The 54,638-nt window shown below is 60.9% G+C and carries 57 protein-coding genes and 1 pseudogene (1 of these 58 running past the window's edge); 31 read left to right on the top strand and 27 right to left on the bottom strand.

All coding sequences use genetic code 11. The features are described 5' to 3' along the window. On the bottom strand, positions 1 to 547 hold the 5' end (the start) of the coding sequence (locus MGEO_RS16005) for a polysaccharide biosynthesis/export family protein (RefSeq protein WP_085640105.1). 668 nt of this gene lie to the left of the window's left edge; the window shows 547 of its 1,215 coding nt (coding positions 1-547); it begins with the start codon at positions 545 to 547; its stop codon lies off the left edge, out of view. Positions 548 to 747: 200 nt separating this feature from the next. On the opposite strand from MGEO_RS16005, the gene MGEO_RS16000 reads away from it, so the two are divergent. Genes MGEO_RS16000 through MGEO_RS15985 form a run of 4 tightly spaced genes read left to right on the top strand, consistent with a single transcriptional unit; the run spans position 748 to position 4,946 of the window. Continuing rightward, positions 748 to 1,983: an oligosaccharide flippase family protein gene (locus tag MGEO_RS16000; RefSeq protein WP_085640101.1), complete on the top strand. Its 1,236-nt coding sequence runs from the start codon at positions 748 to 750 to the stop codon at positions 1,981 to 1,983. A 3-nt stretch (positions 1,984 to 1,986) separates the two neighbouring features. After that, entirely contained in the window at positions 1,987 to 2,904 is a 918-nt protein-coding gene (locus tag MGEO_RS15995; protein ID WP_085640098.1) for a glycosyltransferase family 2 protein, read from the top strand. 21 nt (positions 2,905 to 2,925) lie between these two features. After that, complete coding sequence (locus MGEO_RS15990) at positions 2,926 to 3,924, top strand: glycosyltransferase family 2 protein (protein WP_085640095.1); 999 nt, start codon at positions 2,926 to 2,928, stop codon at positions 3,922 to 3,924. Beyond that, positions 3,921 to 4,946 carry a glycosyltransferase gene (locus MGEO_RS15985; RefSeq protein WP_085640092.1) on the top strand — a complete coding sequence of 342 codons (1,026 nt, stop codon included), beginning with the start codon at positions 3,921 to 3,923 and terminating at the stop codon, positions 4,944 to 4,946. The genes MGEO_RS15990 and MGEO_RS15985 overlap by 4 nt, the downstream gene beginning before the upstream one ends. 7 nt (positions 4,947 to 4,953) lie before the next feature. Here the strand turns inward: MGEO_RS15985 and MGEO_RS15980 are convergent, their stop codons facing one another. Both MGEO_RS15980 and MGEO_RS15975 read right to left on the bottom strand, forming a co-directional pair. Continuing rightward, positions 4,954 to 5,418 carry a DUF3237 domain-containing protein gene (locus MGEO_RS15980; protein WP_085640089.1) on the bottom strand — a complete coding sequence of 155 codons (465 nt, stop codon included), beginning with the start codon at positions 5,416 to 5,418 and terminating at the stop codon, positions 4,954 to 4,956. Between the two features lie 74 nt (positions 5,419 to 5,492). Next, positions 5,493 to 6,344, bottom strand: coding sequence for a helix-turn-helix domain-containing protein (locus tag MGEO_RS15975; protein WP_158091031.1), 852 nt, complete (start codon positions 6,342 to 6,344; stop codon positions 5,493 to 5,495). A 95-nt stretch (positions 6,345 to 6,439) separates the two neighbouring features. Here MGEO_RS15975 and pobA point away from each other — a divergent pair, with 95 nt between their 5' ends. Next, positions 6,440 to 7,609, top strand: coding sequence for a 4-hydroxybenzoate 3-monooxygenase (pobA, locus tag MGEO_RS15970; RefSeq protein ID WP_085640084.1), 1,170 nt, complete (start codon positions 6,440 to 6,442; stop codon positions 7,607 to 7,609). Here pobA and pcaQ read toward each other — a convergent pair. Continuing rightward, on the bottom strand, positions 7,588 to 8,529 hold the full coding sequence (gene pcaQ, locus MGEO_RS15965) for a pca operon transcription factor PcaQ (protein ID WP_085640081.1): 942 nt from the start codon (positions 8,527 to 8,529) through the stop codon (positions 7,588 to 7,590). The two genes, pobA and pcaQ, sit on opposite strands and share 22 nt — an antisense overlap. A 90-nt stretch (positions 8,530 to 8,619) precedes the next feature. On the opposite strand from pcaQ, the gene pcaD reads away from it, so the two are divergent. Genes pcaD through MGEO_RS15935 form a run of 6 tightly spaced genes read left to right on the top strand, consistent with a single transcriptional unit; the run spans position 8,620 to position 13,492 of the window. Continuing rightward, on the top strand, positions 8,620 to 9,408 hold the full coding sequence (pcaD, locus tag MGEO_RS15960) for a 3-oxoadipate enol-lactonase (RefSeq protein ID WP_085640078.1): 789 nt from the start codon (positions 8,620 to 8,622) through the stop codon (positions 9,406 to 9,408). Further along, complete coding sequence (pcaC, locus tag MGEO_RS15955) at positions 9,401 to 9,784, top strand: 4-carboxymuconolactone decarboxylase (protein ID WP_085640075.1); 384 nt, start codon at positions 9,401 to 9,403, stop codon at positions 9,782 to 9,784. The genes pcaD and pcaC overlap by 8 nt, the downstream gene beginning before the upstream one ends. After that, a complete protein-coding gene (pcaH, locus tag MGEO_RS15950) occupies positions 9,777 to 10,505 on the top strand; it encodes a protocatechuate 3,4-dioxygenase subunit beta (RefSeq protein ID WP_085640072.1) in 729 nt (242 codons plus the stop codon). The genes pcaC and pcaH overlap by 8 nt, the downstream gene beginning before the upstream one ends. Positions 10,506 to 10,508: 3 nt before the next feature. Beyond that, complete coding sequence (gene pcaG / locus MGEO_RS15945) at positions 10,509 to 11,108, top strand: protocatechuate 3,4-dioxygenase subunit alpha (protein WP_085640069.1); 600 nt, start codon at positions 10,509 to 10,511, stop codon at positions 11,106 to 11,108. After that, positions 11,108 to 12,169, top strand: coding sequence for a 3-carboxy-cis,cis-muconate cycloisomerase (locus MGEO_RS15940; RefSeq protein WP_170102918.1), 1,062 nt, complete (start codon positions 11,108 to 11,110; stop codon positions 12,167 to 12,169). Before pcaG ends, MGEO_RS15940 begins: the two co-directional genes overlap by 1 nt. Before the next feature lie 42 nt (positions 12,170 to 12,211). Beyond that, positions 12,212 to 13,492, top strand: coding sequence for a flavin-dependent oxidoreductase (locus MGEO_RS15935; protein ID WP_085640063.1), 1,281 nt, complete (start codon positions 12,212 to 12,214; stop codon positions 13,490 to 13,492). Positions 13,493 to 13,513: 21 nt separating this feature from the next. Here the strand turns inward: MGEO_RS15935 and MGEO_RS15930 are convergent, their stop codons facing one another. Genes MGEO_RS15930 through MGEO_RS15920 form a run of 3 tightly spaced genes read right to left on the bottom strand, consistent with a single transcriptional unit; the run spans position 13,514 to position 15,593 of the window. Further along, positions 13,514 to 14,314 (bottom strand): metal ABC transporter permease, encoded by an 801-nt coding sequence (locus MGEO_RS15930; protein ID WP_085640060.1) that lies wholly within the window; start codon positions 14,312 to 14,314, stop codon positions 13,514 to 13,516. Continuing rightward, entirely contained in the window at positions 14,314 to 15,078 is a 765-nt protein-coding gene (locus MGEO_RS15925) for an ATP-binding cassette domain-containing protein (protein WP_085640057.1), read from the bottom strand. Before MGEO_RS15925 ends, MGEO_RS15930 begins: the two co-directional genes overlap by 1 nt. Next, entirely contained in the window at positions 15,075 to 15,593 is a 519-nt protein-coding gene (locus MGEO_RS15920) for a helix-turn-helix domain-containing protein (RefSeq protein WP_085640054.1), read from the bottom strand. The genes MGEO_RS15925 and MGEO_RS15920 overlap by 4 nt, the downstream gene beginning before the upstream one ends. A 56-nt stretch (positions 15,594 to 15,649) precedes the next feature. Here MGEO_RS15920 and MGEO_RS15915 point away from each other — a divergent pair, with 56 nt between their 5' ends. After that, the gene (locus MGEO_RS15915) at positions 15,650 to 16,645 is read left to right on the top strand and encodes a zinc ABC transporter substrate-binding protein (protein WP_085640051.1); all 996 of its coding nucleotides are present in this window, start codon (positions 15,650 to 15,652) and stop codon (positions 16,643 to 16,645) included. A gap of 27 nt (positions 16,646 to 16,672) precedes the next feature. On the opposite strand, the gene MGEO_RS15910 is transcribed toward MGEO_RS15915, so the two are convergent. The 3 genes from MGEO_RS15910 to MGEO_RS15900 are packed head-to-tail and all read right to left on the bottom strand — an operon-like array spanning position 16,673 to position 19,703. Then, on the bottom strand, positions 16,673 to 17,698 hold the full coding sequence (locus MGEO_RS15910; protein ID WP_085640048.1) for an extracellular solute-binding protein: 1,026 nt from the start codon (positions 17,696 to 17,698) through the stop codon (positions 16,673 to 16,675). Next, complete coding sequence (locus MGEO_RS15905) at positions 17,668 to 19,038, bottom strand: sensor histidine kinase (protein ID WP_085640045.1); 1,371 nt, start codon at positions 19,036 to 19,038, stop codon at positions 17,668 to 17,670. Before MGEO_RS15905 ends, MGEO_RS15910 begins: the two co-directional genes overlap by 31 nt. Then, a complete protein-coding gene (locus MGEO_RS15900; RefSeq protein ID WP_085640042.1) occupies positions 19,035 to 19,703 on the bottom strand; it encodes a response regulator transcription factor in 669 nt (222 codons plus the stop codon). Before MGEO_RS15900 ends, MGEO_RS15905 begins: the two co-directional genes overlap by 4 nt. A gap of 103 nt (positions 19,704 to 19,806) precedes the next feature. On the opposite strand from MGEO_RS15900, the gene MGEO_RS15895 reads away from it, so the two are divergent. From MGEO_RS15895 to MGEO_RS15870, 6 genes are all read left to right on the top strand, one after another. Continuing rightward, on the top strand, positions 19,807 to 20,790 hold the full coding sequence (locus tag MGEO_RS15895; protein WP_085640158.1) for a tripartite tricarboxylate transporter substrate binding protein: 984 nt from the start codon (positions 19,807 to 19,809) through the stop codon (positions 20,788 to 20,790). A 122-nt stretch (positions 20,791 to 20,912) separates the two neighbouring features. After that, positions 20,913 to 21,407 (top strand): tripartite tricarboxylate transporter TctB family protein, encoded by a 495-nt coding sequence (locus MGEO_RS15890; protein WP_085640039.1) that lies wholly within the window; start codon positions 20,913 to 20,915, stop codon positions 21,405 to 21,407. A 3-nt stretch (positions 21,408 to 21,410) separates the two neighbouring features. Beyond that, positions 21,411 to 22,934, top strand: a complete 1,524-nt coding sequence (locus tag MGEO_RS15885) for a tripartite tricarboxylate transporter permease (RefSeq protein ID WP_085640035.1) — start codon at positions 21,411 to 21,413, stop codon at positions 22,932 to 22,934. Further along, positions 22,924 to 24,132, top strand: coding sequence for a CaiB/BaiF CoA transferase family protein (locus tag MGEO_RS15880; protein WP_085640032.1), 1,209 nt, complete (start codon positions 22,924 to 22,926; stop codon positions 24,130 to 24,132). Before MGEO_RS15885 ends, MGEO_RS15880 begins: the two co-directional genes overlap by 11 nt. Then, on the top strand, positions 24,129 to 24,908 hold the full coding sequence (locus tag MGEO_RS15875) for a citryl-CoA lyase (protein WP_085640029.1): 780 nt from the start codon (positions 24,129 to 24,131) through the stop codon (positions 24,906 to 24,908). Before MGEO_RS15880 ends, MGEO_RS15875 begins: the two co-directional genes overlap by 4 nt. Then, complete coding sequence (locus MGEO_RS15870; RefSeq protein ID WP_158091030.1) at positions 24,895 to 25,950, top strand: AbrB family transcriptional regulator; 1,056 nt, start codon at positions 24,895 to 24,897, stop codon at positions 25,948 to 25,950. Before MGEO_RS15875 ends, MGEO_RS15870 begins: the two co-directional genes overlap by 14 nt. A gap of 10 nt (positions 25,951 to 25,960) precedes the next feature. On the opposite strand, the gene MGEO_RS15865 is transcribed toward MGEO_RS15870, so the two are convergent. From MGEO_RS15865 to MGEO_RS15845, 5 genes are read right to left on the bottom strand one after another with little or no spacing between them, the layout of a single operon-like run. Next, entirely contained in the window at positions 25,961 to 26,332 is a 372-nt protein-coding gene (locus tag MGEO_RS15865) for a nuclear transport factor 2 family protein (RefSeq protein WP_085640023.1), read from the bottom strand. Between the two features lie 10 nt (positions 26,333 to 26,342). After that, positions 26,343 to 27,227, bottom strand: coding sequence for an alpha/beta hydrolase (locus MGEO_RS15860; protein ID WP_085640020.1), 885 nt, complete (start codon positions 27,225 to 27,227; stop codon positions 26,343 to 26,345). Next, on the bottom strand, positions 27,224 to 27,706 hold the full coding sequence (locus MGEO_RS15855; protein WP_158091029.1) for a flavin reductase family protein: 483 nt from the start codon (positions 27,704 to 27,706) through the stop codon (positions 27,224 to 27,226). The genes MGEO_RS15860 and MGEO_RS15855 overlap by 4 nt, the downstream gene beginning before the upstream one ends. After that, positions 27,706 to 28,383 (bottom strand): glutathione S-transferase family protein, encoded by a 678-nt coding sequence (locus MGEO_RS15850; protein ID WP_085640013.1) that lies wholly within the window; start codon positions 28,381 to 28,383, stop codon positions 27,706 to 27,708. The genes MGEO_RS15855 and MGEO_RS15850 overlap by 1 nt, the downstream gene beginning before the upstream one ends. After that, positions 28,376 to 29,566 (bottom strand): LLM class flavin-dependent oxidoreductase, encoded by a 1,191-nt coding sequence (locus tag MGEO_RS15845; protein ID WP_085640010.1) that lies wholly within the window; start codon positions 29,564 to 29,566, stop codon positions 28,376 to 28,378. Before MGEO_RS15845 ends, MGEO_RS15850 begins: the two co-directional genes overlap by 8 nt. Positions 29,567 to 29,672: 106 nt before the next feature. On the opposite strand from MGEO_RS15845, the gene MGEO_RS15840 reads away from it, so the two are divergent. The 4 genes from MGEO_RS15840 to MGEO_RS15825 all read left to right on the top strand — a co-directional run bounded on the left by MGEO_RS15840 (position 29,673) and on the right by MGEO_RS15825 (position 34,484). Then, entirely contained in the window at positions 29,673 to 30,290 is a 618-nt protein-coding gene (locus tag MGEO_RS15840; protein ID WP_085640007.1) for a helix-turn-helix domain-containing protein, read from the top strand. Between the two features lie 86 nt (positions 30,291 to 30,376). Then, positions 30,377 to 32,464, top strand: coding sequence for an FAD-dependent oxidoreductase (locus MGEO_RS15835; RefSeq protein WP_085640004.1), 2,088 nt, complete (start codon positions 30,377 to 30,379; stop codon positions 32,462 to 32,464). Then, on the top strand, positions 32,461 to 33,633 hold the full coding sequence (locus MGEO_RS15830) for an acetyl-CoA C-acyltransferase (protein ID WP_085640001.1): 1,173 nt from the start codon (positions 32,461 to 32,463) through the stop codon (positions 33,631 to 33,633). Before MGEO_RS15835 ends, MGEO_RS15830 begins: the two co-directional genes overlap by 4 nt. A gap of 59 nt (positions 33,634 to 33,692) precedes the next feature. Further along, on the top strand, positions 33,693 to 34,484 hold the full coding sequence (locus MGEO_RS15825) for an inositol monophosphatase family protein (protein WP_085639998.1): 792 nt from the start codon (positions 33,693 to 33,695) through the stop codon (positions 34,482 to 34,484). Here MGEO_RS15825 and MGEO_RS15820 read toward each other — a convergent pair. The 5 genes from MGEO_RS15820 to MGEO_RS21430 all read right to left on the bottom strand — a co-directional run bounded on the left by MGEO_RS15820 (position 34,477) and on the right by MGEO_RS21430 (position 39,574). Continuing rightward, complete coding sequence (locus MGEO_RS15820) at positions 34,477 to 35,049, bottom strand: histidine phosphatase family protein (RefSeq protein ID WP_085639995.1); 573 nt, start codon at positions 35,047 to 35,049, stop codon at positions 34,477 to 34,479. The two genes, MGEO_RS15825 and MGEO_RS15820, sit on opposite strands and share 8 nt — an antisense overlap. Next, positions 35,046 to 36,119, bottom strand: coding sequence for an ABC transporter ATP-binding protein (locus tag MGEO_RS15815; RefSeq protein WP_085639992.1), 1,074 nt, complete (start codon positions 36,117 to 36,119; stop codon positions 35,046 to 35,048). Before MGEO_RS15815 ends, MGEO_RS15820 begins: the two co-directional genes overlap by 4 nt. Then, on the bottom strand, positions 36,116 to 38,335 hold the full coding sequence (locus MGEO_RS15810) for an ABC transporter permease (protein ID WP_085639989.1): 2,220 nt from the start codon (positions 38,333 to 38,335) through the stop codon (positions 36,116 to 36,118). The genes MGEO_RS15815 and MGEO_RS15810 overlap by 4 nt, the downstream gene beginning before the upstream one ends. Before the next feature lie 3 nt (positions 38,336 to 38,338). After that, positions 38,339 to 39,364 carry an ABC transporter substrate-binding protein gene (locus tag MGEO_RS15805; protein WP_085639985.1) on the bottom strand — a complete coding sequence of 342 codons (1,026 nt, stop codon included), beginning with the start codon at positions 39,362 to 39,364 and terminating at the stop codon, positions 38,339 to 38,341. Positions 39,365 to 39,433: 69 nt separating this feature from the next. Next, complete coding sequence (locus MGEO_RS21430; protein ID WP_158091028.1) at positions 39,434 to 39,574, bottom strand: hypothetical protein; 141 nt, start codon at positions 39,572 to 39,574, stop codon at positions 39,434 to 39,436. Positions 39,575 to 39,792: 218 nt separating this feature from the next. Between MGEO_RS21430 and MGEO_RS15800 the strand changes: the two genes are divergently transcribed. The 6 genes from MGEO_RS15800 to MGEO_RS15775 all read left to right on the top strand — a co-directional run bounded on the left by MGEO_RS15800 (position 39,793) and on the right by MGEO_RS15775 (position 45,056). Continuing rightward, positions 39,793 to 40,632: a DeoR/GlpR family DNA-binding transcription regulator gene (locus MGEO_RS15800; RefSeq protein ID WP_332908321.1), complete on the top strand. Its 840-nt coding sequence runs from the start codon at positions 39,793 to 39,795 to the stop codon at positions 40,630 to 40,632. A 54-nt stretch (positions 40,633 to 40,686) separates the two neighbouring features. Further along, on the top strand, positions 40,687 to 41,661 hold the full coding sequence (gene phnD / locus MGEO_RS15795; protein ID WP_085639982.1) for a phosphate/phosphite/phosphonate ABC transporter substrate-binding protein: 975 nt from the start codon (positions 40,687 to 40,689) through the stop codon (positions 41,659 to 41,661). Positions 41,662 to 41,726: 65 nt separating this feature from the next. Beyond that, positions 41,727 to 42,524: a phosphonate ABC transporter ATP-binding protein gene (gene phnC / locus MGEO_RS15790; RefSeq protein ID WP_085639979.1), complete on the top strand. Its 798-nt coding sequence runs from the start codon at positions 41,727 to 41,729 to the stop codon at positions 42,522 to 42,524. Further along, positions 42,521 to 43,339 carry a phosphonate ABC transporter, permease protein PhnE gene (gene phnE / locus MGEO_RS15785; protein ID WP_085639976.1) on the top strand — a complete coding sequence of 273 codons (819 nt, stop codon included), beginning with the start codon at positions 42,521 to 42,523 and terminating at the stop codon, positions 43,337 to 43,339. Before phnC ends, phnE (MGEO_RS15785) begins: the two co-directional genes overlap by 4 nt. Next, positions 43,339 to 44,154 carry a phosphonate ABC transporter, permease protein PhnE gene (phnE, locus tag MGEO_RS15780; protein ID WP_085639973.1) on the top strand — a complete coding sequence of 272 codons (816 nt, stop codon included), beginning with the start codon at positions 43,339 to 43,341 and terminating at the stop codon, positions 44,152 to 44,154. Before phnE (MGEO_RS15785) ends, phnE (MGEO_RS15780) begins: the two co-directional genes overlap by 1 nt. Then, a complete protein-coding gene (locus MGEO_RS15775) occupies positions 44,151 to 45,056 on the top strand; it encodes a TIGR01459 family HAD-type hydrolase (protein ID WP_085639970.1) in 906 nt (301 codons plus the stop codon). The genes phnE (MGEO_RS15780) and MGEO_RS15775 overlap by 4 nt, the downstream gene beginning before the upstream one ends. Before the next feature lie 18 nt (positions 45,057 to 45,074). Here MGEO_RS15775 and fahA read toward each other — a convergent pair whose 3' ends face one another. The 5 genes from fahA to MGEO_RS15750 are packed head-to-tail and all read right to left on the bottom strand — an operon-like array spanning position 45,075 to position 50,477. After that, positions 45,075 to 46,325: a fumarylacetoacetase gene (fahA, locus tag MGEO_RS15770; protein WP_085639968.1), complete on the bottom strand. Its 1,251-nt coding sequence runs from the start codon at positions 46,323 to 46,325 to the stop codon at positions 45,075 to 45,077. Between the two features lie 3 nt (positions 46,326 to 46,328). After that, positions 46,329 to 47,678, bottom strand: a complete 1,350-nt coding sequence (hmgA, locus tag MGEO_RS15765) for a homogentisate 1,2-dioxygenase (protein WP_085639965.1) — start codon at positions 47,676 to 47,678, stop codon at positions 46,329 to 46,331. Beyond that, positions 47,675 to 47,872, bottom strand: a complete 198-nt coding sequence (locus MGEO_RS15760) for a DUF2783 domain-containing protein (protein ID WP_085639962.1) — start codon at positions 47,870 to 47,872, stop codon at positions 47,675 to 47,677. Before MGEO_RS15760 ends, hmgA begins: the two co-directional genes overlap by 4 nt. Positions 47,873 to 47,876: 4 nt before the next feature. Further along, a complete protein-coding gene (locus MGEO_RS15755; protein WP_085639959.1) occupies positions 47,877 to 49,490 on the bottom strand; it encodes an FAD-dependent oxidoreductase in 1,614 nt (537 codons plus the stop codon). Between the two features lie 36 nt (positions 49,491 to 49,526). Next, positions 49,527 to 50,477 carry an MBL fold metallo-hydrolase gene (locus MGEO_RS15750; RefSeq protein WP_085639956.1) on the bottom strand — a complete coding sequence of 317 codons (951 nt, stop codon included), beginning with the start codon at positions 50,475 to 50,477 and terminating at the stop codon, positions 49,527 to 49,529. A 122-nt stretch (positions 50,478 to 50,599) separates the two neighbouring features. On the opposite strand from MGEO_RS15750, the gene MGEO_RS15745 reads away from it, so the two are divergent. After that, a complete protein-coding gene (locus tag MGEO_RS15745; protein WP_085639953.1) occupies positions 50,600 to 51,097 on the top strand; it encodes a MarR family winged helix-turn-helix transcriptional regulator in 498 nt (165 codons plus the stop codon). A 5-nt stretch (positions 51,098 to 51,102) separates the two neighbouring features. Here MGEO_RS15745 and MGEO_RS15740 read toward each other — a convergent pair. Then, positions 51,103 to 51,663: pseudogene (locus MGEO_RS15740) on the bottom strand (HypE family hydrogenase expression/formation protein); the annotation flags it as partial. A gap of 157 nt (positions 51,664 to 51,820) precedes the next feature. Here MGEO_RS15740 and MGEO_RS15735 point away from each other — a divergent pair. After that, on the top strand, positions 51,821 to 52,897 hold the full coding sequence (locus tag MGEO_RS15735) for a M24 family metallopeptidase (protein WP_085639950.1): 1,077 nt from the start codon (positions 51,821 to 51,823) through the stop codon (positions 52,895 to 52,897). Positions 52,898 to 52,905: 8 nt separating this feature from the next. Here MGEO_RS15735 and MGEO_RS15730 read toward each other — a convergent pair whose 3' ends face one another. Next, positions 52,906 to 53,661 (bottom strand): hydroxypyruvate isomerase family protein, encoded by a 756-nt coding sequence (locus MGEO_RS15730; RefSeq protein WP_085639947.1) that lies wholly within the window; start codon positions 53,659 to 53,661, stop codon positions 52,906 to 52,908. A 250-nt stretch (positions 53,662 to 53,911) separates the two neighbouring features. Between MGEO_RS15730 and MGEO_RS15725 the strand changes: the two genes are divergently transcribed. Further along, on the top strand, positions 53,912 to 54,556 hold the full coding sequence (locus MGEO_RS15725; protein WP_085639944.1) for a helix-turn-helix transcriptional regulator: 645 nt from the start codon (positions 53,912 to 53,914) through the stop codon (positions 54,554 to 54,556). The last annotated feature ends 82 nt before the right edge of the window (positions 54,557 to 54,638 follow it).

Below are 54,638 nucleotides of genomic sequence, written 5' to 3'. Positions count from 1 at the left end.
CGCCGATTTCGACTGCGCGGGGTTCGAATACCGCACCCGACACACCGACGGTGACCGAAGCAAAATCGGCGATCCGGACAGAGATCCGGGGCCGCTCGGAAAAGAAATCCTGTGCCAGCAACTGGTTCGCAATGTCGGTTTCGACATCTGCTGTGCTGCGTCCCTGTGCCCGGATGGGTGACAGGAAGGGAAGCTTCAAAGTGCCGTCACGGGAGACCACATAATCGCCGTTGAAGGTTTCGTCGTCGCCGACGCGGATGTTGACGAGATCGTTGCGGGACAGACGTTCTCCGCGAAGGGCGTGCGCCGCAATGGCACCGCCCTTGCCATCCGCACCGCCACGCGCAGGCAGGCACTTGCTGGCGTTGATCTGCTCGGATCGGAGGAATGACGCATCGGCGCGGCTCACATCCGGGGAGCGGTACTGCGCCTGATAGCCGTCGCCAGTGGCAATGGGCTCGAGGTTGTCCGGCGTGTCGAACCCGGCGCAGTTTCCAAGCGCCAGAACGGCGGCGCATGCCGTTCCGTATTTCAATGATTGCCACATTTGCCTGTCGGATCCCGAAACCACCGGTTTGTGCCTTGATAGGCAATCCCGCTTTTGTCTGTCGAGAGGATGTTGGCATGAACGCGCTATCCGTTCGGATATGATGCAGTTCCGTTGCGCCTTTGCCCTCTCCGGGGGCGTCCGGGACCGAGGCCGCTGCAACGGGTAAACCGGGTTCAGCAAAACTGATCGGACCCGAAATGACGGCCATACTGAAAACATCCCGCGTGGCGCAGAACCTGTTCGCCTATGGTGCGTCCGAGGTCGCGGCAAAGGCGTCGCGCCTGCTGGTCGTCATTGTTGTTGCGCGCTCGCTGGATCTGACGCAGATCGGTGTCGCCGCGGCGGCATTGGCCGCAGCGGACATCCTGAAGGCACTGACGGAAAATGGAGTCGGCCAAAAGATCATCGCGGCCCGCGACGAAGACCTGCCGCAGACCTGTGCTACTGCGCACCGTATCTTCTGGGCGTGGTGCGTCGGGCTGTTTCTCTTGCAGGCCGGGGTTGGAATTGGACTGTATCTGTACGGCGGCAGTCTTGAACTGCTGGCGCTGATCCTGCTTCTGGCCGGCGAGTATCTTTTCATGCCGGCAGGGCTGGTTCAGGCGGCCTTGGCGATGCGGGCGGGAAAGCTGCGCCAGACGGCGGCAATTGCCGGCGCGCAGAACGTCGGTGCCAATCTCTTGTCGGCGGTTTTGGCACTGGTCTGGCCGTCAGCGCTCGCGCTGATCCTGCCACGGCTGCTGACCGCGCCGTTCTGGCTGGTTGCGATGCGCAGGCTGCATCCCTGGCAGATCGATCTGAGCCAGGGTCGCGCGCCGCTGCGCCCGTTTGTCAGCTTCGGCTGGGCGGTTCTTGGGGTGGAGCTCATCAAGGCGATGCGCTTGCAGGCCGACAAGCTGATCGTCGGGACACTGATGGGGGCCGAGGCGCTGGGCCTTTACTTCATGGCCTTCAATGCCGGACTGAGCCTTGCCAACTCTTTCTCGGTGGCTTTCTCGACCGTCCTGTTCCCGCATCTCTGTGCCCATGACGACAAGGCTGTGGCGCTTCGGCAAAGCCTGATCCTTGCGATGTCATTGATCACCCCAGCGGTCGTTCTGCAGGCAATTCTTGCGCCCTACTACGTTCCGGTGCTGCTTGGCGATGGCTGGACCGGTCTGGACCAGATCGTATCGATCCTCTGCCTTGTCGCCATTCCGACAACACTCTGGTCCGCCACAGCGGGCTGGTTGAGGGCCACGGACCGCGCCTATCGCGAGTTCTGGGTGACGGCTGCCATGACCGCCGCGCTGATGGCAAACACCGTGCTGCTGAGCGGCCAGGGTCTGACCGCGATCGCCACCGGCTATGCGCTTGTCGCCACAGTGGTGATGGTCGGGGCGTCGCTGCCCGCACTTTCCTTCGCCTTTGGCCGCAACCTTGTGAGGGTTTGAGACATGCCCAGCTTTTCCATTGTCATTCCCTGTTTCAACGCAGAGTCGACCATTCTTCAGACCTTGGAGAGCCTTAAGGCGCAAAGTTTTTCGGATTGGGAGGCCATTTGTGTCGATGATGGATCGGGTGATGGTACCCGCGATCTGATCAGCGCGGCTGCTCTGGTTGATCCGCGCGTCCGGCTTGTTGGCAATCCGGGCAAAGGCCCGAGCCATGCCCGCAACTTCGGAGCGGCGCTGGCGGTAGGCGAGATGATCGCGTTCTGCGATGCAGATGACATCTGGATGCCGGGCAAGCTGGCGGAACTGGCCGCGATATTTGCGGACCGCAAAATCGATGGTGCCTATGGTCGGATTGGTTTTTTCAACCGCGACCCCCGTGATGCAACGGTGTTCTCGACCGTTCCTGAGGGCGTGCTGACAGTCGATCAGCTGCTGGGGGAAAACCCGGTCTGTACCATGTCGAACATCACCGTGCGACGGGATGTTTTCCGTCAGAGCCGTGGGTTCGACTTGACCATGGTACACAATGAAGATCTTGAATGGTTGATCCGGTTGGTGGGGATCGGTGCGCAGGTGGTTGGTGTTCCAACCCTGCACACGATGTACCGGACTTCGGTGGGGGGGCTGTCGACGGACCTCGAAGCGATGTTGGGGGGGCGGTCACGAGCGATCGAGACCGCTGCACGCTTCGGGGTCCGTCCCAGCGGACGCAGTCACGCCATTCATCATCGCTATCTGGCCCGACGGGCGTTGCGCCTTGGAGGCGCGCGCACACTGGCTCTCCGCCATGCCATTATTGGTCTCGCTCACAGCCCAGCCGGGTTCTTTTCACCGCTCCGGCGCGGGGCCCTTACGCTGATCGGTGCCTGCGCTTCTTTGGTGCTTCCGCAGAACACCAGCAGATCTCTGTTCTCCTGACCCTATCATTGGAATGATGCCATGACATTTGCTTCAATCGTCGTCCCTGCGTTCAATGTGCAGGAGACACTTGCCGAAACACTGCGGGCGCTTCTGGCGCAGACCTATCCGGATTTCGAGATCATCGTTGTCGATGACGGGTCAAGCGACGATACTCCGCAGATCGCAAGATCTTTTGAATCGGACCCGCGTCTGCGGGTCATCCGGCAGGCCAATCGGGGACTTGCAGGTGCGCGCAACACCGGCATTGCCGCAGCGCGCGGAGAGGTGATCGGTTTCTGCGATGCGGATGATCTGTGGGTTCCCGCGAAGCTGGCCACGCATATGGCGCATCTGAATGCACATCCCGAAGTCGGCATCAGCTATTCCGGCTCCGCGCTGATCGATGACAACGGAGAGCGCATGGGGCAGTCTCAGCGCCCGCGTCTTAAGGATGTCGACGCCGCCGTGATCTTCAAACGCAACCCCATCGGCAACGGGTCGGCTGTGGTTCTGCGGCGCGAGGTTTTCGAGTCTATCGCCTATCGCCCGCGCCACGAGACCGAACGCGATTGGTATTTCGACGAAACGTTCCGCCAATCCGAGGACATCGAGTGCTGGCTTCGGATTGCCCTGTCGACCGACTGGGTTTTCGAAGGTGTTCCGGGTCTGCTGACGCATTACCGGATCAATGCGGGTGGGCTGTCTGCGGCGACGGACCGGCAACTCGCCGCATGGGAGCGGATGGTGGTCAAGCTGACGCCGCTCAATCCTGCGTTTTTTTCGGTCAATACGCACGCTGCACGCGCCTATCAGCTGCGCTACCTGAGCCGTCGTGCGATCAGCGACCTCGATCCGAAACGTGCTGTTCTGCTGAGCCGCGCCTGGCTGCGGGAATCCCGTGCGCCCCTGATCGAAGAGCCGATCAAGTCCGGCGTGACCTTGGCAGCGACGATGGTACTTGTCGTCATGGGGGGCGCTGCCATCCGCCGGGCCATGGGCCTGATCGCGCGGCGTGCTTCCTCGGGTCAGGCTACATGACACGGCCGCGGATCGTCCATCTGGTCGATGACACCACAGCCGGTGGGGTCATGCGGGTCATCGACCATTTGATTTCATCTGACCTTCTCGCAGCGGCGGCAGAGCATGTCGTCCTGCCTGTGGACCGGGGTCGCGTGTCGTTCAAAGCCCATGCGGCGGATCTGCTGGTATCTCACCTTGCGATCAGTTGGCGCGCTCTGCCCATGCTGGTCGCTCTTCGGCTGAGGCATCCGAGCATTCCGGTGATTCATGTCGAACACAGCTACACCGAGGGGTTCGTAGCCGCGAACGTCACCCACAAAAGCCGTTTTGCAACCTTGCTTTGGGTGGCATACCGCATGTTCACGCGTGTCGTTGCCGTCAGCAGAGAACAGGGCCGATGGCTTCGGTCCAGTGGCGCGGTGCCTGCGAAGTCTTTGCGGGTCATTCGGTCCTGTGTGGATCTGTCGGCGTTTCGCAGCTTGGATCCGGTGCGTCGCCCGGTGCGCGTGATCGGTGCCATCGGGCGGCTGGATCGCCAGAAAGGCTTTGACACGTTGATCCGCGCATTTCGCGCTCTGCCTGACCCCGGTCTCGCTTTACATGTTTACGGAGAGGGTGCGGAAGAGGCTAGTCTTCGCCACATTGCCGGTGACGATTCCCGAATTCAGTTCAGGGGTTTCAGCGCCGATCCGGTGTCCGCGATGGCGGAGGTGGATGCGGTTGCGATGCCGTCCGTCTGGGAGGCGTATGGCCTGGTTGCCATCGAAGCCCTGGCAGCAGGGCGCCATCTGCTGGTGCAGGATATCGACGGTCTGAAAGATCATGTTCCATTCGGCGCGAGATCGGTTTGTGGCGATGCGGTCGAAGACTGGCGGAACGCGCTTCAATCGCTGATTGAAGAGTCCCAGGCCGGCGAACACGCGCCGGACAGGATCCAGTCCTGCGACTTCGAGGATGCGTTTTCCGCCCGATGGAGGCAGATCGTGAACGAGGTTCTGCCGGCCATGACCGCGGATCATCAGTTACCCGTCCGGGCGTAACCGCCGGTCAGGTGACCGCGTAAAGGTCAACCCGGACGCTGCTTTGCTGGCGTGCGCCGACGCCAATGAAAAGTGTTCGGTTTACCCAAGCATACCGGGCGTCTCCGGTCTCGAGCCGGGCCTGCGTCCGCATGTAGTAGCTGGACGGATCGACGTCTTCTCCTCGGGCTACCGCGTCAAGCACCTTAGGAGGGCCATGGCGGAAACCGTAATTCACGATTTCGATTGTGGCGCCGTCGTGAGTTTCCATCGCGTACCGCGTGTCCAGTTCGGCAAGCCCATCCGAAAACAGGGTCTGCCAGTCTGCGCCAAGGTTCAGGATCCGTCCGGACAGGCGTGGCCCGCTGACCGTGCCACCGATGATTGGAATGATCCGTCGTGTCCCGGCGCGCCCCGAACCCATTTCGCGGATTTGGTCGAGTTCGACGTCAAGGGTGCAGACCAGCTCAAGGTTCGGCGGCGGGAGAAGCATGGTGTGGCCTTCTGGTTTGGGCGCTGAGCAGGTTTCAGACTACAGGTCGATGGCAATCGGACAAGCAGACACCGCTAATTCGTGAACATTGCACGGTAATCCGAGGGTGTCTGACCCCGGGCGTTGCGGAAGCGTTTAGAGAAATAGGATGGGTCCAGAAACCCTAGCCGATAGCCGACTTCGGATATCGGCAGCTGTGTGAAAGCGAGCAGGCGGCAGGCCTCCTGCATCACTTTCTCTTCGATATACGCGGTTGCGCCAAGTCCGGTGGCATGTCGGCACAGGCGGCTCAGATGTCCGGTGCTGATCGAAAGCGCATCGGCATAGGCCGACGCCGTCCACCCGTCTGCAACATGCCGGGTGATCAGATCATCGAGTTCGAAGAGACGCGCGGATTTTCGACCGGAAGCGCCTTCTGGGAGCGGTTGACGGGTCTCTGCCAGTTTGGCAAGCACGGAATGTGCCAAACCGACAACCTGTTGGGCGCGGAAGGGCGTGGCATCAAGTGTCATGTCGCGCAGCAAATCAGTCATCTGCCTGAGGCGGGGGCAAAGTGGCCCGGTGAGCGGTTTTGACAGGGCCGACAGGATAGAATGGGTGTCTGGCGCGACCGACCCCACAACACTTATCGGGAAGGAAAAGATACCGCCGCTAGTCCCCGGTCGGAAAACAAAGTCATGCACGCAATGCTCTGGAATATAAAGGAAATGATCCGGCGTGATGTGTCTCTCTTCCCCGTCGGTGGTGGCATCGATCCATCCGGAATCAACAAGAAAGAGCTGCGACATCTGGCTGTGCCGATGCGGGAGGATGCGCCAGCCATGAACCGGGGCGCGGGCGGAGAAGTCTTCGAAATGAATCACGTCCGGAAACGGATCGCGTTCTCCGTACAGCCCGAAAGCGGGAATGGTGTTTTCTGCACTCATGTTCGAAAAGTACCATTTATGGCCCACTGGTTCCATTACCTGATACGCCGCGCCGCCCTATTCCTGATACATCAGACTTTGGGAGGAGGGCTGACATGAAAACCGAAGTGGCGATTATCGGCGCGGGGCCATCTGGCCTTCTTCTGTCACAGCTGCTGAACCGGGCAGGGGTGGCGACCGTGGTGCTGGAGAGGGCAACGCGCGATCATGTCCTGTCGCGGATCCGGGCAGGGGTGCTTGAGGCGGGAACCGTGGACATGTTGCGCGAGGCGGGTGTGTCGGATCGGCTCGACCGGGAAGGCATCCCTCATGAAGGGTGCTATCTGAGCGACGACGACCTGATGGTGCGGATCAATTTCCGAGAGCTCACCGGCACGCCTGTCATGGTCTATGGTCAGACCGAAGTGACCTCTGACCTTTACGCTGCGCAGGATCAAATCGGCGCCAAGATTCTGCATGGGGTAGAGGATGTCTTTATTCAGGATGCGGACAGCTCTGCACCCTTTGTGGAATTCACGCATAACGGCGGGCGTCAACGGCTGGACTGCGCCTATGTCGCCGGCTGTGACGGGTTTCACGGTGTCAGTCGAAAGACGATCCCTGAACACAAACGGCAGGCGTTTGAACGGGTATATCCGTTTGGCTGGCTTGGCGTGCTGTCTCGAACGCGACCGGCTCATGAAGAGCTGATTTATGCAAATTCGTCGAATGGCTTTGCTCTTGCTTCGATGCGGAGCGAAACCCTCAGCCGGTATTACGTTCAGGTACCGCTGACAGACAGGGTCGAAGACTGGAGCGATGAACGTTTCTGGACCACGCTCAAATCCTGCCTCCCGTCGGACGTTGCCGACAAGATGGAAACTGGACCTTCGATCGAAAAATCCGTCGCGCCGCTGCGGTCTTTCGTGAGCGAGCCGCTGCGCTGGGGCCGGTTGTTCCTTGTGGGGGATGCCGCGCATATCGTGCCACCGACGGGGGCCAAGGGGCTGAACCTTGCGGTGTCGGATGTGCATTACCTCTATCAGGCGTTGATCGATGCGCTGAAGAAGGGTGATACGGCGGGGATCGATAGCTATTCCGAGCGCGCCTTGCTGCGCATCTGGAAGGCGATGCGGTTCAGTTGGCAGATGACGACGATGCTGCACCGGTTTGACGGGGAAGACAGCTTTGCCGCGCAGATGCGCAAGGCCACGCTGCGTCATCTGTCGCAATCGGAAACTGCCCGGCGGGATCTGGCCGAGAATTATATTGGGCTGCCCTTCTGATGTGATCCGGGGCGCACCTCTGCGCGGGCCTCTTCCAAGGCGCGGATGAGGCCCGATTGCTCGGCACTCAGGACGCCGTCCATGCGCATTGAAACCCCGATCGGGCCGCTGCGGATTTCGTCTCGCAAAGGAAGAGAAAGAAGTGTTTTGGCCGTCAGCTCGTCTTCGACGACACCGCGCGAAATGAACCAGATCGCATCCGATGTCTGAACCACACGCCGACCGAAGGCGAGCGAGACGCTTTCGAATGCGGCTGTGTGTGGCGAAACTCCATGCCGGGCGAGCAGGGCCCGTACAAGCGGTGCGATGACGGCACCTGGTGGCGGCAAAAGCAGAGGGTGTTCTGATAGGTGGTCAAGCGGCGTCGGGTGGTCTGCAAGCGGATGGCCGGGGCGCACCACGGCAGCGATGTCTTCTGAATAAAGGTGATGAAAGGACAAGTGCTGCATCACCTCTGCTGTGCCCATACGCCCCACCACAAGATCCAGACTGCTGTCACGAAGCTGGGACATGAGAAGCCAGTTCGGACCGGTGCTGACGCGCAGGAGACAATTCGGGAAGGCTTTGCGAAAACTCAGCGCCGCGCGCGGCATCAGCGACGTGGCGGCTGTGGGCAGAACGCCGACGGCCAGTCGTGTGATCGGCGACGGTGTGTCCTTAACAAGCGCCTGCGCGCGGGACAGTTCCGACAGGGCAGAGCCAGCATGTTGCTGAAACATCCGTCCCGCAGGTGTGAGAGACAAGCGCCGGCGACTTCGGTCGAACAGCGCTTTGCCAAGAATGTCTTCCAATTCGCGAATGGTCTTTGACGCCGCAGGTTGAGATACATGCAGCGCGTCCGCTGCGGCGGAGAGTGACCCGAGCCGGGCCGTTTCGAGGAAACATCGCAGGTGGCGGAGGCGCAGTCTCGCATCTATCATGCATAACCTATGGGTTAATTATTTCCGCAATAATTATAATTTTCAGGCGCAGAAAGAAATGCAAAATAACGGGTGAGGAGATACCATTTCATGAAAACCATCACATCGCGGGGCATTGCCCTGCATGTCCAAACCGATGGGCCGGAGTCTGGCCCAGTGGTTATGTTTGCGAATTCGCTGGGCACCGATCTGCGTGTCTGGGATTTGATGCTGCCGTATCTGCCCGACGGCCTGCGCACCGTCCGCTTCGACAAACGCGGGCATGGTCTGTCGGATTGCCCCGAAGCCCCCTATGATATCGCCGAGCTTGTCGATGATGCCGAAGCGGTGATCGACGCTCACGACCTCAAGGATATCGTGTTTGTTGGTCTGTCCATCGGCGGGTTGATCGGGCAGGGGCTGGCCGCACGTCGGCCGGAGTTGCTGCGCGGGTTGGTTCTCATGGACACAGCAGCCAAGATCGGATCGCCCGAGATGTGGCAGGAGCGGATTGACGGGCTGCGGGCCGGGGGAATCGAGTCCATGGCCGAAGCTATTCTTGATCGCTGGTTTGCGCCCGAGATGCGCAACGATGCGGCGCGCCTGGCACCTTGGCGCAACATGCTCACACGGACACCGCTGGAAGGCTATATCGGCTGTTGTTCCGCCATTGCGGGGGCGGATTTCACGGAGTCCACCTCTGGCCTGACGATGCCCGTCATGGCGATGGCCGGGTCCGAGGACGGTTCAACCACGCCGGACATGGTGAAAGCGACGGCAGATCTCTGCAATGGTGCGTTCCATGTGATCCCGAACACCGGTCATCTGCCCTGTGTCGAGGCACCGGAACAAGCGGGGGCCCTTATCAGCGATTTCCTGAAAGAGGTGGGGCATGTCTGACCGCTTTGACCAAGGCATGAAAACCCGGCGCGAGGTCTTGGGCGATGCCCATGTCGACCGGGCCGAGGCCAACAAGACCGAGTTTGATCTGCCGTTCCAGACGCTCATCACCGAAGGCGCGTGGGGCACGGTCTGGTCGTCGGACGGGATCAGCCGACGCGAAAGGTCGATGCTGACGCTGGCGCTTTTGGCGGCGACTGGAAATTTCGAGGAAATCCCGATGCATATCCGCGCCACCGCGCGCACCGGGGCCAGCAAACAGGACGTGATGGAGGCCTTCCAGCACGTCGCGATCTATGCCGGGGTGCCCAAGGCAAACCACGCCATCAAGCTGGCCAAACAGACCTACGCAGAAATGGAGCAATCCGATGACTGACACCGCCGCCCTGATGCCCCGCCGCCGCGAGATGCATCCCGACCCCTATTACCCGGATTACAAGACGTCGATCACGCGATCCCCGTCGCTGCCGCTCTTGTCGATGGAATCGACGCCGAGCGAAGAAACCGGTCCGCGCTTTGGCCACAACAAGCTGGGTGCTTTGGATAACAACCTGATCTGCAACTACACGCAAGGCAAAGCGCTGGCCGTGGGCGAACGCATCCGCGTGCATGGTCGCGTTTTGGACGAGCTGGGCCGTCCGGTGCCGCATACACTGGTCGAGATTTGGCAAGCCAATGCCGGTGGGCGGTATCGCCACATCAAGGACACCTATTTCGCGCCGCTCGATCCGAATTTCGGCGGCTGCGGGCGGACGATCACAGATGAGAATGGCTACTACGAATTCATGACGATCCGTCCGGGGGCGTATCCCTGGCCGAACCGGGCAAATGACTGGCGGCCGATGCACATTCACTTTTCGATCTTCGGCCATGCCTTTGGTCAGCGCCTCATCAGCCAGATGTATTTCCAGGGCGACCCGCTGATCGACCTCTGCCCGATTGCGGCGACGATCCGGAATCGCAGCCAGTTGGACCGCCTCGTTGCGCCGCTCGACATGCAGAATTCCAGGGGCATGGATTATCTTGCCTACAAGTTCGACATCGTGCTGCGCGGGCGTCGTCAGACCATGTTCGAAAACAAGCCGGAAGGGATGTAAACCATGACACAACCGCTTGATATTCTGGTGGAAACCCCCAGCCAAACCGCTGGACCTTATGTCCATATCGGCTGTATCCCGACTTTTGCAGGGGTCGAGGGTGTCTATCCCGAAGACCTTGGCCTGAGCCCCATCGAGGATGGTGCGAAGGGAGAGGTCATCACCATCGTTGGCTCGATCTACGATGGCACCGGCTGGGCCATGCGCGACGCGATGCTGGAAAGCTGGCAGGCCGATGCGGCGGGTGTCTATCCCGGGCAGGACGGGGCCGACGCCAAGGTTTCGGGCTTCTGCCGGTTTGCTGCCGACAAGGACAGTGGCGAGTTTACACTGCGCACCGTTAAACCCGGCGCGGTAAAAGGGCGAAACGGACAGGTGTTCGCGCCGCATATCTCGCTCTGGATCGTGGCGCGCGGGATCAATATCGGTCTGAACACGCGCATCTATTTCGAGGATGAGGACAACAGCGCTGACCCGCTGCTGGCCCGCATCGAGCAGCGCCCGCGCGTGGACACGCTGATCGCCAAGAACACCGGAGACGGCACCTATCGTTTCGACATTCGGCTTCAAGGCGAGGGCGAAACGGTGTTTCTTGACCTGTGATGACAGGCGTCTTCGACCATCCTTGGTTGTCCGGCCTATTCGCCGATGACGAAATCGCTGCGCTTTGGTCCGCCGAAGCGCAGCTTTCGTCCATGCTGGCGTTCGAGGCCGCTTGGTCACGGCATGGGCATTTGGCGGGCCTTTGGTCTGAAGCCGAGGGCGCTGCCGCTGCATCTGCCATCCGAGACTTGACACTGAAGCCTGACGCCCTGCGCGAAGGGACAGCGCAGGACGGGGTGTGTGTTCCAGCCTTGGTGCGGCTTCTGAAGCAGAGCACCGGGCTGAACGCGATCCATAAAGGGGCGACCTCGCAGGATGTGATCGACACCGCGACTGTTGTGTCGCTTGTCCAAAGCCTCGATGTGCTGGGTCAGCGGGTGCATGTGCTTGAAACCGGCTTGTCCGATCTGAAAAGCCGTTTCGGCGGCGCAACCATGATGGGGCGCACCCGGATGCAGGCGGCGATGCCCATCGCTGCGGCAGATCGGATCGAGACCTGGCGTTTGCCGCTCCTCGCGCACCATGACCGTCTTTCACAAGTGCAGCCGCGCGTTGCCTTGGTTCAGATCGGTGGTGCCGCCGGAGATCGCGCGGCGCTGGGCGAGGGGGCCGACGCGCTCTGCGCGGCAGTGGCGGATGATCTCGGATTGGAGCCAACACCACGCAGTTGGCACGCCATGCGCGACGGAATGGCCGAAGCGGCCTCGGTCCTGTCGCTGATTACGGGGACGCTGGGCAAGATGGGGCAGGACATCTGCCTGATGGCGCAGCAGGGAATCGACGAAATCGCATTGGCTGGCGGGGGCGGGTCATCGGCCATGCCGCACAAGCAGAACCCGGTGTTGGCGGAGTTGCTGGTCACTCTGGCGCGGTTTAATGCAATGCAGGTTTCCGGCATGCATCATGCGATGGTTCACGAACAGGAACGGTCCGGTGCCGCATGGACACTGGAGTGGATGCTCTTGCCGCAGATGGCGCAGGCCACTGGACGCGCTCTGAACGTGGCCACGTTGCTTGTGGCACAAATTGAGCGCATGGGTGCAGCCGATCGGTTGTCCTGATCCGGGGCGCACCGTAAACCCTTTCGAAAAAGGAAAACCGACATGTCCGAAGATCGCGTTCTGATCGCTGGCGGCGGGATCGCCGGGCTTGCACTGGGGCTGACCCTTCACCAGATCGGCGTGCCGTTCACGGTGTACGAAGCGGCGAAAGAAATGCGGCCCTTGGGCGTCGGCATCAACCTGCAGCCCAACGCCGTTCGAGAGCTTTACGATCTGGGCATCTCTGCCGAGGATTTGGACCGTGTCGGTGTCCCCGCCAAGGAATGGGCGCTGGTCGGTCTGAATGGGCGCGAGGTCTATGCCGAACCTCGCGGACTGGGCGCCGGGTACAACTGGCCGCAATACGCCGTGCATCGCGGGCAGATGCACATGCTGCTTTACGAGACATTGATCGCACGGGCCGGGGCAGATGCCGTCGAGCTTGGCGCAAAGGTCTTGTCCTATGCGCAGGACGGGTCCGGCGTCACGGCGCGGGTTGTATCGTCTGACGGGGAACGGGACGAACGGGGGCGCCTGTTGATCGCCGCCGATGGCATCCATTCCGCGATCCGTGCGCAGATGTATCCCGATCAGCCGCCGATCCACTGGGGTGGGGCGGTCATGTGGCGTGGTACGGTGCGGGCCAAGCCATTGCGGACGGAGTCGTCCTTTGTCGGGCTGGGTACGCATCGGCACCGGATGGTGATCTACCCGATCTCTGCGCCCGATGCGGACGGGATGTCGCTGATCAACTGGATTGCCGAAGTCACCATGGACGATGCGGGAGGCTGGCAGCAGGACGGCTGGTTCAAACCGGTCGAGATCGACGAATTCATCCACCATTTCGAAGACTTCCGCTACGACTGGCTGGATGTTCCCGAAATGCTGCGCGGCGCGGATTGCGCCTATGTGAACCCGATGATCGACCGCGATCCGGTGCCAAGCTGGGTCGATGGCGCGGTGGCACTGATGGGGGATGCGGCGCATGCGATGTATCCCACCGGATCGAACGGGGCGAGCCAGGCGATTGTCGATGCCCGGGTGATCGGGGCGAAGATGCTGGAGCATGGCGTGACGGAAGCGGCGCTTGCCGCGTACGATGCGCAGCTCTGCGGTCCAGTCTCGGAACTGGTGCTGCGCAACCGCGGTGCGGGGCCGTTTGGCCTGCTCAATCTACTGGACGAACGCTGTGGCGGTGTTTTCGATGACATTGAGGATGTGATCCCGGCTTCGGAACGCGCGGATTTCATGGCCAAATACAAGGCTGCCGCCGGGTTTGCCATCGAGACGCTGAACGCGGCACCTGCCACGATTCCCGACGGGGCGCGTGTTTCGACAACCTGATCGGTGCCCGGTGGTGTGAGCCTATCTGTCCGAGCTGGGCGCGACGGATCCGATCACGCTGCTCAGCGCAAAGATCAAAGCGGCGACACAGACAATCGACGGACCCGCAGGCGTGTCCAGCACATAAGCTGCCCGCAGGCCGATGATGGTGGAGGCCGCTCCAATGGCTGCGGCTGTCAGTGCCATTCCTTCGGGGGTGCGTGACAGCGGTCGTGCGGCAGCTGCCGGCACGATCAGCATTGCAGCGATCAGCAACACACCGACAACCTTGATCGCAACCGCTACGGTGATCGCGAGTGCAAGCGTCAGGATCAATTGCTCACGTTTGGGGTCTATGCCGCTCGCATAGGCCAACTCCTCGTTCAGAGTTGCGGTCAGCAGCGCGGACCATCGCCATCCGATCAATCCGATCACGATGAGCGCCCCCGCCCAGATGACGGCCAGATCACCTCGGGATACGGCAAGGATGTCACCGAACAGATAACCCATCAGGTCGATCCGAATGCCTGAGAGAAAAGACACGGCCACCAATCCGAAGGCCAGTGCGGAATGAGCCAGAACGCCCAGCAAGGTGTCCATCGCGTAGCCCCGTCCGGACAGGATCGTGACGGTCAGCGCCATCACGAGAGCAACAGCCATTGCGCCCGCAAATACCGAAATCTGAAGCGCCAGCGACAGGGCTACGCCGAGCATGGCGGCATGTGCGGTTGCATCGCCGAAATAGGCCATGCGCCGCCAGACGACAAAGCTGCCAAGCGGGGCGGCGGCAAAGGCAACGCCGACACCCGCCAGTGTCGCGCGGGTCATGAAATCGTCCAGCATTATTCGGCGGCCTCGGTATGTTTGGTGTCGTGGTTGTGCGCATGGCCGCAGTTTTCGTCATGAGCATGGTCGTGTTCGTGACGGTAGAGGGCCAACGCACCGCCGGTCCCGCTGCCGAAGAGGGCGCGGTATTCCGGCGCGGAGGACACGATCTCCGGGGTGCCTTCGCAGCATACGTGACCGTTGAGGCAGATCACGCGGTCAGATGCGCTCATCACCACGTGAAGTTCATGGCTGATCATCAGCACGGCACACCCGGTTTCGCGGCGCACCTCTTCAATGCGGCGGTAGAAGGCGGCAGAGCCGGGTTGATCGAGGCCCTGGGTGGCTTCGTCCAGCAGCAGAAGGTCAGGTGAATTGATCAGGGCACGGGCCAGCAGGACGCGTTGAAACTGGCCACCTGACAGGGCCGACATCTGGCGGTTCGAAAGGCCCGGAACGCCCGCCTTTTCCAGCGCGGAGGCACAGGCCGACCGGGGGACGCCACCCGGAAGGCGCAAGAAACGGTCCACCGTAATCGGCAGCGTCGGATCGACGTGGAGCTTTTGTGGGACATACCCGATCCGCAGGCCGGGTTTCTGGGTGATGCGTCCGGACTCCGGCCGGACCGCACCGATCAGGGCGCGCAGCAAACTTGTCTTGCCTGACCCGTTCGGCCCAACGATTGTGACAATCTCCCCGGATTCGATGCTCAGCGACACGCCTTGAAGGGCTGTGTGCGCGCCGTAACTGACGCGCATGTTCTCAATGGTAACGAGGCTCATGCGTCCGCCTTTTCGGCACAAGCGGGACAGATCCCTTCGGCTTCGACCACAGTGCGTTCGATTTGAAACCCTGCTGCCCGCGCCGCATCGCCCAGAGCACCGCGCGTGGGTGCGGATTGAGCTTCGGCGACGGAATCGCATACGCGGCAGATCATAAAGGCCGGTGAGTGGGTCGCACCCGGATGGGCGCAGGCGATGAATGCGTTCAGCTTTTCAATCTTGTGGGCAAACCCGTGATCGACAAGAAAGTCGAGCGCACGGTACGCGACCGGCGGTTGCGAGCCGAAACCCGCATCGCGCAGGCGATCGAGCATTTCGTAGGCGCCGATGGCGCGATGTTCCTGAAGCAGGATCTCCAAGGCCTTGCGCCGTACCGGCGTAAAGCGCAAGCCCTCCTCAGCGCATCTTTTTTCAGCGGTTTCTATCGCCGTATGCACACAACTGCTGTGATCATGGGCTTTGAAACCCACGGCTTCGCCTGTGGGGGGTAAATTTGCTCGGCTGATACTTGTCATGTTATTTCATATCATATATCGGGTGCGTAACGTTATAAGATCACATGGAGTAACGAATGTCCAGAAAGCTGCTTGGTCTCTCGGTTACCGGTACATTGCTGGCCGGCGCTGTTGCTGCCGACGCCCCGCGCGTTGCCGTCGATATTGCGCCGGTCCATTCTCTGGTGGCCCGCGTCATGGACGGCGTCGGCATTCCCGACCTGATCATTGCGCCGGGCGGGTCGCCGCACGAATACAGTCTGCGTCCTTCAGAGGCTGGCGCGTTGCAGGACGCCGATCTGGTTTTCTGGGTCGGCGCGGATCTGACACCATGGCTGCATGACGCTATCGAAAATCTTGCAGGCGATGCGGATACCACTGAATTGCTCGAACTCGAGGGCACCACGACTTATGCCTTCCGTGAAGGCGCACTGTTCGAAGCGCATGATCATGAAGAGACAGACCATGACGATCATGGACATGAAGCCGAGCATGAGCATGAGGAAGAGCACGCTCACGATGATGACCATTCTCACGATGATGACCACGGGCATGAACATGGATCTTACGACCCGCATGCGTGGCTGTCCCCCGAAAACGCCGCATTCTGGTTGACCGAAATCGCGGACAAGCTGGCTTCTGCCGATCCGGAGAACGCGGACACATATCGTTCCAATGCCGAGGCAGGCCGCGAGGAACTGGCGGTCCTTTCATCCGAGATATCTGCTGCACTTGACCCCGTCAGAGACCGGAATTTCATCGTGTTCCACGACGCTTATCAATATTTCGAGCGTTCCTTCGAGATGCCGGCCTCCGGGGCGATTTCGCTGTCGGATGCGTCCGATCCCAGCCCGGCCCGGATTTCGGAAATTCAGGACCGGGTTGCAGATCTTGGGGTGACCTGCGTGCTGTCAGAGCCGCAATTCGACCCCGGTTTGGTTGCTTCAGTGATGGAAGGCTCGGACGCCCGGACAGCTGTTCTTGATCCGCTTGGATCCAACCTCGACCCCGGTGCAGCGCTCTATCCCCAGATGATGAAGAACCTTGCCACGACATTGGCCGAGTGCCTATGAAACCGGGAAACGGGCGAAGCAGCGGTTTTACCGCTGCTCCATCGCCGCTTCCCATTCTGTCAGGAAGGCGCGGCGGTTGAGTGGATCGAGGTAGACCATCAGCGCAGGACCAAGCCGTATCGGTCCGAATCCCGTGGTATCGGCCGTTCCTGACGGCCTGAGCGGGGGCAATGGCCAGTCCCCGCGTTCTTCCCTGAGGCCAAGCGTGGCCAGCATGTCGATCATGGCGCCGGCATCTTCGGGGCGATCCGAGGTTTTCGGAATGATTGCTGTGCGCAGCATGACATTCGCGAAATCCTGCATCCTGAGAATCTGGACCCGACCGCCGCTGTCGCGGGCGATCCGTTCGGCGGCGTAACTGCCGAGGACATTGTACGCGAGGGCAAGTCTGCCTTCCGCCACGTCGTCGATCATCTGTCCGGAGCAGCAATACAGCTGCGGATCCAGACGCCCCATGACCTCGGACAGGCGCCAGTAGGCGTCCGTGGAGCGTGCCTCCTGCGTTGCGAAAAGGTAGCCAAGACCACTGTCGCGCACGTCATATGTGCCGACGGCGCCACCGAAGCTTTCCGGGTTTTCCCTGAGCAGGGTGATGAGATCCTGCCGCGTGGTGGGTATCTCCAGACCCTTGAAACGGTCTGTGGACAGCACAACCACCGCCGGTTCGGAGGTGAAGGCAAAGATCAGATTACGCCACCGCGCCCAGTCGGGGAGAGCTTCGGTCCTGTCCGATCGGTAGCTGAGCGCACGGCCGTCATTGGCCAGACGGAACTGAAGATCCATCGCCGAAGACAGGGCGAGATCGAAGTCGGCACCGCCCTCGATGGCGGTATAGAGTTCGGCCGAGGATACCACGGTATAGTCGATGGACAGGGCCGGACGGGTACTTTGGAATTCCAGCAGATAGGGCTCGAAAACGTCCAGATCGGCGGTGGACAGAATGCGGAGGGTGGCGTCTGACGTTCCGGGGTAGTGGCGGTGATCCTCCACATCCAGTGCGGCCGCCAAGGTGGCCCAAAGAGTCAGGACAACGGCAAGACAAGCGCGACGCATGCGCCGGTTCCTCCTTCTGCGGATTTCAGTTCCAGTCTCCCACCATGGGCGGACAGGACATCTTCGGCAATCGTCAGGCCAAGACCTGATCCCACGATGCCTTGCGTGTTGCTGCCTCTGCGGAACCGTTCGGTCAGGGCCTGGGCCGGACCTTCGCCCAGACCAGGTCCTTCGTCCGAAACAGCAATGCGGGCCTCGGTGCCGCTGGTCGTTATCCGAAGCGTGACATCGGTCTCTTCAGGCGAATACTTGATCGCATTGTCGAGAACATTGCGCAGCGCATTCTCCAACAGGACAGGATCGCCCGCCACCTGCGCGTAAACGGTGAACAGGCGCAGTCGGATGTCTTTCATCGACGCTGTCGGCTCTAACCCTCCTGCGGTTTGTTTGGCCAGTTCCGACAGGTCCACAGGCACGCGGGCAAGGTCGTCGGCCCGGTATGTGACGGTTGCGTGATCGAGCAACTGCCCGGCAGAGCGCGAGCTTTCATCAACAGCCCGGATGATCTGACGCAACCGCTGTTTTTCGGATTCGTCTTCCACCGAGCGAAGCGCAATTTCGGCCTGCGCGCGTACGGTTGCCAGTGGTGTGCGCACGCGATGTGCGGCTTCCGCGATGAAATCTTCCGAGCGGCGAATGGACTGACCGAGGCGTTCCATCAATCGGTTAAGAGACGACATGAGAGGTGCAAGCTCGGTTGGTGCATTCCGGTGCAGGGGGCGCAGGTCCGACGGACCACGACGAGAGACCGCCGCTGCAATCTCGTTCAGTGGACGCAGGGATGTGCGCGCTGCGATGGCGGACAGGACAACCGCGATCACGAAAAATGCGACGGACAGGAGCGCGGCCAGGCGGGACAGGTCTTCGGAAATCGTTCCGACGCCATTGCGGGTTTGCGCAACGGTCACCTTCACAGGGATCGGTTGGGTGCCTGCCAGAACAAGCCGCGAGACAGAGGCCATGCGCACCGCCTCGCCGCTGAACTCCCCGGTGTCAAAGGCGATCTGACCCGGAGCCGGGGTGTCACTCAGCGCGGGCAGATCGTCGTATCCGGTCAAGAGTTTGTCTCCTGCCATGACCTGATAGAACACCCGGTCTTCGCCTATGGCTCCCAGCATGGAGAAGGCGGAATAGGGAAGTTCGAGCCGAACTTCGCCCTGCTCCGAGCGCAGAGTTTCGGCAATTGTCGTCGCTGAGGCTGCAAGAACATTGTCCTGTGTCCGTTCGGCTGCTTCGCGCGCGAGACCGGTGACCATCCACCAACTCAAGACCGACAAGAGCGCAGCGACCCCGGCCAACAACAGAGTCAGGCGCCGTCCGATGGAGCCAGTGCCGATCACGCTTCGCCCGTCTCCATGCGGTAGCCGAGACCGCGCACCGTTTCGATGCGGAGATCCATCCCGTCGATCCGACGCCTGAGCCGGCCGACATAGACCTCGATGGCGTTTTCCGTAACTTCGGCATCGTAGGAAAACAGGCGGTCCATCAACTGGCTTTTCGACAGGATCTGTCCGCGATGACGGGCAAAAACCTCGAGCAGGCGAATTTCGCGGTTGCGCAGGTCTATCGTCTGCTCGCCGTGGCGCAGGGTCCCGGCGAGCGGGTCGAAGATCGCGTTTCCAAGGGCAATCTCATTCCGCGCTTCACCGCCCCTGCGGCGCAGGACGGCGCGGCAGCGGGCCTCGAGTTCGGAGAAGTCGAATGGCTTGGTGATGTAGTCATCCGCCCCCTGGTCCAGTGCGCCCACACGGTCAGAGACCTGAGACCGGGCAGTGAGCACGATCACCGGCGTTTCAAGATGCGCCCGGCTGCGGGTGAGAAAATCCCGTCCGTCCCCGTCCGGCAGCATCACATCCAGAAGAATCAGATCGTACTGGGCCGCAGCGAGGCAGTCCTCGGCGTCGGCAAGGCTGGCCGCGTGATCGACCGCGTGACCGTCCAACGCGAGGCGGTTCACGATGGCATCGGCCAGTTCCCGATTGTCCTCGACCAGAAGATACCTCACCCAATTTTCCTCTTTTTCGGCCGTGTCAGGCTTGTGTCAGCTTTGTGTGGTGATGTTGGAGCATGGGCGGCGGAGGACCGCCTGTCAAATGGGAGGATATGACATGAAAATCACCATGACCCGTCGGGTCGTGATGGCGGCTGCTGCTGCCACACTGGCATTCTCGGGAACCGCACAGGCCGGCGGCCATCAGGTTCTTGAGCAGCTGCACTTCATCATTCCGGGTGGCGCTGGCGGTGGCTGGGACGGCACGGCGCGCGGCACCGGCGAGGCGCTGACAGGCGCGGGCCTTGTCGGCTCGGCCAGCTATGAGAACATGTCGGGCGGCGGCGGCGGTGTGGCAATCGGCTACATGATCGAAAACGCCGAGAGTCTCGACAACACGCTGATGGTGAACTCCACGCCGATCGTGATCCGTTCGCTCACTGGCGTGTTCCCGCAGAGCTTCCGGGATCTGACGTTGGTCGCAGGTACCATTGGTGACTATGCGGCACTTGTCGTTCCGACAGACAGCGCCATCGAGAACATGGACGGCCTGCTGGCTGCGTACAAAGAACAGGGGCCCGACTTCGCAGTGGGCGGCGGATCGGTCCCGGGCGGCATGGACCACCTCGTCGCGGCGATGGTGATGCAGGCGGCGGGCGAAGACCCGACGGCTGTTAACTACATTCCGTATGACGCAGGCGGCGAAGCGATGGCCGGTCTGCTTTCCGGAGAGATCGACGCGCTGTCCACCGGCTTCTCGGAAGCCATCGCGCTCGCGGAACAGGGCGAAGTGCGTATCCTTGGTGTGACCGCGCAAGAGCGCGTTCCCGCATACGATGCGGCACCGACATTCATGGAACAGGGCATCGATACGTCCTTCGTGAACTGGCGCGGCTTCTTTGCTGCTCCCGGCACCTCGGACGAGAAAGTGGCCCAGTATATCGCGGCGCTGGAAGCGATGTACGAGTCGGACGCGTGGGAAGAAGTGCGCTCGCGCAACGGCTGGGTGAACATCTGGAACCCCGGTGCCGATTTCCGCACCTTCCTCGAAGGTCAGGAAAAAGAGATCGGCGATCTGATGAAGACGCTGGGCTTCCTGTAAGCTTCTGATCCTCCAGTCCTGGCGCCCGGCAGAACGTGCCGCGTGCGCCGGGACACCATTGATGGCGTCGCCCTCACAAGGGCGACGCCTCGGAACCGGCTTTTTCTAGGGAGGGACTGGCCATGGCGCTGGATCGCTGGATCGCGCTCATTTTCATCACGTTCTGCTGCGCATATGGGTATCTGGCCTTTTTCACTATGGACCAGCTGCTGCCGCCGTTCATGCAGCGCAATCCGGTGTGGCCGTCCACCTTTCCGAAGGTGCTTTCCATTCTCGGGGTGATCGTTGGGTTGATCGTCCTGCTTGGCCTGGAAAAGCAGACCGACGCATCCGAGCCGTCGGCCACCGAAATCAATTACCGGCGGTTGCACGAATACAAGCTGGGACAGGCGTTGATGCTGCTGGGACTGATGGTGGCCTATGCGCTGGCGCTTCGGCCTGTCGGCTTTCTGTTGGGCACGACACTGTTTCTGATCGCCGGAAGCGCCGTACTTGGCGAACGCAAGTGGCATATCATGATCCCTGTCGCGATGATTGCAACAGGCTGTGTCTGGTATCTCGTGCAGCAGGTGCTTGGCATCTTCCTGCGGCCCTTTCCATTTTTCATGGGGATCTGAACCATGCTCGAAGGCATCATGATCGGCCTGTCGGCCGCGTTTTCGATCCAGAATTTGCTCATGGTCATCGCAGGATGTCTGATCGGGACATTCATCGGCATGCTGCCGGGCCTTGGCCCGATGTCGATTATCGCCATCATGATCCCTGTCGCGATCACGCTGGGTGATCCGACAGCGGCACTGATCCTGTTGGCCGGAGTGTATTACGGCGCGATCTTTGGTGGATCGACCTCTTCCATTCTGCTGAATGCGCCGGGTGTGGCCGGGACGGTTGCGACCAGTTTTGACGGCTACCCGATGGCGCGAAAAGGGCAGGCGGGTAAAGCCCTGACCATCGCCGCGGTGGCGAGTTTTGCTGGCGGCACCATCGGGGCGATCCTGTTGATGATCTTTGCTCCGGCCCTGTCGTCCGTCGCGCTTCTGTTCCATTCGGCAGAGTATTTCGCGCTGATGGTCGTTGGTCTGTCTGCCATCGCCGCGTTCGCCGGTACCGGGCAGGTTGCCAAGGCACTGATGATGACCATCCTTGGTTTGATCCTGGCAACCGTGGGCGAGGGCGCTTTGTTCAACATGCCGCGCTTCACGCTTGGCCTGATGGACCTGCAGTCGGGGATTTCCTTCATCACGCTTGCAATGGCGATGTTTGCGCTGCCCGAGGCCATGTTCCTTGTCCTGAACCCCGCGCGTGGGGCAAGCGGGGCCGAAGCCGGGTCGGGCAAAATCACAAACCTGCGGTTTTCCCGTGAGGAGGCCAAGGCGATGGCTCCGGTTATCGGGCGCCAGTCCGTTCAAGGGTTCTTCATCGGGGTTCTGCCGGGAGCCGGTGCGACAATCGCCTCTTTCCTCGGCTATGCGGTGGAACGCAATATCGCGAAGGGTGAAGAGCAGGCCGAGTTCGGCAAGGGTTCGGTCAAGGGGCTGGCCGCTCCGGAGACGGCGAACAACGCCGCTTGCACCGGGTCCTTTGTGCCTCTGCTCACACTGGGTATTCCCGGTTCGGGAACCACGGCCATCCTGCTCGGGGCGCTGATCGCGCTCAACGTGACACCGGGGCCGCGGCTTATGACCGACACGCCCGAGGTGTTCTGGGCGGTGATCATTTCGATGTTCATCGGCAACCTCGTTCTGTTGATCCTGAACCTGCCTCTGATCCCCTACATCGCAAAGATCCTTGCGATCCCGCGCAATTACCTGATCCCCTTCATCCTCTTCTTCACCCTGATGGGCGCCTATATCGGTCAGAACAACGCGACCGAGCTTCTGATCCTTGTCGGGCTTGGTGTGATGGCCACCATCCTGCGCTTTGCCGATTACCCGCTGGCGCCGCTGCTGATCGGGTTCATTCTGGGGACCATGCTGGAAGACAATTTCGCGCGGTCGATGCAGCTGTATCGGGGACTCGATTTCGTCATCGAGCGACCGATGACCCTTGGACTTTTGGTGCTGGCCCTGTTGCTGGTCCTCCTGCCAAGCTATCGGGCACGCCGGGCGCGCAAGCGGGCCGAGGGCGTTGCCGATGGCGACTGAGCGATCTCCCGGACCCCTTTCCGGGGTCCGGGTTCTTGATCTGACGAATGTTCTGGCAGGTCCGTTTGCCTGTCATCAACTGGTCCATCTCGGGGCGGAGGTCATCAAGGTCGAAGCGGTTGGGCGCGGCGATCTTGCGCGCAACCTCGGAGCCGATCCCGAACTCTCGTCGCGCGGCATGGGTATCAGTTTCCTGGCGCAGAATGCCGGGAAACGCTCACTGACGCTGAATCTCAAAGACCCCCGGGGCAAAGACGTTCTGAAAAACCTTGTCGCGACGGCGGATGTGCTGGTCGAGAATTTTCGCCCCGGCGTGATGGATCGGTTGGGCCTTGGCTTTGACGCCTTGACGGCAGAGAAACCCGACCTGATTTACTGCGCCATTTCTGGATTTGGACAGACAGGACCATGGGCGGATCGCCCGGCCTATGATCAGATCGTGCAGGGGGTGTCCGGGGTGATGTCGATCACTGGGGACGCGGATAGCGCACCGCTGCGCGTCGGCTATCCTCTTGCGGATACGATCGGAGGTCTGACTGCCGCCATGATGATTACGGCGGCTCTTAATGCCAAACTTCGTGGCGCATTCATCGACGTGTCGATGCTCGAATCCGTTTTGGCCACGATGGGGTGGGTGGTGTCGAACCACCTTGTCGGCGGGGTGGCGCCACGGGCCAATGGCAACGAAAACCCGACCTCGGCGCCGTCCGGCGCTTTCCAATGTGCAGACGGCCTGATCAACATTGCTGCCAACAAAGATGAACAATGGGAAATCCTTGCCAAACATCTTGGCCGCTCGGACCTGCTGGATAAACCGGACTATGCCACCCGCGAGGATCGCAAGGCCAATCGCCTCAGGCTCAGAGCGGAATTGGAGACTGTGCTGACGACCCGGCCCGCGCGGGACTGGGCACGCGAACTGAACCGGTTGGGCGTGCCCGCTGGCGCGGTCATGTCCGTTCCAGACATCCTTGACCACCCGCAGGTGGCGGGTCGGGCATTCGTGTCCCGGTTCGATGCGGTTCCCGGTCTGGACAGTTCCATCGATCTTGTCACACTCGGAGCGATGGTCGACGGTCAGCGTCCCACGGTCGACACCCCGCCACCGGCGCTCGGTCAGGACACCGACGAGATCCTGACCGCCCTTGGATATGACCGAACTGACCTTGAAACCCTGCGCAGGGAGGGCGTGATTTGACCGATACATCAGATGTTGCGGATTGGTGGCGGACACGAATTGTCGACATGGAGCCGGGCCGCATTCACCTGCGCGGGCGTCCGGTTCAGGAACTGATCGGCAATACCGGCTTTGCGCAGATGATCTGGTTGATGGTCATGGGCACCGAGATCACCGGCCACCGTGCGGCGCTTTTCGAAGCGGCTCTGGTGTCGGCGGTCGATCACGGGCCGCAGGCCCCCTCCATCGCTGCCGCGCGCATGGCGGCAACCTGTGGCATCGGGCTTCAGTCAGCGATGGCCACCGGGCTGAATATTCTCGGGGACGTACATGGCGGGGCGGGTGAACAGGCCATCGGGGTGTACCGTCTGTGCGAACGCGCCGGGCCAGAGGCTTTGAAAGACACGCTGGATACCTGGCGCGAGGCCCATGGGCGCTTCATTCCGGGTTTTGGGCATCGGTTCCACAAACCCGTCGATCCCCGTGCACCGCGACTGCTTGGCCTTGTCGATGAAGCAGCAAAAGCTGGAGCGGTTCCCGGCGCCTATGCCGAAATCGGCCGTGCGATCGAGCGGCAACTCGCGGAAGAACGCGGGAAACCCGTGCCGATGAACATCGACGGGGCAACGGCGGTGATCTATGCAGAGCTGGGGTGCCCCCCACCTCTGGCACGCGGGTTCTTTGGCCTGTCACGGTCAGTCGGTATTCTGGCTCATGCGTGGGAACAGACGGAGCAGGGGGGGCGCAACAAAGGGCCGATTCCACCCCGCTACAGATGGACATATGACGGCGATTGACGGTCTTTTTCGGGATACTGCGCAGACACTTCTGATCGGTGCTCTGGGCGCGCTTTCATTCTGGCTTATCGGGTTCCCCGCTGCGGCTCTGACAGGGCCGGCGGTTGCCGTGTCATTGGCGGCGCTTTACGGGCTGCGGGTGGTGATCCCGCCGATGCTGCGCGATGGGGTGTTTCTTGTCCTGGGGGTGCAGATCGGCAGCACCGTCACGCCCGAAGTCGTGGCGACGGCGCTGGCTTGGCCTTTGTCCCTGGCAGTCCTGACCGTGACGCTTGTGGCGGTTCTTCTCGTGGGCAAGGCCGCCCTGATCCACGGATTTGGCTATGACCGCATGACGGCGTTGCTTGCGGCGACCCCGGGCCATCTGAGCTACGTGCTGGGCCTGTCGGCCGAGCTATCGGCGGACGTTCCGAAACTGGCGCTGGTTCAAACCATGCGGGTGCTCATGCTCACGGTTCTGGTACCGGTTCTGATCGCTTTCTGGGGCGTCGAGGGGAACGCGTCGCTTATGGACCGGGGCATGATCTCGCCCGTTGCATTGATGATTGTCCTGCCGCTTTCGCTGGCCTTGGGGCTGCTGTTCAAGCGCATGGGAGTTCCCGCTGCCTTGCTCATGGGAGCGATGGCCGTCTCGGGCGTCGGGCAAGGGGCTGATCTGAGTCCGGGGACGCTTCCACCCTGGCTGACTGTTGCTGCGTTTGTCTGCATGGGCACTTTGATCGGCACCCGCTTTCGTGGCCTCGATCGTGTCGGGCTGTTCGGCGCGTTTCTTGCCGGCATCGTGTCGACGTTGATTGCGTGTCTCGTGGCGGCGCTTGGGGCGTGGGTCTCGGCCGGAATAGTCGGATTGCCGGCGGCGGCTCTGCTTCTGGCCTTCGCACCCGGAGGGGTCGAGGTCATGGCGGCGATTGCCATCGAAACCGGGCTGGAACCTGCTTTCGTTGCGGCACATCATGTGTTCCGGCTGTTCGCGCTGAGCCTTTTGATACCGATCTTTATTGCGCAGGACCGCCGGGGACAGAAGGGCCAGCCCCGGCGCTGACCCAACCTCATCAACTGCGCTGTTTGTAGTAGGTGTCCTTGTGGACGATCTTACCGTCCTTGAAGGTGAGGATATCGACACTCAGAAACTCTTCGACCGTGCCGTCCTTGTGGGTCGCGGTGCGTCTGTATTCGCAAAAGGCCTTGTCGCCAGCGATACGGCAGTCGAGCGTTTCCCAGTGCACGTTCTGCACTTTTTCGAACAGCCCGGCAAAGACGCCACGAATGGTCTCGGCACCTTCGAAGCGCAGGCCATACGGCTCCGGTCCGGCGGCATGATCAAACACGGCATCGTCCGCAAAGAAAGGCATCACGGCGTCGATATCGTTGGCGTTGAACGCATCGCCGATGGCATCGACAAGGTCACGGGTCAAATCTGTCATGGGTCGTCTTTCACGTCAGGCCAAGCATGGCGCAGGTTTTTGAGAAGAAGGTGCTGGACGGATCCGCCAGCACGTTGAGTTCGTCGAAATGGTCAACATCGGGAACGATGTAGAGGCTCACCGCGCGCGTATCCGTGTTGAACGCGTCCACGTACATCCTGGCCTGGCGGTGAAACTCGTCGGTTTCTGCGCCTCCCACCACGACCATCTGCGGAGCCTGTGTCGCCGGGGGATGATGGGTCATCGGACTTTCTGCCTCGGCCTCGGCTGCATCCATACGAATGCCCGCATTGAGTGCCTCGGTCAGGCGCACGGGTTCGAGATAGCTGAGGGGGGACACGGGGATACCCGCCTTGATCAGATCGTGGGGCAGGTCGTCGCCGAAAGCGCTCCAGTCGGTGGCCATCATCATCTGGGTAATGTGGCCTCCTGCGGAGTGTCCCATGACGGTGATCCGATCCCGGTTCAGACCAAGATCTGTCGCGTTCCGCCAGATAAATGCCATCGCCTCGCGTGCCTCTTCCGAAATCCGGGTTATGGTGACGGTCGGGCAGAGATCATAGCCTGCAATAATGACGTTCACTCCGGCTGCGACAAAGGGCACGGCCAGAAAAGAGTAGATCGACTTGTCGCCGCGCTGCCAGTAGCCGCCATGGAAATAGACCAGCGTTGGCGCGCCTGCATCGCCACAGGAAAACACGTCGATCTTCTGTTTCTCGCCGGTTCCGTAGCGGATATCGAGTCTGCAGCTCAGGCTGCTGCGGGCCGCTTCGCTGTCTTTCGTCCATCTGGGAATGACCGTTACCTCATAGTCCGGTCTCCCGGCGCGGAGGTTGTATTGCGCGTCGAAGTCCTCGGGCGAGAAACGGGTGTGATAGGTGAGGGGATCGCTCATGTCAGAGCCTCCGTTTGTGGCGCGGCGAAGAAGGTACCCCGGCAATAGACCAGCGGAGGAACGGACCGATGCGCGTAGTGCTGGACCCGTCCCAACAGTATTTCATGATCGCCTGCATCGACGCGGTCGTGGACGATACAATCCAGATGCGCCGCTGCACCCGGCAAGTGCGGCGCGGTGTGGCCTGCTGTCCACTCCGTGTCAGTAAAGCGGTTTTCGACATTGCTGGCGAAATGAAGGGCGAGATCCCGCTGCGCGGCAGACAGGATGTTCACGGCGAAATGGCCCGACATTGACAGAGTGGGGAACACGCGGCCGGATTTGGCGATGCAGACCGACACCACCGGCGGCTCCAGCGACACCGAGGTGAAGGAATTGGCCGTCAGACCCCATGGTTGATGATCGGTGTCGTAAGCGGTGACAACAGTGACGCCAGTCGGGAACGAGCCAATGGCGCGGCGGTAGTCGCGGGTGTCCATCACAACACCCCTTCGCTGGCGCAGGCTTTTTCCAGCGCTGCCCATTCATCGGGGTTTGTGCCGAAATGGCGCATGACGTGGTTCTGGTAGGCCGGACGCTGTGCAAGGCGTCGATACCACGCTTCGACATTCGGCAAAGGCGGGCGCTCGACCTCTACGTTGAAATAACGGTAGGCCACGCAGCCCAGCGGAATGTCCCCCATGGTGAAGTCGTCACCGCAGACATAGGGGTGGTCAGCCAGGTGCGCATCAAGGATCGTCAGCGCCTCGTGCGCCTCATCCCGCAGCTTTTCGATTTTGGTGGGATCGCGCCGGTCGGGTTGGGTGCGCACGGTGGCGAAGAACAGGTAAATCACCGGTCCGAAGGCACGGCTGGCGGACCATTCCATCCACTGATCCGCAATCGCGCGGGTCTGGATATCGGACGGGCTCAACATGCCCGCACCGTAGCGATCGCACAGGTAGCGCACGATTGATAGACTTTCCCAAAGCGCAAAATCGCCATCCTTGATCGCGGGGATCATGCGGTTGGGGTTGATCTTCGCATAGGCGTCCGTTTCCAGCTTGCCAAAGCTGCCACCGGCCAGTTGAAGCGTGTAGTCCAAGCCCAATTCATTGGCTGTCCAGATTACCGGGATGACGTTCGATGAATACGGTCGGCCCCAGATCTCAAGCATGTTCCAGCACCCGTTTTTCTGCAATCGACTGCGTGCCGAACTTGGGCACCACGTGTTCGAACAGGCGGTCCCAACTTGCGAGGATCCTGGAATAGGGTACGCCAGTGTATTGCTGCATCAGCATGAGATGGTCGAGGCCGATGGTCTCCTGTTTCTCGGCGAACCGCTCGGCCACGTAGGCGGCGTCGCCCACAACGATGATCCCGCGCTTGTTGAGGAAATCGAACCAGTCCATCGCGTCGTCCTCGGGCGTCATTTCTTCGTCGATGTCGAGGTAGCCGTGTTTCGTCCATTCGCCCTTGGGGCGCGAGCCTCCGAGGAATTCGTAATAGGCGTTGATCGGCCCCCGGATCGTGTTGACTGCCTCTTCCATGCTTTCACCAACATAAAATGCCGTACAGACACCCACGCCTTCACCGAGTTTCACATCGCGCCCTTCGCGTTTGGACAGCGCGTCGCGATAGGGCTCCCAGCAGGCCCGGGTCGCCTTGGGGCCAGCGGACATAGAGATCACGCCCCAACCCTGTTCGCCTGCCAGCTTGAACGTCGGCGGCGCGTTGGACATGAGCCAGACCGGCGGGTGCGGATGGGTGTAGGGGCGGGGATGCACATACATCGCTTTGTATTCGCCATCGGCGTCGTGATAGCGCGGGTCGGGCGGATCGAAGAACCGGTTGGTTTCTTTCCAGCCCGGAACCGGAAACTGGTAAAACTCACCGTGATGGGTGAATGCCTCGTTGGTCCACGCTTTGAGAATGATCTCGAGGCTTTCCTGATAGAGCCGCATCACCTTGGCATTGTCGCGCCTGTCCGCATCGCGGTTGAACTGGATTGTCGAACGTTCGTTGATGCCCTTGGCGACACCGAAATCGAACCGGCCCAGCGTCATGTTGTCGAGCATTGCCGCATCTTCTGCGACACGCAAAGGGTGCCAGTCGGGAAGGATGATCGGGGCCGTCCCCACACGAAGGGTTTTGCAATGCGCGGCGACATGGGTACACATCTGGATCGGGTTGGGCGGCGCATTCATGTAGCCGTTATGCGCGAAGTGATGTTCGGTGAACCAGGCGGTGGTAAACCCGGCCTGTTCGGCGAGGGCACATTGCTCAAGGATCATTTCAAGGGTACGGGTCCAGGGTATGGTTTCACCGGGGCTGAAGTTCGCTATGAGATCAAAACGCATGACACCTCCCGGGTTCCCGATGCTCGTGAAGTTGAATTTTCGAGTCATTTTTAACTAAGTTGAATTTTCGGAAGAAAATCAACTGAAATGTTTGAGGAGGCGCAAAATGTCAGCAAAACAGCCTGATATCGACGCAGAGCGCCTTGGCAGTGAAATCCGCGAAGTGCGCAAGGCGCGTGGACTGACCCTGGACGATCTGAGCGCGCAGCTGTCATGCTCGACCGCGTATCTGAGCCGGATCGAACGGGGCACGGCCAATGTTTCTGATTCCATCCTGAAGGAAATCAGTGCCGCGCTTGGTGTTGCGGCAGAGTGGTTCTTTCCCGTCCAGTCGGGCGAAGGTCCGCTGGAGCGCCGTCATGTCGTGCGGGCGCAGAACCGTCGCCCGCTTTCGGACATGTATACCCGCAGCAAGGAAGAGCTTGGTTTCGAAGACGAATTGCTGTCGAGCACGTTGTCCGGTCAGTGCTACCTCATCCTGTCACGGTTTCCGCCCGGCGCGGGCGAGCCGCCCGAGCCTCTGCCGGGCTACGAATTCGAAGGGGAACAGCATGCCATGGTTCTGTCAGGCGAGGTCGAACTGCGTCTCGGGCACGAGGTGATCATTCTGAGCAAGGGGGACAGTTTTTCCTATCCCTCGATGATCGCGCACCGGTTCCGCAACCGTGGTAAGACCGAAGCCACGATGATCTGGGCCATGTCTCCAGTCCGGATCAGCTGGTAAGCCTTGAAAAAATGCTGTGCCACTTCGTCAGCGAATTGGGCTACTGAGGACACCGAAACCATTGACCGACCATTACAGGACATCCCATGACCGGAGTCATTCGATACAATCGTGACGGCGATATCGCCATGATCGCCATCGACAATCCGCCGGTCAATGCATTGGGGCAGGCGGTTCGGCAAGGTCTGGTCGAGGCGGTCGAAAAAGCAGAGGCCGACGGCGCCAGAGCGGCGCTGATCTATGGCGAAGGTCGCAGTTTTCCGGCAGGCGCGGACATCCGGGAGTTCGGGAAACCACCGTTGGAACCCTGGTTGCCGGACGTGTGCAACCGTCTGGAGACGTCGCCTGTCCTTGTCGTGTCGGCGCTGCATGGCACCGCGCTGGGAGGAGGGTTGGAAATCGCGCTGGCATCGGACTACCGGATCGCGACACCGGCTGCGAAAGTTGGACTGCCGGAAGTTCTGATCGGTGTCATGCCCGGTGCAGGCGGGACGCAGAGACTTCCCCGACTTGTTGGCGTTGAGACGTCGATTGACGTGATCACCAGCGGTCGCCAGATCAGCGCAGGAGAGGCTTTTGATCTGGGGATCATCGACCGTGTGGAAGACGGCGCGCCACGCGATATCGGTCTCAGCTATACGCGTGCTTTGTTGGCCGAGAACGCGCCACGTCGGCCGATCCGGGAGATGCCCGCGCCTCAGCCCATTGATTTCGACGCGGCCTATGATTCAGCGCTGCGCAAAGCGCGGGGCCAGATCTCGCCGGCCTATGCGGTCAGGGGAATACAGGCTGCCTGCGAGTTGCCTTTCGAAGAGGGTTTGACGCGAGAGCGGGAGCTGTTCCGCGCGCTTTTGGAAACCGATCAGCGCCAAGGTTTGATCCACGCGTTTTTCGCGGAACGCGCCGTCGGAGTCCTTGCCGAACTCAAGGATACAAACGCGCGGGATGTAAATTCGGTTGCCGTGATCGGCGGTGGTACGATGGGAGCAGGGATCGCCACGTCATTCCTGCTGGCCGGGTTTCCCGTCACCCTGCTTGAGATGAGCGAAGACGCTGCGCACGCGGCCCGAGGCCGGATCACGGGGAACCTGTCCGGCGCTCTGAAACGCGGCAAGATCGACCAGAAGACATATGACAGGTTGACGGGGCCCGCGTTGGCTCTGACGACGTCATACGATGATCTGCGCGAGGCCGATCTGGTGATCGAAGCCGTGTTCGAAGATATGAACGTCAAGCGGGACGTGTTTTCACGTTTGGATGCGATCTGCAAACCCGGCGCGGTACTGGCCACCAATACGTCCTATCTCGACATCAACAAGATCGCCGACGCAACACAGCGGCCTGAAGACGTAATAGGGCTGCACTTCTTTTCCCCGGCGCATGTGATGAAACTTCTCGAAGTGGTCGTCGCCGACAGAACCGCGCCGGATACCGTCGCAACTGGGTTTGCTCTCGCCAAGCGGTTGAAAAAAACCGCCGTGCGGGCGGGCGTCTGCGACGGGTTCATTGGCAACCGTATTCTGGCCGCGTACCGCGCTGCGGCGGACCACATGGTTTTGGATGGTGCCACACCCTACGACATTGATGCTGCCATCCGGGAGTTCGGATTTGCCATGGGGCCGTTTCAGGTTTCCGATCTTGCAGGGCTCGATATCGCGTGGGCCGCACGAAAGCGGCGCGCAGCCACCCGCGATCCCCGGGAAAGGGTGCCACTGGTCGCAGATCGCCTGTGTGAGGCTGGTCTCTTCGGGCAGAAAACCGGGCAGGGCTACTACCTCTACAATGAGACGCCTCCCAAACCCAATCCCGAGGTCGCGGGGATCATCGAGTCCGCGAGGGAAACGCTCGGCATCAAACCGCGCGCGTTCTCGCGCCCCGAAATCCAGCGCCGCTATCTTTGCGCGATGGTCAACGAAGCCGCAAAAGTCGTGGGTGACGGCATCGCCCGACGTCCACTGGATGTGGATGTAGTGCTGCTCATGGGCTACGGGTTTCCGCGCTACCGGGGTGGACCGCTGAAATGGGCCGACATGGATGGCCTTCCGAAAATCCTGTCCGACATAACCGCCTATGCGCAGGACGACCGGTATTTCTGGTCCCCGGCGCCGCTGCTCGAGCAACTGGTGGCAGAGGGTCGGACATTTGACGATCTCAACAAGGGGGCTGGGAAATGAAACAGGCAGTCATCGTCGCGGCAGGACGGACCGGTTTGGCAAAGTCGTTTCGAGGGGCGCTCAACCAGACCCACGGAGCGACGATGACAGGTCACGTCATCGCCGAGCTGATGCGGCGGACCGGTTTGGGCGCGGACGAGATCGAAGACGTGGTGATCGGCTGTGGCTACCCGGAGGCCGAAACCGGGGGAAACATCGCCCGGCAATCGGCACTTCGTGCGGGGGTGTCAAAAGTATCCGCTGCGCAGACTGTCAGCCGCTTCTGTGCAAGTGGCCTGCAGGCCGTGGCGACGGCAGCCCATGCCATCGTTGCCGATGACGCAGGCCCACAGATTGCCGGTGGCGTCGAGAGCATCAGCCTCATCCAACCGAAAATCCGACGCGTGCCCGAACCGACGCTCGCGGCGGGTATGCCCGAGCTTTACATGACCATGATCGAAACTGCGGATCTGGTGGCCGAACGCTATGGCATCGACCGTGACCGTCAGGATGCCTTTGGTCTTCTGTCACAGCAGCGAACTGCCAAAGCCCAGGAGGCCGGTCTATTTGCAGATGAAATCATTCCCTTCGACACAATGATGGCGATCGAGGACAGGGAAACGGGCGAGGTGTCGGAAAAGGCCGTCACACTGGACCGCGATGAATGCAACCGGCCCGACACCACTCTGGACGGGTTGCGCTCCCTGTCCACTGTGCGGGAAGGTGGCTACGTTACTGCTGGGAACGCCAGCCAGTTGTCGGACGGGGCGGCGGCCCTCATCCTGATGGAGGCCTCCGAGGCGGAACGGCGCAATCTGGAACCGCTCGGAGCTTTTCGGGGGTTCGCCGTCGCCGGCTGCGGCCCCGAGGAGATGGGCATTGGTCCGGTGTTCGCGGTGCCACGCCTGCTGGAGCGGCATGGTCTGACGGTCGACGACATCGACCTCTGGGAATTGAACGAAGCCTTTGCCAGCCAGGCCCTGTATTGCCGCGACCGTCTGGGTATTGATCCTGAGAAGCTCAACGTGAACGGTGGGTCGATCTCGATCGGGCACCCGTTCGGAATGACGGGCGCACGCCTGACCGGGCACCTTCTGTACGAAGGCCGCCGAAGGGGCGCAAAGCTTGGGGTCGTGACGATGTGTGTCGCGGGCGGTATGGGCGCGGCCGGGTTGTTCGAGGTCTTTTGAAAGACCGTTTGTGCGCTCAAGGGCGCCCTTTATTGCGAGAAAAGGAGAGGCAGTTGGACATGTCGAGAACCGAAACGGCGATTGCGATCTGCCAAGAGGCGGGGGAGATGGCGCAAAGCTATTTCGCGCAGAGGGACTCGCTCGCCGTCGACAAGAAAGGCGCTCAGGATTGGGTCAGTGAAGCTGATCGCAATGTCGAGGTCCTGATCCGTGAACGTCTGGAAGCCGCGTTTCCAGATGATGGCATCGTGGGCGAGGAACACGCGCCGAAACAAGGAACAAGCGGCTTTGTTTGGGTGATAGACCCCATCGACGGAACGACGAATTTCGTGAATGGCCTTCCTGCCTGGACCATCGTCCTTGCCGGTGTTGCCGATAGCATGACGCAGGTGGGGGTGATCCACGATCCCATTCATGGTGAGACCTTTGTCGCGCAACGGGGTCAGGGCGCGACGTTGAATGGCAAGGCCATGTCGGTTGCCGCACATGTTCCGATGGCCAGCGGCACCGTGTCCGTTGGATATTCAAACCGCGTCGCACCTGAGAATATCCTCCCGGTGGTTGCAGACATCGTGGGTGCGGGCGCGATGTTCCATCGCAATGCCTCGGGCGCCCTGTCTTTGGCTTATGTCGCGGCGGGCCGGCTTCTGGGATATCTGGAAGAACATATGAACGCGTGGGACTGCCTTGCTGGACAGCTATTGATCGCCGAAGCGGGCGGCATCGTTGAAGATCAGAACGCGGATGACATGATCGCAAACGGGGGACGGGTGGTTGTGGGCGCGCCGCAGGTTTTCGAGGCGCTGCTTGGGATGGCCGACCGCGCCTGGCAGAACACAAGACCTAGCTGAGGGCGCGCCAACCGTGTTCCGGCGTCAGGGTCGACAGTGGAGCCGCCCAGTAATGGCCCTGATGCGGCTGATCATGGGCTCGGTCTATCGGCAACCCGGACAGGGCACACAAGAGCAGCGTGCCAACCGCGCCGTGCGAAACAAGGGCAAGGTCGCCGTCCACATGGTCGGCGCAAATCCTCCGGACCGCTGATGTGATGCGTGTCTGCGCATCCCTTGCGGTTTCCCAGCCAAGATGGCTTTGATCCGGAGCTGCAAAAAACGCATCCGCCGCCGCCTCGAAATCCTGCGGTGGAAGAAACCCAGTTGCGCTTCTGTCATTTTCTCCCAGATCCGGCTCAATCCGGACAGTCAGGCCGTGGTATGCCGAAAGGATGTCCGCAGTCTCTTGGGCCTTGCGTTCGGCGCTGGACCAGACCCGTGTCACATTGACGAGCAGCGCAGACGCGGCAAACCGCGCTACCCGTGCGCGGCCTGTCTCGGACAGGGACCAATCGGTGACTTCGCGCTTCGGATCGACGACCACCTCGGGATGGGTGATGAAGATCAGCCGGTCGTGTCTCATGCGTCGGGCAGCAGAACCGGACCCTTTTCTGCAAATGCCATGCGGATTTCCGTGCCGGGGGCAAGCGGATCGTCCACATCGTCATGCACGGCAAAGACCTGCCCGAATGCACCCGTCAGCGTGTATTCCATCCGTACCCCCACATAGGTTGCTTTGGTGACGGTCGCGGCTATCCCTGTGTCCGCGCCGATCAGAAGCCGTGAGGGTCGCACGGCAAGTGTCGCCGGTCCGGGGCCGAGGCCACGCGCGGGCAGGGTGTGCCGGTATCCTTCGATATCGATGGTCGCCATGCCGTTCTCGACAGACAGGATCTGACAGTCGATCAGGTTGGCCTCGCCGATGAAGTCGGCGACGAACCGATCCATCGGTGCATCATACAGGTCTCTCGGGCTGCCTTTCTGCGCAATGGCGGCGTTCCGCATTACGACGATTTCGTCGGACACGGCCAATGCCTCTTCCTGATCGTGCGTCACGTAGACCACGGTCAGCCCGAGATCCTGCTGGATGGCGCGAATGTCCTCGCGCACCTGACGGCGCAGTTTGGCATCGAGATTGGACAGAGGCTCGTCGAAGAGAAGGACCTGAGGTTCCAGAACCAGTGCCCGCGCCACGGCCACGCGCTGCTGCTGACCGCCGGAAAGCTCGGATGGCAGTCTGTTGTCAAATCCCTTCAGTCCGACCAGTTCCAGACCCTGAAGCGCGCGTGACCGCGCCTCTGGTTTGGCAAAGCCGGAAAAGGTCAGTCCGTACATGACGTTTTCCAGCACGGTCATATGCGGGAACAGGGCGTAGGACTGAAACACCATCGAGACATCGCGATCGGTCGCAGGCAGTTTGGTCACGTCCCGATCTCCGATCAGGATGCGCCCCGACGTTGCCATTTCCAGCCCTGCGATCATGCGCAGAGTTGTGGTCTTGCCGCATCCCGAAGGGCCGAGAAGGGTCACCAGTTTGCCAGCCTCGACATGCAGATCGATGCTGTCTACCGCAACGACGTCCTTGCCAAAGCGCTTGGAGACACCTTCAAAGCGGACGGGCGCAGCCTTTGACCCGAGATTGGTTTCGGTCATTTGGTCTTCTCCGTTCCGTGATGCGAGCGACGTCCGATCTGGACCCGGCCCACAAGGAATTGCAGCAACCCGACCGCCGACAGCATGACGAAGATCAGAGTTGTGGAATAGGCGATGGCGAGGCCGTAATCGTTATTCTCGACCCGGCCGATGATATAGCTCGTGGCCATGTCATATTCGGCCGACACGAGGAAGATCACCGCCGAGATCGCAGTCATCGCGCGTACGAAGCTGTAAACGAGCGCGGCCAGGATCGCAGGGCGCAGAAGCGGCAGGATCACCCGCCGGAACGTCTGCCACGAATTTGCACCAAGGGTCAGCGAGCTTTCGTCAAGCGACTTGTCCAGTTGGCTCATACTGGCAATGCCGGCCCTGACGCCAACGGGCATGTTTCGGAAGATGAAGCTGATGACAAGGATGATACCCGTGCCCGTGATCTCGATCGGCGGGACGTTGAAGGCAAGGATGTAGCTGACACCAATCACCGTGCCGGGAATGGCAAAGGACAGCATCGTTCCGAATTCGAAGGCGTTCTTGCCTGCGAAATTCTGCCGGGTGAGCAGATATGCCGTCACCAGCCCGACCGCTGCTGTCAGCGGGGCCGCGATGGCGGCAATGGAGATGGTCGTCCAGAAGCTGTCCCATGCGGCGCCGGTCCAACGGATGCCTTCTTCTTCGAACCGGACGCTGAAGGCGGTGACATAGTGTTTGAGGGTCAGGGAATTGTTGACGCCCCAAAGCTCGACCACGCTGCCATAGATGATCATGGCATAGACCACGGCGGTGAACAGCGTCCAGCCGAGCGCCACGAACAACACCGGATAGGCCAGTGCATTCGGCATAAGGGGATGAACACCGGCGTCGCCCTTGCCGGATACGGTGGTGTAGCTTTTCTTTCCGAGCCACGCCCGCTGCGCATAGAAGGCCGAGAGCGTGAAGAACAGAAGCACCATGGCAAGAACTGCCGCGCGGCTCTGGTCATACTGCGCACCCACGATGGCAAAGAATATCTCGGTAGACAGGACATCGAAGTTCCCACCGAGAACCAGCGGGTTGCCGAAATCTGCCATGCTTTCGATGAACCCAAGAAGAAACGCATTGGCCAGACCGGGCCGCATCAACGGCAGCGAAACCGTTCGAAAGGTTTGCCATTTGCTGGCACGCAGCGTCTGGGCCGCTTCCTCCATCGATGGGGAGACACCTTCGACCACGCCGATCAGCACAAGGAAGGCAATCGGCGTGAAGGCCAGCGTCTGCGCGATCAGAATACCGGGCAAGCCATAAAGCCAGCGCGTGGGTTGAGTGCCGAAGAGTTCGGCGAAGAACACCGTGATCGTCCCTGAAAGTCCGAAAAGCAGGATCAGTGCCAGACCGATGACAAAGGGCGGGGTGATGATCGGCAGAACCGTCAGCGCCCGCAGGGCGCGTTTGTAGCGAAAGCCCGACCGTGTCACGACCAGCGCGAACGCCAGCCCAAGCACTGTCGTTATGAAACCGACCGCAATCGCCAGAAACAGTGAATTCCACGCGGCACCACATCGGGCGCCCGCAAGGCAACCCAGTCCCCACAACCGGTCGTCAAAGAATTTCGACGCAAAGACCGTTGCCGAATAAGCGCCGTCGTCGGTGATGAACGCCGCGGCGAGCATCTTGGCGATCGGGAAGAACACAAAAGCGGTGACAATCGCGATCACGCCTCCGATGGCGCTGACGACGAAGACATCTCCATTGATCGCACCGCGTGCCGCGACGCCCTGTGTCAGCAGAAACAGGAAGGCCGTGGCGCAAATCATTGCGCCATAGCCCATGCCGTATTGTCGGTCTCCCAACTCTCCGAAAAGCGCTTCCAGCCAGTCGAAGTTGTACCCCCGGATGCCGATGCTGAACCCCTGAGCTATCAGCCATCCAAATCCGAGAGCGCCTGCCAACACCAGAATACGGGCGTAGAGCGGATCGGATTTCGGCCTCCGCAGAACCAGCAGAGGCATCAAAAGTGGGATCGCCAGCGGGGCGAGCCACATCTTCTCTCCCTGTGCCAGAAGGAACAGGGCGGGGGCGTAGTCGGTGTCGAACGGGTAGCCATCGAACAGCCATTCAAACGACCATAGGCCATCTTCGACCATGTACCACGGCAGAAGGCAGAACCCGACCCACCCGGCTATGATCCAGAAGATCAGAACCGGATGGGTGGTCTTTTCAGAGTTGGTCCCGCGCACGGATTACTGCGGCAGTACCGAGACGTCTTCGTCCCACTTCTGCAGCAGCCGCTTGCGTTCGTCGGACGAGCCGTACTTCTTGAAGTCGTAGTTGATCAGCTTGATCGTGCTCATGTCCGGTGCCGAGGCCGAAGTCTCTGCGCCTTTGTTCGACGGGACCTGGAACGCATTCACCTGCAGAGCGAGGTTCTGCGCCTCTGCCGACAATGCCCAGTCGTAGAAGGCTTTCGCCTCGTCAAGATTGCGCGCGCCGTCGATGATCGACATGGAGCCGATCTCGTAGCCCGTGCCTTCACAGGGTGCGACGACCTTCACCGGGAAACCGGAAACGGCCTGTGCCACGGCGTCGTGCATGAAGACGATGCCGATGGTGTTTTCACCACGGCCCGCTGCCTTGATCGGGGCCGAGCCCGACTTGGTATACTGGTTGATGTTCTTGTGCAGGCCCTTCATGAATTCAAAGCCTTCGTCCTCGCCGAAAATCTGAACCATCGAGGCAAGCGTCGTATAGGCCGTACCCGAAGAGTTCGGGTTCGCCATCTGCACATGGCCTTTGTATTCGGGCTTCAGCAGGTCTTTCCAGCAGCTCGGCTCGGGCAGGTTGTTCGCGGCGAGGAGATCTGTGTTGTAACCGTATCCAAGCGCGCCGGAGTAGATGCCGATGGTCCGGTTTCCGGCGCTTTCGGCCTGATTGATGGCCCAGTCGTGCAACTGGTCGCGCATCGGCGAAACGTACTCCATTGTCAGGCCCTCTTCTGCGGCCTGAAGATGCGGGTCTCCGGTACCACCCCACCAGACGTCCCCCTTCGGATTTGAGGCCTCCGCCCGGATCTGGGCAAAGGTCTCGCCTGAGGACTTGCGCGTCATGTTGACGTCGATGCCCGTCGCATCCTCAAAACTGCGTGCCATAAGCTGGCACCAGTCTTCCTGTGCGCTGCAGTAAAGCGTCAGTTTCTCGGCCTGCGATGCCGTGACAGATGCGGTCAGTGCAATGACGGAACTGGCCAGTGTGACTGTAAATTTCTTCATGGTTCTCCTCCCTGGTAATTCGGTGACGCCTGTTTGTTTTTGACAGTGTCGTCGTTCGCCCCGATGGCCCTATTGGCGCCTTCTGCCGCCGAATATGGACTGCTCTCTTTTCTGGATGATCGCCCTGAGCTGGCTTGGAACAGGGCTGTTCTGAATGCGCGATGCCGTGCGCGTGTCGTCGGCAGTTTCGTCCTTGAACTGGTCGATCATACCGGGTCCCGCCTGCAGAATTGGGCGCGTCCGATATTTTGACATCTCTGAATTCGCTTCCCCGGAATTGCCGAAAATGTGGTTCGGTCAATGGACATGGGGAAAGGCGTCATACGAACAATGGTCCCGGGTAAAACATCGCGATAGCCAAATTATCAGCACCATATCGAGGTTTATGCAACAAAACTTTATTGCAAAATGCCAAAGAGACCACAAAGATGGTCGGATATCTCAACGTGGCAGGCGGAATGACGGACGCGGCAGTTACGCAGAATCCTGCAAAAAACAAACGCGATCGGATCAAGAAATCCGAGCGTCGAAAGCAGATTCTGTTGGAGCTCAAACTGCGCCCGCATGTCCGTATCAGCGAGTTTGCAGAGCGGTTTCAGGTCTCGACCGAAACGGTCCGTCGGGATTTCGACACGCTTGCCGATGACGGCCTGATTTCGCGCGCACATGGCGGCGCGTCCGCCCCTGCGCAGGGGCACTATCCGGGTCTCGACGAGCGCGCAAATGACCGAATCAGAGAGCGCGAGCGCATAGGCGAACGGGCGGCGCGTCTTGTTCAGGACGGCGACACCGTGATGATCGATTCCGGTTCGACAACGATCCAGATGGCCCGCGCGCTGGCCTATCTGGGCACGTCCTGCACCGTCATCACGAACTCGATTCCGGTGGCAATGACGCTTGGATCCGGAGCGCCCGAGGTGATCCTGTGTCCGGGAGAGTACCAGCCCGCAGAATCTGCGGTGGTGGGGACGGATACGCTGGATTTCCTGGGCCAATTCAACGTCGACCGATGCCTGATCGGGGCCTCCGGTTTCTCTGAGGAAGGACTTTCCGAGTCCGTCCGGGGCTTTGCGGCCGTGAAGAAAATGATGCTCCAACGGGCCGCGAACCGGCATTTGCTGATTGACTCGCAGAAGTTCGGCCGAAAGGGTTTGGGTCAGGCCGGGTCACTCGGAGACATCGACACGATTGTCGTAGACCAAGCGCCAACCGGTCATCTGCTGACCGCTTTGAATGACAGAGGCGTCGAGGTGCTGGTTGCGGAATGAACAACGAATTTAACAATCTCAGCTGAAAAACAGCTGTCTTTCTGGGAGGAAAACATGAAACTGAATTGGAAACTGCTGCTCGGCGCTTCGGCGATTGCGCTTTATTCGATGACCGGCATCGCCTCGGCACAGGACTGCCCGCGCGGCGATCTCGACGAGCGCTTCTGCGACGTAGACGGCGATCTTCTGGCGGACACGCCCACCGATCCGGCGGATCAGATCGACCCCGATACCCTGATCTTTGCCTACACCCCGGTGGAAGACCCTGCTGTTTACAAGGAAGCGTGGTCGGATTTCCTCGAACATCTTGAAGAAGCAACAGGCAAGGACGTCGTGTTCTTCCCCGTTCAGAACAACGCGGCGCAGATCGAAGCGATGCGCTCGGGCCGTCTGCACATTGCGGGCTTCAATACGGGGTCCAACCCCCTTGCCGTGAACTGTGCGGGCTTCAACCCGTTCACGATCATGGCGTCCAAGGATGGCAATTTCGGCTATGAGATGGAGATCATCACCTATCCGGGGTCGGGCATCGAGTCGGTAGATGACATCAAGGGCAAACAGTTGGCCTTTACCTCGCCCACCTCGAACTCCGGCTTCAAGGCACCGTCCGCGATCCTCAAGTCCGATTTTGACCTGATCCCCGAACGCGATTTCGAAGCGGTCTTCTCGGGCAAGCACGACAACTCGATCCTGGGTGTCGCGAACAAGGACTACCCGGCAGCGTCCATCGCGAACTCGGTGAAATCCCGTATGATCAGCCGGGATGTCATCAAGCCCGAGGACGTGGTGACGATCTACAAGTCACAGACGTTCCCCACGACAGGCTTCGGCGTTGTCTACAACCTCAAGCCCGAACTGAAAGACGCGATCCGCGATGCGTTCTTCAGCTTTGAGTGGGAAGGCACCACGCTTGAGGCGGAATTCTCGAAGTCGAACGAAGGCCAGTTCCTTCCGATGACCTACAAGGAATTCTGGGAAGTGATCCGCAAGATCGACGCGGCAAACGGCGTCAGCTACGCCTGCGAGTAAATCACTGATCGGGCGGCGGTATCGGCCGCCGCCCATCCAAGAACAATAATCCGGGGGAGGCTCTCATGCTGCGGCTTGAGAAATTGGTAAAGACGTACAAGACCGGGGATCAGGCGCTCAAGGCGGTGGATCTCGTGGTGCCTGACGGTCAGGTGCTCGCGCTGATCGGTCCGTCAGGGGCCGGCAAGTCCACCCTGATCCGGTGCATCAACAGACTGGTCGAGCCGACCTCCGGCAAGGTCTACCTTGGGGATACGGAACTCACCGGGTTGTCTTCGGGCGCGCTGCGCCGGGAACGCCGTCGCATGGGGATGATCTTTCAGGAATACGCTCTGGTCGAACGCCTGACGGTCATGGAAAACGTCCTGTCCGGGCGGCTGGGCTATGTCGGTTTTTGGCGCAGCTTTCTGCGTCGGTATCCGCAGGCCGACGTCGATGAGGCGTTTCGCCTTCTGGACCGTGTCGGTCTTGTCCACATGGCGGATAAGCGCGCTGATGAACTCTCCGGCGGCCAGCGCCAGCGGGTCGGTATTTGTCGTGCGTTGATCCAGAACCCCGCCCTTCTGCTTGTCGATGAGCCGACGGCCTCTCTCGATCCCAAGACCTCGCGCCAGATCATGCGGCTGATCTGCGAGCTGTGCGAGGAGCGCGGGTTGGCGGCCATCATCAACATCCATGACGTGGCACTGGCGCAGATGTTCGTGCAGCGCGTCATCGGCCTGCGATTTGGCGCGGTCGAATTCGACGGCCCACCCGAAGCGCTGACGCCGGACGTTCTGACCACGATCTACGGCGAGGAAGACTGGGAAGCGACCATCCGCAAGGTCGAAGACGACGACAGCGAAATCGAGGCTGCAGAATGACCACCCACCGTGAACTTGATGACATGCTGGGCAAAGGCTGGCGCAAGCCGCCCTTTATCCGCCGCGCATGGCTGCGTTACACAATCCTGATCGGCTTTGCAGCGTATCTCGTCGCCGCGTTTCTCACGATCGAAGTGAACTGGGCACGCGTCTATGAAGGTCTCGAACGGGGCAAGCAGTTCATCCTCGCGTTTACCAGCCCGGATTTCACGTCCCGGTCCGGCGACATCTGGGACGGCATGGTGGAAAGCATCATTATGACGGTCGCCGCGTCGGTTGTGGGCATCGCCATCTCTATTCCGATTGCTCTGGGGGCGGCACGCAATGTTGCGCCGCTTCCGATCTACCTCGCGTGCCGCTCGATTATCGCCGTGAGCCGGGCGTTGCAGGAGATTATCGTCGCGATCCTTCTGGTCGCCATTTTCGGCTTCGGCCCGCTGGCAGGCTTCCTGACCCTGAGTTTTGCCACCATCGGGTTCCTTTCAAAGCTTCTGGCCGAAGATATCGAAAGCATGGACCGGGTGCAGGCCGAGGCGATCAAGGCCTCGGGTGCCCGGTGGCTGCAATGGATCAACTACGGTGTTCAACCGCAGGTGATGCCGCGCCTGATCGGTTTGTCGATGTACCGGATCGACATCAACTTCCGCGAAAGCGCCATCCTCGGACTTGTCGGGGCAGGGGGCATCGGTGCAACGCTCAACACAGCGTTCGACCGGTATGAATACGACACAGCCGCCGCAATCCTTCTCTTGATCATCGGCATCGTCATGGCGCTTGAATACCTGTCAGGCATCATCCGGGCGAGGGTGCAGTAATGCCGGTCCGCGAAGCAGAGGGCCAGAAACTCTGGCAACGGCGTACCGGGCGGGAAAGCCTTGCGCATTGGGTGATGTGGCTGACAGGGGTCGCTGTCTTTGCCTATTGCTGGCAGCAGATTTCCGAGGCGACGACATGGTTCTTCGTATGGGACGCGCCGCGGATTGCCGGCGATATCTGGACCCGCGCGACGCCGCCCAAGTGGGAATACATCACCCAGTTGGGCAAGCCGATCTGGGACACGATCAACATCGCGACGCTTGGCACGATCATTGCCCTGATCCTTGCCATTCCCGTCGCTTTCCTCGCCGCGCGCAACACCACGCCATCGGTGCTTTTTGTCCGGCCGATTGCCCTGCTGATCATCGTTTCCACGCGGTCGATTAATTCGCTGATCTGGGCGCTGCTGCTTATCGCGATCATCGGGCCGGGTGTGTTTGCCGGGGTCGTCGCCATCGCGATCCGGTCCATCGGGTTCTGCGCGAAGCTGCTCTATGAGGCCATCGAAGAAATCGACGAAACCCAGGTCGAGGCGATCACCGCGACCGGTGCCTCGCGGTGGCAGGTCATGGCATATGGTATCGTGCCCCAGATCCTTCCGGCATTCGCGGGGATTGCGGTGTTCCGCTGGGACATCAACATCCGCGAATCCACCGTGCTTGGCCTTGTCGGTGCAGGTGGTATCGGGCTGCAACTGTCGGCCTCTCTGAACGTTCTGGCCTGGCCGCAGGTGGCGCTGATCCTGATCGTCATCCTGGCCGCTGTCGTCATCAGCGAATGGGTCTCGGCCAAGGTGCGGGGCGCGATCATATGAAGCCGATGACGGCCGAAGTTGCCTTCGGTGCGTACGAGGCGGTGCGTCATCGTCTGCCCGACGCGCCGTCTGGCGTGCGGGTCTCGCGCCACGCAAAAACACTGGCCGATATTGCAGATGACTTTGACGTGTTTCTGCTTGATGCCTTCGGCGTACTGAACATCGGGGAGACCGCGATACCGGGTGCCTGCGAGAGGGTGCGCGATCTGAGGGCGGCAGGCAAGCAGGTCATGGTCGTATCCAATGCGGCCAGCCTTCCCGTTGCAGATCTTGTGCAGAAATACCAACGGCTCGGTTACCCGTTCGAAGCGGATGATGTCGTGACCAGCCGCGCGACGATGGGCGCGTCCATGAACCGGTATTCGGCACAGAGCTGGGGGGTCATGGTGCCGGAAGGTGCGGATCTCCGAGACCTAGGAAACCTCGAGTGGTCCCCCCTCGAAGATGACCCCGCGCCCTATGACGCTGTGGACGGGATCATGCTGGTGGGCAGCGGTTCATGGTCAGAGGAGCGGCAGAACCTTCTGGAAGCGGCGCTGAACCGAAAGGCCCGCCCGGTTCTGGTGGCCAATCCCGATATCGTTGCCCCAAGGGAAAACGGGTTTACCCGGGAGCCGGGGTACTTTGCACATCGGCTTGCCGACCGCACCGGCGTGGAGCCCGTTTTCTTTGGCAAACCCTTCGCCAGTATCTTCGAGATCGCACTTGCGCGGCTCGGGGTCACGGACCGCTCACGGGTCGTCATGGTCGGTGACAGCCTGCACACGGATATTCTGGGCGCGCAGGCTGCCGGGCTGACGGCCGCATTGATTGCGGATTTCGGCTTTTTCGCAGACATGGATGCCCGCAACGCAATGAAAAAGGCGGGCATCTATCCCGACATCATCGTGGATCGTCCCTGACGCCTTGGGTTGAAAGGTTCAGGGCCGTGCGGGCATCACCTGTCCCGCGCATGGGCCGAACCCGATGCGGTATCCGTCGCCCATCGCGGCGCCCCGCAGGGTCACGGTATCGCCGTCTTCGAGAAAGCATCGGCCTTCACCTGTGTCCAAGGTCAGCGGCTCCTTGCCACCCCATGACAGTTCAAGAAGCGATCCGCGGGTTTCGCGGTCGGGGCCCGAAATCGTGCCAGACCCCAAAAGGTCTCCCACCCGCATCGGACATCCACTGCTGCTGTGATGTGCGAGTTGCTGCGCCGACGAGTAATACATCTCGCCATAGTTGGTTCGTGCGATGACGGTTTCGGCTTTCCCGGTAGGAGCAAGCCCAACCTCAAGTGCGATATCATAAAGCATCGGACCCGGTTCCTGGAGGTACGGCAGAAGCGGCTCCAGTCGGTCCGGCGTCGAAATTCGAAACGGCTCAAGCGCCTCCGCCGTCACGATCCACGCGCTGATCGTGGTCGCCGTCGCCTTTGCCTGAAACGGGCCAAGGGGTTGGTATTCCCAGGCCTGGATATCGCGCGCCGACCAGTCGTTCAGCAGGACATACCCGAAGATGTTGTCGAACGCCTGCTGAACGCTCAGCGGGCCGTCCGATGCCTGACCGACAATCGCACCGATTTCCAACTCAAGGTCAAAGCGGGCCGACGCACCCCAGTGCGGGACGTCGTCATCCCGGCCTTTCAACTGCCCGTGCGGGCGCGTGACCGGTGTTCCCGATACCACGACCGAGGACGCCCGCCCGTTGTATCCGATTGGCATATGCAGCCAGTTCGGCGGCAGAGCGTTCTCGGGTCCGCGAAACATCGTGCCGACATTGGTGGCGTGGTGCCGTCCTGCATAGAAATCCGTATATTCGCTCACGCGGAACGGCATGTGCAGCGTCGCGTCTTTTATCGGAACCGAGTGGGTGACGATCTGGTCCTGCACCGCCTCGTCCGCACCTTCTGCCAGCATGGCGGTCAGCGCCGCGCGGTAGCGGGACCACGCCTCGCGGCCCAGTTCCATGAAGTCGTTCCAGTAGGGCGCGTCCAACACATCGGCGTCGGGATCGGCGGGAAGAAGTCCTGCCGCTTCCAAACCGGTCGCATCGACGATCCGGTCCCCAATAGCCACGCCGCAGCGCAGGTCGCTGTCGCCCACCGAGAACACGCCATAGGGCAAGTTGTTGAGCGGGAAATCGCACTCCGGCGCGTTGGCGCTTTCCAGCCAGGACCTACGCAGACCCATCGCTTATTTCTTCCCCGGCGTGCCGTCGAATTTCTTTTCAAGGCTCTCCCAGCAGTCGATGTAATCGTCCTGCAAGGGCGCCTCTTTCCCTGCAAATTCAGTAAGATGCTGCGGGAACCGCGTCTCGAACATGAAGGACATCGTGCGGTCCAGCTTGTCGGGACCAAGATTGGCATTCGACGCCTTTTCAAACGCCTCGCGATCCGGGCCATGGGGCAGCATCATGTTGTGCAGGCTCATGCCGCCGGGCACGAAGCCCTGCGGTTTCGCATCGTACTGACCGTAGATGTTGCCCATCAACTCGGACATGATGTTCTTGTGATACCACGGCGGGCGGAAGGTGTTTTCCGCCACCATCCAGCGTTCGCGGAACAGAACGAAATCGATATTTGCCGTGCCCGGCACACCCGAAGGCGCGGTGAGCACGGTAAAGATCGACGGGTCGGGATGGTCGAACAGGATCGCGCCGACCGGGCAATAGTTGCGCAAGTCGTATTTGTAGGGGGCGTAGTTGCCGTGCCACGCGACCACGTCGAGCGGGCTTTGCCCGATCTTCGTTTCATGGAACTGGCCGCACCATTTGACCGTCAGGGTCGAAGGCACCTCGCGGTCCTCGAAGGCGGCGACGGGGGCTTTAAAATCGCGCGGGTTGGCCATGCAGTTGGCTCCGATGGGCCCACGTCCGGGCAGTTCGAACTTTTGTCCGTAGTTTTCGCAGACAAAGCCCCGGCAGGGGCCGTCCAGCACCTCAACCCGGTAAACCAGACCCCGCGGGATAATCGCGATCTCTTTGGGTTCGATGTCGATGATGCCAAGCTCGGTGGCAAAACGCAGGCGCCCTTCCTGAGGAACGACGAGCAACTCGCTGTCGGCGCTGAAGAAATAGGCGTCCTTCATGCTTTCGGTGACAAGGTAGATGTGGCTCGCCATGCCGACCTGCGTGTTCACATCCCCGGCCGTCGTCATCGTGCGCATGCCCGTCAGCCATGTGAGCGGTTCGTCGCTGTGCGGGACAGGATCCCAACGGTACTGGCCAAGGCTTGTCAGGTCTTCGGGGATGTGCGGCGCACTTTTCCAGTAAGGCAGGTCGATCCGCGCATAGCGTGCCGAATGTTTGACCGAAGGACGAATCCGGTAGCACCATGTGCGTTCGGGCGGGTTGGCGGTGAACGCCGTGCCGGAGAGCTGTTCGCCATAAAGCCCGTAATTGCATTTCTGCGGGCTGTTCATCCCGCGCGGCAGGGCGTCGGGCAGCGCTTCGGTCTCAAAATCATTGGCCCAACCGGGCATGTATCCCGGTTCGGTCAGGGTGCCTTTGGCCTGAACAAGGCCGGATGTGTGCGGAGCATTCATTTTGTGTCTCCTTTCGAGGCGGCGGCCAGCGCTTCGCTCAGAACCGCGCGGTCGCCGATATGGTTGGCAAGGATCAGAATCAGACGGGCATTGAGCGCGATGCTGTCATCGTCGCTCAGACCCTCATGGGCGTTGAGCAGTTCGGCATAGAACCCGTCTGGATCAGGGATGTTGGGGGCGGTGTTCAAAGCCATCGCATCAGTCCTTTCCGATGGCGCGGGCCAGGGCGGCGCGGACCATTGCGTTGTCATAGGCAGGCCAGCGCGCCGCGACATGCTGATCGGGGCGGATCAGGTAGACAGCGCTTTCCGCGTTCCCCAGGTAGCGGTCCTTGATGTCGCCCTCCGCAGGCACGGACAGACCGGGCAGCGTCACGCCATCGACCTCCAACTCGTCTGGCACGTCAGTGCCGACGCCCAGCAGCACGAAGCCTCCGCCAAGGTGATCCAGCAGGAATCCGTGGCCCAATGGCGCGTCCGGGCAGGAGGCACCGGGGCGCGTGCGGGCAGGACCTTCGGGCAGGGCATCCACGGTGTTCAGTGGCAGGCCGTCATAGACGCATGGCACGGAAAGCCGACCGGAATTGACCAACGGACGCGCAAAGGCGTGATGTTCGGCCAGATCCAGAACCGCGTTGCGGAAGACATGGCTGATCTTCGACTTGGGGGTGATGAAATCGGTGGAACGCGAGGAGTTGAGGATGTTCTCATCCGCCCCGTGCCGTCGCTCCAGATCGTACGTGTCCAGCAGGCTTTCGGGCGCGGTCCCGTTCAGCACCAGCCCGAGCTTCCAGCCGAGGTTGTCTACATCCTGAATGCCAGAATTGGCGCCGCGCGCACCGAAGGGCGAGACCTGATGCGCGGCATCGCCGGCAAAGATCACCCGTCCGTGGCGGAACTTTTTCATCCGGCGGCACTGGAAGGTGTAGATCGAGGTCCAGACCAGCTCATACTCCACATCCGGCCCAAGCATCGCATCAAGGCGGCGGCGGACGTTTTCTTCCTTCAATTCCTCTGTGCGGTCGATGTCCCATCCCAGTTGGAAGTCGATCCGCCAGACCCCATCGGGCTGCTTGTGCAGAAGCGCAGAGTCGCCGGATTTGAAATGCGGCTCGAACCAGAACCAGCGTTCGGTCGGGAAATCGGCCTTCATCGTGATGTCGGCGATCAGGAAATTGTCCTCGAACACCCGGCCTTCAAACTCCAGCCCCATCATCTTGCGGAGCGGGCTGCTTGCCCCGTCACAGCCGATCAGCCAGTCGGCACTGATCCGGTAGGGACCGTCCGGCGTGGTGATGTCGAGGACGACGTGATCGTCCCTGACCTCTACCGCGTCCACCCGGTTCTTGCCGCGCAACTCGATCGGTGCGCCCTGCGCCTGTGCGTCACGCACCCGTTCGACAAGGAAGCGTTCGAAATAGGGCTGTTGCAGGTTGATGAAGGCGGGAAACCGATGGCCCTCTTCGGGGAGCAGGTTGAATTCGTAAACCTGCCGGTCGTCATGGAACACCTTGCCAAGGTTCCAGACCACACCTTTGTCCAGCATTGGCTGAGCGCACCCGTACCGATGGGCAATCTCGAGCGTGCGTTTCGCAAAACAGATAGCGCGGCTGCCCTGGCCGACACCTTCGTGGTCATCCAGAAGCACAACCGGAATGCCCTGCAATCCCAGATCGAGCGCCGCAGCCACCCCGATCGGGCCGCCGCCCATGATCACAACGGGATGGCGCACAGGTGCTGACGCATCCTGATCGGGACTTCGTTCATACGGATAAAGCCTGAACGCCAGTTGATAGCGGTCGTCGAGCGGCATTGTCGATCCTCCCAATTGACGTGCCGACCCTAAGGGTCAGCCCTGCAATTGCTCCCACATCTCAAGGTCACGCTGCGCCGTCCAGATGCGCGGCGTGTCGATGCCGCGCGCCTCGTCATAGGCGCGGGCGACGTTGAACGGCAGACAGTGTTCGTAGATGGCGTAGTCCCTGAACTTGGGATCGCAGGCATCGCGGACCGCGTCCCATGCGTCCTTCAGACTGCCGCCACGGGCGGCCACGGGTTTGACCGCGTTATACGTGCTGTCGACGAAATCCCGCGTGTTGGTCAGAGCGGCGTCCACCATGTCCCGCCCGACCAGGGCATCGCCGCGACCGGGCGCGATGGATTGCGGATCATAGGCTTTGACCGCATCGAGCGTCGCGCCCCAGTCTTCGTAGTGGCCGTCCCCGCAGTAACAGGCCGAGTGATATTCGACGATGTCACCGGTGAACATGGTCTGCTGGTCCGGCACCCAGATCACGCTGTCGCCGGCGGTATGCGCGCGGCCGATCTGCTTGATGACCACCTTCCGCTTGCCCAGGTAGACCGTCATGCTGTCGCTGAAGGTCGTTGTCGGCCATGTCAGGCCCGGGATGCTTTCGTGCCCCTCGAAAAGGCGCGGAAACCGCTGGAACTCGCTGTCCCAGTCCTCCTGTCCGCGTTCCACCACCATGGCACGGGCCTTGTCGGACATGATGATCTGATCGGCGCCAAACGCACTCGCCCCAAGCACACGCACCGCATGGTAATGGGTCAGAACGACATGGCTGATCGGCTTGTCCGTCACACTGCGCACGCAATCGATCACCTTCTGCGCCAGACGCGGGGTCGCCTGCGCCTCGATGATCATCACGCTGTCATCGCCGATGATCACGCCCGAATTCGGGTCGCCCTCGGCGGTGAAGGCGTACAGTCCCTCGCCAATCTCTGTGAACGATGTCTTTTTTTCTGACATGTCCCCTTGGGACGCAAACGCCTTTGCCATGAAGCCCTCCCGCCGCGGTCGTGGCGCGCGGCCCGACTCATCGTTGCATTTGAAACGAATTAAACATTGCGCATGCAACGAAGGTCAATATCATTTCATTTGCAACGAGTTTGGATCGCGCCATGTCCGAGGACTTCATCCTGTCCGATTTTCTGCCCTACCGTCTTGCGGTTTTGTCCGAGCGGATGAGCCGTCGACTCTCGGTCGAATACGGTCGGACGCATGGCCTGTCCGTGGCTGAGTGGCGGGTCTTGGTACATCTGCAACGATGCGGACAGGTGTCGATCCGCGACATCCACACTTGCGTGAACCTCGAAAAGCCCCGCGTCAGCCGCGCGGTGGCACGGTTGGAAGACATTGGACTGGTCCGCAAAATTCCGGGCGAGACCGACAAACGTCTCGTGTCAATCTCCCTCAGCCGCGAGGGGCAGGAAGCGCTGCACGGCATTCTGCCCAAAGCCCGTGATTTCGAATTGCAGTTGAAGCAATCCGTCACCTCGGACGACTTTGCGCGGTTCAGTGCGGTGCTGGAACGTCTGCACGAAGCACTGGATGCGGATCCCGAAGCGCCTCCGCGACCAAGCATCGACCGTCAGGCAGCGCCGAAGGACCGGATCTAGGCGCCTCAGCAAATTCGCGGCAGCTGTTCTCCGACCAGCGTATCGACAAGGCGCTGACCCCCAAACAGGGTTTTCATCGTGACGCGTCCTGAAGGCCCGGTTCTGGCCCTTCCGATGAGCGCCGCATTCTTTCCGGCCTCCGTTGCCCGCATTGCCGCCAGCGCGGCCTGCGCCTCGGCTTCCGGGACAAACAGGACCAGCGTGCCTTCATTTGCAAGGTAAAGCGGGTCGAAACCCAGAACTTCGCACACGCCTTTGACCTCGGGGCGCAGGGGCAGGGCCGTTTCATCGATTTCGATGCTGAGGGCAGAGGCTCCGGCCATCTCGTTCAGGGCAGAGGCCAGCCCGCCCCGTGTGGCATCGCGTGCAGCACGGGTGTTCGGCGCTGCTGCCAGAACAGCTTCCATCAGACCGTTGAGGCTCTGGCAGTCGGATTGGATATCGGTACTCAGCGCCATATCCCCGCGCGCGGCAAGAATGGTCGCGCCGTGATCTCCAAGAACCCCGTTGACCAGTGCAACATCGCCGGGCTGGATGGTGTCCGCCCCGAGACTGCGCTCGTCCGGCGCGCGACATGCAAGAAAAGTCAAAGCCTTAAGGCGTGTGCAGTTTTGGCGCACAGCGGCGTTCGATGCGCGCCGAAACCGCCTCTTGCACCGGCTTCGGCAAAGGGTCACTTTGCCCGAAAGCGATGGGTGATCACGCTGGAACGGAGGATGGCAGATGACACGGATGGAGCGACTGCAGTCACGGATGGCCGCGACGGGCACCGATCTTGTTGCGCTTGCGCCCGGCGCGCATCTGCGCTGGTTGCTGGGCTTTGCACCGCATCCGGATGAACGGGCCTGCCTGCTTCTGATCGGTCCGGACAAAGCCGGGTTCGTCATGCCGGCCCTGAACGCCGGGGACGCGCGCCAGCACACCGATCTTCCCTTTTGGGACTGGCGCGATGACGATGGGCCGGATGCGGCTCTGGCGGCGGCGCTTCAGGTCGTCAATCCCTCGCCGCGTGCGATCTCTGTAGATGAAACCATGCGCGCCGATCATGCGCTGTTGCTGCTGGATGCCGCGCCGCAGGCCAGACGCAGTTTCGCAGCCGATACCCTCGGTGCCCTTCGCATGGTCAAGGATGCCCGTGAACTCGCGGCACTCGAGGACAATGCGCGCATCGCCGACAGGGCACAGACGGCCCTGCGTGCCGCGATCCGGCCGGGGATCAGCGAACGCGAACTGGCCGATGTGGCCAAGGCCAGCTTTGAGGCCGAAGGTGCCCGCATGGCCTTTGGAATCGTCGGGGCCGGGGCGCATTCATCCTACCCGCATCACCACACTGGCGGTGCACAGGTCACACCGGGCGACGCGATTGTTGTGGATATCGGCGCCACGAAAGACGGGTATTTTTCCGACATCACCCGAATGGCCTGTCTCGGGGCATGTCCAGCCGGCTATCAGGAGGTGCACGCGGTTGTAGAAGCGGCTGTAGTCGCGGCTCTTGCCGTCATACGTCCCGGGGTAGAGGCCTGCGCTGTGGACAAGGCCGCCCGCGATGTGATCACCGACGCGGGGTTTGGGGCGTATTTCACCCACCGCACGGGACATGGGCTGGGGTCAGAAGTGCATGAGCCACCCTACATGACGGCGGCCAATCCGTTACGCCTCGAAGAGGGCATGGTGTTTACGGTCGAGCCGGGTATCTACCTGCCGGACCGTTTCGGCGTCAGGCTGGAAGAGGTGGCTGTCGTCACGTCCGACGGCTGCCGTATCCTGTCCGAACTGTCGCGCGATGTGCATGTGGCCTGACGCATGCCTCACGGGGAAAGCGTTTTCATCCAGTCAAGGCTCGCATCGGTGTCGCCTGCAGGTCGGTATTCGGCCCCAAGCGGACGGGACCACCCAAGAGACGCGATTTCGCTGAACACGCAGCGATAATCGATCTCGCCATGATCCGGCGTGCCGCGGTCCGGGACCGACGCAAATTGAATATGCCCGAGGATCGGCATCAGGTTTCGCAGGCGGGTCACAAGGTCGCCTTCGGTTCGCCCGACATGGTAGCAGTCGAACATCAGCTTGATGCCGGGCAGTCCCAACTCGGCGATGACGCCTGCCGCCTGATCGGTGGTCCTGAGAAAATAGCCGGGCGCGTCGTGCGGGTTCAACGGCTCGATCAGCAGCGTGATTGTCTCGGGGCAGATCGACCGCGCAAAGCGCAGGTTGTCCAGAAATGTCTGCCGTGCAGACGCGCCCTCGGCGGTGCCTGCCATGACATGCACGGACTGCGCACCGATATCCACGGCATAATCCACCGCCTGCCGTATGGCGTCGCGGGCGTCCGTCACGCGGTCGGGCAGGGCGCTCAGACCGAACGCGCCCGGGCCACCGGTGATCGTGTTCAACCCCAGCATTGGAAGGCCGGTCTCTTCAAGCGCCGCACGCGTTTCTGACGGCGGAACGTCATAAGGCCAGTGACATTCGACAGCGTCAAATCCGGCGGCTTTGGCGGCGCGTATCGCGGCAGGCAAAGGGCGATCGTTCCAAAGAAAACCAAGGTTGGCTGAGAATTTCATGGGTTTGCATCTTTTCTGCCGGACACCCGAGGGCGCACTGTTTCGTTAAAGCCGCAGCGCGGCCGGTCAGACGAGAAGAAAGCTGGAAAATTGAGAGAGATCAATTTCGGTGAAGGCACGCTTGAATAAAATACCACACGAAAAAGTTGTATGAGTTTCGCGTCAAATGGTCGAAAATCGGAAGAAAAACGAAAGGATTGTGCGTGTAGTTAATCGCAGGTCTCCGGCTGGGTAAGGAGCGTCGATCTTTATGGACGGTCAAACAATCCGGGAAATCCGGCGTCGGCTCGGCCTGACGCAACGCCAACTGGCCGACAAGCTTGGCGTGGATCAGGGCACGATCAGCCGCTGGGAGCGCAGGGTCGAGCAGCCAAGGCCCAAACGGGTTTCCATACTGCGCAACCTGCTGCATCAGGACGAGGAACGGCGCCACCTGAATCGCTGCCTCGCCTTCGTCAGAAATGATGTTCTCCCGGCGACGATGCTGGATGAACGTCTGCGAATGGTCGAGATTTCGCCCTCCGGTGCAGCCGTCTTCCGATCGCGCGGGCAAGATCCATCTCGGCTGATCGGCATGAATGCAGAGCGCTATCTTGGCAGAATCGGGAAACCGATGCTGCTGGATCACATCAAATCTTCTGGATTGATAAACGGAGATGCTCTGTTTTTTCGCTTCACCGTCAATTCGCGTGGCGTCGGGAATACCACGGTTTGGGAGCCGATCTTCGTGAACGGCCGACTCACAGGCGTTTACAACTTCGTATCGGCCTTCCACAGCTTCGCGAAGAACGATGAGTTCACGATTGAGCGTGTCGAATTCGTGCCTGCGGATAACCCCGATACACTCATCCCCCTCCACACAGGTGAAAGGTATGATCAGATAGGAGCGGGGTGAGACCCCAAACGATCGATGCGTATTTCGAAAAACGCATATTTTCGCCCTGCCAAATGATCATTCGACGTGCTTAGGGTCAGGA

This window comes from Marivita geojedonensis (genome assembly GCF_002115805.1).
GTDB classification, from domain to species: Bacteria; Pseudomonadota; Alphaproteobacteria; order Rhodobacterales; family Rhodobacteraceae; genus Marivita; species Marivita geojedonensis.
This window is presented reverse-complemented; position numbering and strand designations above follow the sequence as displayed.

What these genes read in the sequence shown, in the direction of transcription:
- MGEO_RS16000 (WP_085640101.1), top strand. Translation starts at nt 748, where the DNA reads ATGACGGCCATACTGAAAACATCCCGCGTGGCGCAGAACCTGTTCGCC.
- MGEO_RS15995 (WP_085640098.1), top strand. Translation starts at nt 1,987, where the DNA reads ATGCCCAGCTTTTCCATTGTCATTCCCTGTTTCAACGCAGAGTCGACC.
- MGEO_RS15990 (WP_085640095.1), top strand. Translation starts at nt 2,926, where the DNA reads ATGACATTTGCTTCAATCGTCGTCCCTGCGTTCAATGTGCAGGAGACA.
- MGEO_RS15985 (WP_085640092.1), top strand. Translation starts at nt 3,921, where the DNA reads ATGACACGGCCGCGGATCGTCCATCTGGTCGATGACACCACAGCCGGT.
- MGEO_RS15980 (WP_085640089.1), bottom strand. Translation starts at nt 5,418, where the DNA reads ATGCTTCTCCCGCCGCCGAACCTTGAGCTGGTCTGCACCCTTGACGTC.
- MGEO_RS15975 (WP_158091031.1), bottom strand. Translation starts at nt 6,344, where the DNA reads ATGAGTGCAGAAAACACCATTCCCGCTTTCGGGCTGTACGGAGAACGC.
- pobA (WP_085640084.1), top strand. Translation starts at nt 6,440, where the DNA reads ATGAAAACCGAAGTGGCGATTATCGGCGCGGGGCCATCTGGCCTTCTT.
- pcaQ (WP_085640081.1), bottom strand. Translation starts at nt 8,529, where the DNA reads ATGATAGATGCGAGACTGCGCCTCCGCCACCTGCGATGTTTCCTCGAA.
- pcaD (WP_085640078.1), top strand. Translation starts at nt 8,620, where the DNA reads ATGAAAACCATCACATCGCGGGGCATTGCCCTGCATGTCCAAACCGAT.
- pcaC (WP_085640075.1), top strand. Translation starts at nt 9,401, where the DNA reads ATGTCTGACCGCTTTGACCAAGGCATGAAAACCCGGCGCGAGGTCTTG.
- pcaH (WP_085640072.1), top strand. Translation starts at nt 9,777, where the DNA reads ATGACTGACACCGCCGCCCTGATGCCCCGCCGCCGCGAGATGCATCCC.
- pcaG (WP_085640069.1), top strand. Translation starts at nt 10,509, where the DNA reads ATGACACAACCGCTTGATATTCTGGTGGAAACCCCCAGCCAAACCGCT.
- MGEO_RS15940 (WP_170102918.1), top strand. Translation starts at nt 11,108, where the DNA reads ATGACAGGCGTCTTCGACCATCCTTGGTTGTCCGGCCTATTCGCCGAT.
- MGEO_RS15935 (WP_085640063.1), top strand. Translation starts at nt 12,212, where the DNA reads ATGTCCGAAGATCGCGTTCTGATCGCTGGCGGCGGGATCGCCGGGCTT.
- MGEO_RS15930 (WP_085640060.1), bottom strand. Translation starts at nt 14,314, where the DNA reads ATGCTGGACGATTTCATGACCCGCGCGACACTGGCGGGTGTCGGCGTT.
- MGEO_RS15925 (WP_085640057.1), bottom strand. Translation starts at nt 15,078, where the DNA reads ATGAGCCTCGTTACCATTGAGAACATGCGCGTCAGTTACGGCGCGCAC.
- MGEO_RS15920 (WP_085640054.1), bottom strand. Translation starts at nt 15,593, where the DNA reads ATGACAAGTATCAGCCGAGCAAATTTACCCCCCACAGGCGAAGCCGTG.
- MGEO_RS15915 (WP_085640051.1), top strand. Translation starts at nt 15,650, where the DNA reads ATGTCCAGAAAGCTGCTTGGTCTCTCGGTTACCGGTACATTGCTGGCC.
- MGEO_RS15910 (WP_085640048.1), bottom strand. Translation starts at nt 17,698, where the DNA reads ATGCGTCGCGCTTGTCTTGCCGTTGTCCTGACTCTTTGGGCCACCTTG.
- MGEO_RS15895 (WP_085640158.1), top strand. Translation starts at nt 19,807, where the DNA reads ATGAAAATCACCATGACCCGTCGGGTCGTGATGGCGGCTGCTGCTGCC.
- MGEO_RS15890 (WP_085640039.1), top strand. Translation starts at nt 20,913, where the DNA reads ATGGCGCTGGATCGCTGGATCGCGCTCATTTTCATCACGTTCTGCTGC.
- MGEO_RS15885 (WP_085640035.1), top strand. Translation starts at nt 21,411, where the DNA reads ATGCTCGAAGGCATCATGATCGGCCTGTCGGCCGCGTTTTCGATCCAG.
- MGEO_RS15880 (WP_085640032.1), top strand. Translation starts at nt 22,924, where the DNA reads ATGGCGACTGAGCGATCTCCCGGACCCCTTTCCGGGGTCCGGGTTCTT.
- MGEO_RS15870 (WP_158091030.1), top strand. Translation starts at nt 24,895, where the DNA reads ATGACGGCGATTGACGGTCTTTTTCGGGATACTGCGCAGACACTTCTG.
- MGEO_RS15865 (WP_085640023.1), bottom strand. Translation starts at nt 26,332, where the DNA reads ATGACAGATTTGACCCGTGACCTTGTCGATGCCATCGGCGATGCGTTC.
- MGEO_RS15860 (WP_085640020.1), bottom strand. Translation starts at nt 27,227, where the DNA reads ATGAGCGATCCCCTCACCTATCACACCCGTTTCTCGCCCGAGGACTTC.
- MGEO_RS15855 (WP_158091029.1), bottom strand. Translation starts at nt 27,706, where the DNA reads ATGGACACCCGCGACTACCGCCGCGCCATTGGCTCGTTCCCGACTGGC.
- MGEO_RS15850 (WP_085640013.1), bottom strand. Translation starts at nt 28,383, where the DNA reads ATGCTTGAGATCTGGGGCCGACCGTATTCATCGAACGTCATCCCGGTA.
- MGEO_RS15845 (WP_085640010.1), bottom strand. Translation starts at nt 29,566, where the DNA reads ATGCGTTTTGATCTCATAGCGAACTTCAGCCCCGGTGAAACCATACCC.
- MGEO_RS15840 (WP_085640007.1), top strand. Translation starts at nt 29,673, where the DNA reads ATGTCAGCAAAACAGCCTGATATCGACGCAGAGCGCCTTGGCAGTGAA.
- MGEO_RS15835 (WP_085640004.1), top strand. Translation starts at nt 30,377, where the DNA reads ATGACCGGAGTCATTCGATACAATCGTGACGGCGATATCGCCATGATC.
- MGEO_RS15830 (WP_085640001.1), top strand. Translation starts at nt 32,461, where the DNA reads ATGAAACAGGCAGTCATCGTCGCGGCAGGACGGACCGGTTTGGCAAAG.
- MGEO_RS15825 (WP_085639998.1), top strand. Translation starts at nt 33,693, where the DNA reads ATGTCGAGAACCGAAACGGCGATTGCGATCTGCCAAGAGGCGGGGGAG.
- MGEO_RS15820 (WP_085639995.1), bottom strand. Translation starts at nt 35,049, where the DNA reads ATGAGACACGACCGGCTGATCTTCATCACCCATCCCGAGGTGGTCGTC.
- MGEO_RS15815 (WP_085639992.1), bottom strand. Translation starts at nt 36,119, where the DNA reads ATGACCGAAACCAATCTCGGGTCAAAGGCTGCGCCCGTCCGCTTTGAA.
- MGEO_RS15805 (WP_085639985.1), bottom strand. Translation starts at nt 39,364, where the DNA reads ATGAAGAAATTTACAGTCACACTGGCCAGTTCCGTCATTGCACTGACC.
- MGEO_RS21430 (WP_158091028.1), bottom strand. Translation starts at nt 39,574, where the DNA reads ATGATCGACCAGTTCAAGGACGAAACTGCCGACGACACGCGCACGGCA.
- MGEO_RS15800 (WP_332908321.1), top strand. Translation starts at nt 39,793, where the DNA reads ATGGTCGGATATCTCAACGTGGCAGGCGGAATGACGGACGCGGCAGTT.
- phnD (WP_085639982.1), top strand. Translation starts at nt 40,687, where the DNA reads ATGAAACTGAATTGGAAACTGCTGCTCGGCGCTTCGGCGATTGCGCTT.
- phnC (WP_085639979.1), top strand. Translation starts at nt 41,727, where the DNA reads ATGCTGCGGCTTGAGAAATTGGTAAAGACGTACAAGACCGGGGATCAG.
- phnE (WP_085639976.1), top strand. Translation starts at nt 42,521, where the DNA reads ATGACCACCCACCGTGAACTTGATGACATGCTGGGCAAAGGCTGGCGC.
- phnE (WP_085639973.1), top strand. Translation starts at nt 43,339, where the DNA reads ATGCCGGTCCGCGAAGCAGAGGGCCAGAAACTCTGGCAACGGCGTACC.
- MGEO_RS15775 (WP_085639970.1), top strand. Translation starts at nt 44,151, where the DNA reads ATGAAGCCGATGACGGCCGAAGTTGCCTTCGGTGCGTACGAGGCGGTG.
- fahA (WP_085639968.1), bottom strand. Translation starts at nt 46,325, where the DNA reads ATGGGTCTGCGTAGGTCCTGGCTGGAAAGCGCCAACGCGCCGGAGTGC.
- hmgA (WP_085639965.1), bottom strand. Translation starts at nt 47,678, where the DNA reads ATGAATGCTCCGCACACATCCGGCCTTGTTCAGGCCAAAGGCACCCTG.
- MGEO_RS15760 (WP_085639962.1), bottom strand. Translation starts at nt 47,872, where the DNA reads ATGGCTTTGAACACCGCCCCCAACATCCCTGATCCAGACGGGTTCTAT.
- MGEO_RS15755 (WP_085639959.1), bottom strand. Translation starts at nt 49,490, where the DNA reads ATGCCGCTCGACGACCGCTATCAACTGGCGTTCAGGCTTTATCCGTAT.
- MGEO_RS15750 (WP_085639956.1), bottom strand. Translation starts at nt 50,477, where the DNA reads ATGGCAAAGGCGTTTGCGTCCCAAGGGGACATGTCAGAAAAAAAGACA.
- MGEO_RS15745 (WP_085639953.1), top strand. Translation starts at nt 50,600, where the DNA reads ATGTCCGAGGACTTCATCCTGTCCGATTTTCTGCCCTACCGTCTTGCG.
- MGEO_RS15735 (WP_085639950.1), top strand. Translation starts at nt 51,821, where the DNA reads ATGACACGGATGGAGCGACTGCAGTCACGGATGGCCGCGACGGGCACC.
- MGEO_RS15730 (WP_085639947.1), bottom strand. Translation starts at nt 53,661, where the DNA reads ATGAAATTCTCAGCCAACCTTGGTTTTCTTTGGAACGATCGCCCTTTG.
- MGEO_RS15725 (WP_085639944.1), top strand. Translation starts at nt 53,912, where the DNA reads ATGGACGGTCAAACAATCCGGGAAATCCGGCGTCGGCTCGGCCTGACG.